We start from the raw sequence: 57,671 nt of genomic DNA, 5'->3' as shown, positions 1-57,671 counted from the left end.
CTCTGTACCTCTTCCATAGGTATAAATACTTTTTTTGCTTCCCAACCAGGTAAATAAAAATGCACTGGCAGGAAAACAACCCACCAGCAGTACCACCCAATGGTAGAAGAACGGGCCACCATGACCGGCATCTTCTGTTGTAAGTAATCTGATCTGATAGGCAATAAATTCATTTACAAACCACCATCCATGCGCCAGAATTTCGTATCCAAACCAGAGAAGGGTAGTGAAACAGGCCAGTAAGGCAATCATACCTAAATGCCCAAATCCGATTCCTGTTTTACCTTTCCTGGATATAAAGTAGACAAGAAATGCCAGTAAAGCTACCAGAATAGCTACCGGACCTTTTGTAAGTACGGCCAACCCCAGGAATATACCACTAATGGCCGCCTGACGGAGGGCAGACTTGCTATGAGGAATAGTATAGGCAAAATAAATAGCGAGGAAGATAAACAGGTTGAAAGTAGGATCAATGATGCCTGATTTAAAATAGAAATGAGGCAGCCAGGAGCCTGCATATACCAGTGCCCACCAAAGGCCAAGTCTTTCATTCACCAGTTTTTTTCCAATGGCAAAAAGAGATACCAGGGTGATTACACCAATAATTGCGTTGGGAAAACGTGCAGCAAAATCGTTAATTCCAAATAACTGCATACTCAAAACCTGCAGCCAGATAAATAAGGGCGGTTTTTCCCAGAATGGCTGGAAATCTATCTGTACCTGACTGTAATTATTAGTTACAATCATTTCACGTGCCGCTTCTGCAAAGTTGATTTCATCCCAATCGAAAAGATGAACCGCTCCCAGAAAAGGAATGAATAATAAAGCAGCAATAAGGGCAATCAACAGGTATTTCATTCAAAAAATCAATTTTCGGATTGATAAATACGGATTAAAGGATTTTGTTATCAGCAACGGATCTCATCACAAAACCCATCAATCGAAAATCCGAAAATCCCATTGTCTAAGGATTGGCCTGAGCCTGTAAAAGATGCTCTGTGCATACTTCTGTGGCTGCAGTAGTGTTTTTTAGATTAAATAAATTATATACAATTACAGTACATAGAGTGCCAATAAGACTGCCAACATACACATCTAAAAAGAAGTGCTGGGCCAAATAAATACGCGAATAGGCGGCACATAATGCCATCCCTAATAAAATAAATCCAAATCGTTTGTTAGGTAAAACCACCGCTAAAAAGCTGAAAAGCCCAAATGCTGCGGCAGAGTGACCCGAAGGAAAACTGCAGCTGCTATGCACATTTACCCAGCTAACGGTATGCACAATTGCCGCTGCTTCGTCGCCAAAGTAGCTGATTGGCCTTGGTGCATTAAAATAGTGTTTCCCTACCTGAACGATGAGTGTTACTAATAACAGAATACCCAGGCCCATAAAAAATAGTCTGAATCTCTGCATTATCAGTAATAAGAACAATACCACGCCAAACATTACGCCATCTCCCAAATAGGTGAGTCCTGTTACAATTACATCTCCCCACTCAGAATGTTCTCCATTAATCCGAAGAAACAGATCACGTTGGCTGTAGGTTGCAAGAAAATATCCTCCTAAAATTAAACATAGGAGGTATGGCAGAAAGAAATATGGATTCTTTCTGAACAGTGTAAACAGCGTTTTCACTTCTGTAGGTTTTAAGTTGTAGGTTGCTTTTTAAATCTTTGTAAGAACTTTTTTATTCTTTGAATAACGCGAAAATAATATTCTTTATTAAAAAGTTGGGAATCATTCATGGCCTTAACAATTAAGAAACCTGCAATTGGCATCAAAACAAAGTTGGAAAGCCACATACCCGACCAGGTTAGCATCACTCCACTTCTGGCCATCTTTTCCCCGATCATGAAAAATACGTTAAATATCACGAAAAAGATTACCGCAAATACCAGTGGAGTACCCAATCCGCCTTTCCGGATGATTGAACCTAACGGAGCTCCGATCAGAAACATCACGATACAGGCAGCAGCAAGGGTAAATTTACGTTGCCACTCTACTTTATGCATTAATACGTTGCCATGTTTATCTTGAAATTCCTGAACTGGTTGTTGTAAGGAACTAACCATTTCACGGGTATTCTGTTCTGCCCTTTCGTATACTGTACGTTTGTTTTTGTTGGGAACGATATCCGAAAACTCTTTTACTTTCAGCGGAGGAGCAGTTGCTAACCAGGCCGAATCTTTCCATTTAAAAAACTGATAGCGTACAGTTACGTAGGAGTTAATTGTTTTACTAAATTGATCTTCAACCTTTTGTAAGGAATCTATGGCTACATCCAATTGCCTGATATTCAACATTTGGTGGTTAGACGCAAAAAGATCCATATCCAGACGGTTGAAGGCAAATGAACTTAGGTCGAATGCCTTGCTATATTTTTTGAAGCTGAAACGTACCATATCGGAAGGTATTGAATACCCCCTGTTACCTCTTTCTTCATATCTCCATCCATTTTCCAGGATAAAGTAGAGATAACGTTTATTGGCAGAAAGCACCATCTGGCCTTTCTCTGCCAGGATAATTTTATCACCGGCCCCACTTTGTTCGTCGAAGATCATAACCTGGTGAATGGTTTGGTTATCCTTATCCTTCTGGGCTACCTTGATAGTATAGTTGGGGATATCTTTATAGAAAACACCTGCTTTAATGTTAAAAGCGGGTTTGGAGTAGGTAATATCGTATAAAAGAGATTTAGCCTGAAGATTAGCTACCGGGATCACATAGTTGGCAAATAAAAAACCACCGATACCTATCAGGGTAGCAATTACCAGGAGCGGACGAATAAATCTGAGCAGGGAAATACCTGATGATTTCAGGGCAACAAGTTCAAAGCTTTCTCCCAGGTTCCCGAAGGTCATGATAGACGACAACAATACGGCAAGGGGTAAGGCCAATGGCACCAATGTAGCTGTGGTAAAGCCAATCAGTTGTATAATAACCATTGTATCAAGCCCTTTACCTACCAGGTCATCCACATATTTCCAGAGGAACTGCATTACCAGTACGAACAAGGTAACGAAGAAAGTGGCAACAAAAGGACCCAGAAAGGTTTTTATAATTAATTTGTCGAGTTTTTTCACTGATAATGCGGTATTAGAATATTGGATTCCCGACCTTCGTAACTACAGTCCAGGTCCAACTGAACGGTAAAGTTAGTACGATTTCACAAAGGAGTAAGCAGTCGGGCCTGAAAATACCGTTAAAATTATATGGAAAATTTTGAATTAACGCCGGAAGAAGGGGAGTTAGTGGCCAGTACTCATTTTATTGAGTTGAAGAATAGTGCGATTGGGAAGGTAATTTTATTGATGGGAGAGTTGCAGCGGGCTTTAGAGGATTGGGAAAAAACAAATGAATTTCCGTTTGAAGCGCATTGGAAACATTTGGGTGGAAAGATTTCCAAGGGTGAGCAATATAAGGGGCTGCCCTGGGTAATGCTGGATTATCCGAGATATTTTAGCAAAGCAGAGATTTTTGCCTTCAGAACGATGTTCTGGTGGGGGCATTACTTTATTGCTACCCTGCATATTTCAGGCGGGGTAAAAGAGCAATTCCATACAGCATTGGAAGATGCGTACGAGGATTTAAAAGCCGGAGGATTTCAGGTATATGTGCAGGAGAATCCCTGGGAACATGACTTTGAAAATAGTAATTACTGTTACATAGACACCTTAAGTTTTAAAGACTGGAAAAAGCTGATTAGCCGGAATGATTTTATAAAACTGGCTAAACGTTTCGAGATAGGACAATGGGGAGAATTAATTTCCGGGGTAGTGAAGGCGTATGCCACGCTACTCAATACATTAAATGGTAAAACAGGCTTTTAACTGCCGATACGGTGGAAAAGGTCCTTTACCTGGTATTCCCATAACTGACTCTGGTCCTTCACTTCTTTCTTTTCCGCGAAATCTTTTACTACAAGGATAGTTTCATTCGTTACTTCAGAAATTTGTATGCGGAACTCAAAAAATTCGTCTTTGGGGGCATGCGTCCAGTGCAGCCGGATAAACTCATCTTCTTCTTGTTCCATAACTTCTGCTTCCTCTGTAGTACCGTTCCAGGAAAAAGAAAACACGTTATCCTTAAAGTCAACCTTATCTGCAAACCATTCCTGTAAACCAGCTGGTGTGGATAAGAACTCATAAAGGATACCGGGTGAGCATCTAACCGGAAATTCTAACTCATAAAGCACTTTCTTTGACATCTTCTCAAATAATTAGTAAATCAATATCATCCAGTTGCAATTATAGAAAATATTTTACTCTGTCAAAATTATTTATTCTTTTTTTTTACAGTATCTCAAAAAAGTCAGGAATGCCTATAGAATTTCACATATATTATAAATTTGATAGATACAAAAATTACATATATTAGCTACTTTCAGCTTTCGCCTTTATAGTGGCGAATTTCCTTGAGAATTGCAAGCCCTTAACGATCAATCGATTTTATTTGGAAATACTTTAAAAACAACAGAATTTTTTTGGTCGCTATCTAAAAAAAGTTATTTTTGTCAGGCATTCATCAAATCTTAACTTTTTATTAACCTGTAACTGTTCCGACTCTATGTCAATGCGCCAACTTAAAATCACAAAATCCATTACCAACAGGGAGTCACAATCCCTGGAAAAATACTTACAGGAAATTGGTAAAGTGGATTTGATCACGCCGGAAGAGGAAGTTAATCTGGCTATCCGGATCAAGCAGGGCGATCAGAGAGCGTTGGAGAAGCTTACTAAAGCTAATCTTCGCTTTGTGGTATCCGTTGCGAAACAGTATCAGAACCAAGGTCTTTCCCTGAGTGACCTGATCAACGAGGGTAACCTCGGGTTAATTAAAGCTGCTCAACGTTTTGATGAAACGCGCGGTTTTAAATTCATCTCCTACGCCGTATGGTGGATTCGCCAATCTATCCTGCAGGCGCTGGCAGAACAATCAAGAATCGTAAGACTGCCGCTAAACAAAGTAGGGTTGAGCAACAAAATCAGCAAAGCGTATTCTCAGTTGGAACAAGAGTATGAGAGAGAGCCGTCTCCCGACGAATTGGCTACCATCCTCGAAATTAATACCGACGAAGTTGAAGCTACGCTGGGGGTAGCTGCCAGACACGTTTCAATGGACGCTCCTTTCATCGATGGTGAAGATAATTCCCTCCTCGATGTACTGGAAAACCCAAATGCAGTGAGCGCCGATGAAGAATTAGATCATCACGATTCCCTGCGCCGCGAAATTGAACGTTCTCTTTCCACGTTAACCGATCGCCAAAAAGATGTAATCATGCTCTATTTCGGTATTGCTGTTGAACATCCAATGTCGCTCGAAGATATTGGCGAGAAGTTTGGCCTTACCCGCGAAAGGGTGCGTCAGATCAAAGACAAAGCTATCACAAAGCTTCGTACTACATCCCGCAGCAAATTGCTTAGAAACTATCTGGGCTAAAACGTTAAAGTAAAATAGCTATGAGGTCAACCGTCAACCGCTGACCGACTGTCGATTGTATAAACTAATTACAGCGAAGCTGATAGTGGTATATTCCACCATTAGCCTCGCTGTTTTATTTTACCCCCAACCGTCTTTTTCCTTTACAACTCTTTTTGTTACTTTTGCCATCCGTTTAAAATACCAACAATGTTTGAATCATTATCAGAGAGACTCGATTCCGCGTTTAAACAGCTTAAAGGTGAGGGTCGGATTTCGGAAATAAATATTGCAACTACCGTTAAAGAAATCCGTCGTGCATTGGTGGATGCGGATGTGAACTATAAAATTGCCAAGGAATTTACTGATAGGGTAAAGGATAAAGCACTGGGTGAAAAGGTACTTACCTCTATTTCACCCGGACAATTAATGGTAAAAATTGTAAAGGATGAATTGGTGGACCTTATGGGGGGCACCGAGGCAGAGCTGGACATTAAAACCAATCCTACCGTTATCCTGATCGCCGGTTTGCAAGGTTCGGGTAAAACCACCTTCTCCGGTAAACTGGGTAATTTCCTTAAAACCAAAAAAGGTAAGAAACCTTTACTGGTGGCCGCCGATATCTACCGCCCCGCGGCGATCGACCAATTAAAAGTATTGGGAGAACAGATCGGTGTAGAAGTATATAGCGAACCTGAAAATAAAAATGCTGTTCAAATCGCTGAAAATGCGATCAAACATGCAAAAGCCAATAACTTCAACGTCATCATCATCGATACTGCCGGTCGTCTGGCCGTTGATGAACAAATGATGACCGAGGTAGCCAATGTTAAAGCTGCCGTAAAACCTCAGGAGATCCTGTTTGTTGTAGATTCAATGACAGGTCAGGATGCTGTGAATACAGCCAAGGCCTTCAACGACCGTCTCGACTTCTCTGGGGTTGTGCTAACGAAATTGGATGGTGATACCCGCGGTGGTGCTGCTCTTACGATCAAATACACCGTAGAAAAACCTATCAAGTTCGTAAGTATGGGTGAAAAACTCGATACCCTCGACGTTTTCTACCCTGAACGTATGGCTCAGCGTATCCTAGGAATGGGTGATATCACCACCCTCGTAGAACGCGCTCAGGCTCAGTTCGATGAAGAACAAGCCAAAAAGCTCGAGAAAAAAATCCGTCAGAACCAGTTCGATTTCGACGACTTCAAGGAGCAATTACAGCAGATCAAGAAAATGGGTAACCTGAAAGACCTGATGGCTATGATTCCTGGAGTTGGTAAAGCAGTTAAAGACCTGGATATCAGCGACGACGCCTTTAAGGGAATTGAAGCAATGATCAACTCCATGACCAGTGCAGAACGGGCCGATCCGGATATGATCGATGGCAGCCGCAGAAAACGCATTGCCAAAGGTGCTGGTAAAGATATCCAGGATGTCAACCAGTTCATGAAACAGTTCGACCAGATGAGGCAGATGATGAAAATGATGAATAAGTTTGGAATGGGAGGGGGTAAAGGCCTGAAAGGGATGAAAGGAATGATGAGATAATTAAATCAATTTGATATAAATTTTTTTTGCAAATAAAAACTTACTGTTTACATTTGCATCCCTAATTAAACAATATTTCCTAACTCGCAAAAAATAATCTCGACTTATTTATGCCAGTAAAAATCAGACTGCAGAGACATGGCGCGAAAAAAAGACCTTTCTACTTCATTGTAGTAGCTGACGCTCGCGCTCCAAGGGATGGTAAATTCATCCAAAAAATCGGTACTTACAATCCATTAACAGTTCCAGCGTCGATCAATATCGACACCGAAAAAGCTTTACGCTGGTTGCAGAAAGGTGCACAACCTACTGATACTGTTAGAAGGATCTTGTCTTTCAAAGGTGTATTGTATTTAAAACACCTGTTAAGAGGTGTTTCCCTGAACCTGTTCGACGAGCCTACTGCTTACCAAAAATTTGCACAATGGCAAGCTGAACACGAACAAAAAGTTTCTGCCCGTCGCGACAGCCACAAAAAAGCTAGAATTGCAGCTCCAATTGTAAGAAAAGTTGAAGATGCTCCAGCTCCGGCAACTGAAGCTCCGGCAGAAGGAGAAGGTACAGAAGCATAAAACGGAAACGTTTTAACAATACCTGAAAAAGGAAATATTTGCCTTGCAAATATTTCCTTTTTTTTAATGCAGTACCTAATCTAAAGGATATGAGTAATTATTTCAGTATAGGAAAGCTTGCCTCAGCGCATGGTTTACAGGGAGAGTTGATATTACGCCATAGCCTGGGCAAAAGATCTGCCCTCAAAGGTGTTTCCGTCATCTTCCTCGAAGAACGAAAAAACAGCTTTATCCCTTACTTTGTACAATCTGTAAAGATTAAAGATCACGAACAGGTATTTCTGAAATTGGAAGGAATAGATACCAAGGAAGCTGCTCATAAGCTAATGCCGGCACAGGTTTTTCTTCAGGAAGAAGACTTTAAACAGCAAACAGCTTCATCCGCCCCACTGGCCCTCCTGGGGTTCGCGGTTATGGATGAGCAACATGGTGCCTTAGGTACAGTAGAAGAAGTAATTGAAATGCCTATGCAGGTGTTGGCAAAAGTTTTTATTGGCGGAAAAGAGGCTTTATTGCCAATAAATGAGCAAACCCTTGTAAAAGTGGACAAAAAGAATCAGGTAGTTCACCTGCAATTACCGGATGGGTTGATTGAATTATATACAAGCTGAAAATTATGCGTATAGATATCATTACAGTACTGCCAGAATTGTTGGAAAGCCCGCTTTCTCATTCCATAATGAAAAGGGCGCAGGCGAAAGGTTTGCTGGAAGTGCACGTTCACCCTCTTCGCCAGTATTCTAACCTGAAACACAATCAGGTAGATGATTATCAGTTTGGAGGAGGTGCCGGAATGGTAATGATGTTGGAACCTATTGTAAATGCAATAGAATCCCTACAGGCAAAAGTTAAGTATGATGAAATTATCTATCTGACACCGGATGGAGAAACTTTAAATCAGAAAATGGCGAATCAGCTCTCTCTGAAAGGGAATTTACTGATGCTATGCGGGCATTACAAAGGAATTGATCAGCGAATCAGGGATCATTTTATTACTAAGGAAATTTCTATAGGAGATTATGTACTTAGTGGTGGAGAATTAGGAGCAGCGGTACTGGTAGATGCCATCGGCCGACTGATTCCCGGGGTCCTGAATGATGAAACCAGCGCATTATCCGACTCTTTTCAGGATAATTTGCTTGCCCCGCCTGTTTATACCAGGCCGGTAGATTTCAGAGGCTGGAAAGTGCCTGATATTCTATTAAGCGGCGATCACAAGAAAATCGATGACTGGCGTCATCAGGCTTCTGTAGATCGTACAAAAGCCAGACGACCAGATTTATTAACATAACTAAATGATTATGAGGTCAATTTTGGCATGTTATCAACTTAATAACATAATTTCTTGCTTTTTAATTTGGTAAATGCTATTTCTTGACTTACTTTTGCACTCCCATAAATATTTGAAAGATGAACGCAATTTCGTTTGTTCACGAACAACTGACAGCTAAGAAACAGTACCCGAAGTTTAAAGCAGGCGACAACGTCACTGTCAATTATAAAATCGTGGAAGGTAATAAAGAAAGGATTCAGTCCTTTAAAGGTGATGTGTTGAAAATCCAGGGTACAGGATTCACGACTTCTTTCACTGTTAGAAAAATTTCTGATGGCATAGGCGTGGAAAGACTGTTTCCGCTTTACTCTCCTAATATCGACGGTATTGTGCTGAATAAAGTGGGTAAAGTTAGAAGAGCTAAGCTTTACTACCTGCGCGAACGTGCTGGTAAGAAAGCCCGTATCAAAGAAAAAAGGGTTTAGTATAAATACAGGGAAATTTGTTAAAAGCGGTGCCGTAATGGTTCCGCTTTTTTCGTTTGTCCGTGTATTTCTCGCAAAGACGCAAAGATTAATATTAAGGTGCAAAGGATTTTTTTAAGATATATAAGGGTTGAAGCAGATGTTTATGAGTGCTATTATTAATGATTTTTGATTGTTTTTTAATAATAAGAAACTGATCAACAATTAAAAATATAACCCATATTAAAATATTCGCTTCAATTCTTATATATCTTAAAAAAATCCTTTGCATCTTAATATTAATCTTTGAGCCTTTGCGAGAAACTACATTTCTTAAAATGGTATTAAAGGTTGAATAAATGGAGTGAAAAAGCGGATTTTATGCTCTATCTTTGTTTACTGAACACTATAAATATTTGAGAAGATGACTGCTGTTTTTGTTAAATCATCATTTTTAATTCTTCAGGATATCGGAATGTCCGAATTACTGTTAATTGCTGTTGTTGTATTGTTGCTGTTTGGAGGAAAGAAAATTCCAGAATTAATGCGTGGTTTGGGTAAAGGAATCCGCGAATTCAATGACGCCAAAAACAATGTGCGCCAGGAGATTGAAGAAGGAATGAAAGAAAAACCTGTACAACCGTCTGCTACTACTGATACTCACTCTACTGAGGCGTCAAAATAATTGCATACGTTACCTATTGCCAATTTTCATTGTCCTGATTATAAATAATCAACCGATTTAGCTTTGTCTGAACTTAGCAGTATAACTACTTTTCAAGAAGCATTATACGCCGGCAGAACAAGTTGTGTGGAACAGGTACGTTCGTTCCTGGACCGCATAGCTAAGCTAAAACATCTGAATGCCTTCCTGGAAGTGTATGAGGAAGAAGCCCTGGAAAAGGCACAAGAACTGGATGCTCGTCTGAAAAGGGACGAAAAGCTGGGTGCTTTAGCAGGTGTAGTGGTGGGAATTAAAGATGTTATCTGCTATAAAGGTCATAATGTAAGTGCCGCTTCCAAAATGTTGGAAGGGTTTACCTCCATATTTTCTGCTACTGCAATAGAAAGGCTGTTGGCAGAAGATGCAATAATCATCGGAAATCTCAACTGCGATGAATTCGCAATGGGATCCACGAATGAGAATTCGGCTTATGGACCCACTTTAAATGCATTAGATAATTCCAGAGTACCTGGTGGCTCTTCTGGTGGATCTGCAGTAGCAGTGCAAGCCAACCTCTGCCATGTTAGTCTGGGTAGTGATACCGGCGGCTCAGTTCGCCAACCAGCCGATTTTTGCGGGATAGTTGGACTAAAACCAACCTATGGCCGCATCTCTCGTCACGGTTTAATCGCCTACGCGTCATCTTTTGATCAGATTGGTATTTTTGGCAGGAATATTGCAGATGTGGCGGTAGTTCTACAAGTAATAGCCGGACCGGATGAGTTCGATAGTACAGCATCTCAACATCCCGTACCTGATTATACAGCCAACCTGGAAGTAGAACGCAATAAATCTTTCAAATTTGCGTATTTAAGAGATGCACAGTACCACGAGGGTCTGGACGCAGAGATGAGAGAAGGCTATATCGACTTCTTTGAAGAATTGGAATCAATTGGTCATACCGTAACCGGACAAAGTTTCGATTATCTTGATCATATTGTGCCTGCCTATTATGTGTTGACAACCGCAGAAGCGTCATCCAATTTATCTCGTTACGATGGGGTAAAATTTGGACACAGAACCAGCGAAAAAAACCTTGATTTGACAGATTTTTACAAAAAAAGTAGGTCGGAAGGGTTTGGTATCGAAGTAAAACGTCGTATATTACTGGGAACGTTTGTGCTAAGCGCGGGATATTACGACGCATATTACACTAAGGCACAACAAGTTAGGCGTCTTGTTGCAGAAAAACTGAATGAGATTTTAGAAGAGTACGACGCCATTTTAATGCCAACTGTGCCATCCACAGCTTTCAAATTAGGAGAAAAAACTGACGATCCGATAGCCATGTACCTGGCAGATATTTATACGGTACTGGCCAATTTAGTAGGGGTTCCGGCAATATCCGTTCCCCTGGCCAAGCATTCTAATGGAATGCCATACGGTGTACAGATCATCACAAAGAAGTTTAGCGAAGAAAGCTTGCTCCAGATAGCCCGCCTGTTAATGGCTAATGAGCAAGTGACTGTTGTTTAAAATAAATTGTATGAGAAAAATCTTTTTACTACTGCTGTTGCCAGCAACGAGTTTAGTGTGTGTGAGTGCAAGGGGGGGCAATAGCAATCCTAAAGAGATGGTGTATTCGATGGGAACACCCGATACTACGGTATTAAAAATGAACCACAAAGTTCATTTACCAAAAGATACTGTAGCAGCATCTCCAACATCCCTGGCAGTTAAAAAAGCTGCGCAAAGTTTGCCTAATACTATTCGTAGCCCGAAAGTATATGAGCAAATAAACAATAACCTGGTTGCCGGTTATGTGAATAACTATGCCACCAGATATAGTCAACACCTCCAAATCATGATCGATAGGGGCCAACCCTATTTTACCATGATCGAAAAGGTATTCCGCGATAACGGTATTCCAGAAGAAATGAAATACCTCGCGGTTATTGAATCGAGTTTCAATACCAATGCTCGTTCCAAAGTAGGAGCTGTAGGCGCCTGGCAATTTATGGCAGGTACCGCACGCATCTTCGGTCTGAACGTTGGTAAAAAAGTAGACGAAAGAAAAGACTTCTATAAATCTACTCTCGCTGCCGCACAATTCCTGAATCAACTTTATTCTCAGTTCGGCGATTGGTTACTCGTAGTTGCTGCATATAACTGCGGCCCTGGCGGTGTTCAGAAAGCGATTAACGCCAGCGGACGTACTGATTTCTGGGGTATGCAATATTTCTTACCTGCAGAATCTCGTAACCACGTCTACAAATTCATAGCCACCGGATATATCCTCGATAGATTCAATAACTTCTTCGGCGTAAGCGACGATGAAGATGTTAATAAAACTATCACCGTTAACATGCCGGTTGAAGAACGTATTACCAGAGCACCTCTGTCTGAAGAAGAAATCTTCAACACAGTTGAAATCAATGTAACCGGAAAATACAGACTCGAAGCTATCGCTAAGAAACTGGATATCCCTGTAGCTGAATTAGATCGTCTGAACCCAGGCTTCACAAAAGCTATGAGCAGCCCGGAAAACAGCTACGATCTGCGAGTTCCGAAAACTAAAATGAAACAATTCCTTGCCGAAAAAGAAGAAATGCTCAAGGAATCAGTTCAGTTGACGCTTGATGATAAAGCTGTAGGTGTGGATAAATCTAAATTTCCACCACCAGTAAAAATGGCTGAAAAAACTACCAATGTTGCAAAAGCTCCTGCTAAGAAAACTACTTACAAGAAGCCAGCAGCAAAAAAACATTCAACAGCTAAGAAACATACAGCTGCAAAAAAGAAAACTACGCACAAAGCGAAATAAAGAATATATAAGAAATTCTAAAAAGGGCTAACCGGTTATATTGGTTAGCCCTTTTCTTTTACTGTTGGCAGAATGCTATGTTAAGAAAGATAAATCCTGATTTTATTGTTTTTAGGTGATTGATGAATTTCTTTTATCGTAGGTAAGCCCAATGGTATTAGGTTAAGAAGAATGTTGAGTGAATATTGAATTCAATTTAAAGGATTTATTTCTGTTACCGTAGGCAGGGCGGGGGCAAGCCCCGCCCCTACATGGTTTCAGCGGATCCAAATTTTCATCTGGTAGTTTAATTTCATTTTAAATGTCAATCTACTAATTTCAATTCTGGAAAGAAACAATTCTGCAATATAGAAACTGTAATTCGCTGAAACCATGTAGGGGCGGGGCTTGCCCCCGCCCTGCCTACGGTAACAAAAATAAATCCAATAATCAGATATCTAGCATTAATAGCATCCACACAAATAACCATTTCAATCAATAAAGTATCAATCCTGAAATCAAAATAAAAAGGGATGCTAAAACAGCATCCCTTCAAAAAAATATCATCAATCTATCTATTATTAATCCTGATAGGAAATTCTACTAATAGCAGCTCGTTTCCTTTCACTATATCCAACTAAATCGAGCAATGGTCCGGTCATAAATGTTGTTGCCAAAGCCATAAGCACCATCATGGCAAAGATTTCAGGAGACAGAATACCAAGATCGAAACCGATGTTCAAAACTACCAGCTCCATTAATCCGCGGGTATTCATTAAAGCTCCAATAGATACCGCGCTATGCCAGTTCTGACCCATTAAACGGGCGGTAATGGTACTACCTCCAAATTTACCGGCAACAGCAACAAACATAATCATACCGAATACTAACCAGAGATCACCCTGATTTAACAGGCCGATATGCGTTCTTAAGCCTGTGAATACAAAGAAAATGGGCAATAGTAACATAACGCTTACATCTTCCAGTTTATCGGTTAGTATAGTTTTAATGGTATTACCTGGCATAATTACACCAGCCAGAAATGCGCCAAACAGCGCATGAATACCTATAACTTCTGCAAACCAGGCAGCCACCAACAAAATGAGGAAACTCAGTGATACAGCTCTTTTCTGCTGATCTTTTTCCAGATAGTGTGACAATGTTTTATTCAGCCACGGGCGAACAGCCATCAACATAATCAACACAAAAACCAATGCAAGGATAATAGTGATAATGGCACTTACTAAACCACCGGCATTTACAATTGCTACTACCACAGCCAGGATGCACCAGGCTGTAACATCATCAGCTGCTGCACAGGTAATAGCCATTACACCGAGTGGAGTATTCGTTAATTTTCTTTCCTGCACAATACGTGCAAGTACAGGGAAGGCTGTTATACTCATTGCGATGCCCATAAACAAGGCAAATGATAAGAAGCTTACCTGAGGGGGTGCAAAACGTGTAAAGAGAAAATAGGCCAGTGAAACGCCCAGGAAGAATGGTATAATAATACTGGCATGACTGATCATTACCGCATCATGTGCTTTCTGGCGGATTTTCTGGATATCCAGTTCCATGCCTACTATAAACATAAAAAAGGCAAGGCCTATCTGGCTGAGGAACTGAAGGTTTTTTAATGAATCTGCCGGAAAGAGGAAAGCAGAAAAGGAGGGAAGTGTCCAGCCCAACAGGGATGGGCCTAATAAAACGCCAGCTATAATTTCGCCTACAACAGCCGGTTGTTTTATTCTGTTGGCAAGCCATCCGAATAAACGAGCCACCAGCATTATCAGCATTATTTGCAGAAGCAATAAGCCGAGTGGATGCTTAAGGTTATCGAAATATTGGAGCCAGCTGGCAGAAGAAACAACTGCATGAGCTGCAGGGGTAACAGCAATGCTACCTGTATGCATCGGCAATGATTGGCCTTTCTCCAGAATAAACCAGATTAGCAGCGCAAATACACCGATGATAACAGGGTACCATAGAAAGCGTTTGTTCATTATTGTTGTATTAATTTGATGAATGCTTATAAAGCAACAAAGGATTATAATGAAGTTGCGAATTTTTTTTCAATCCAAAACAACTTCACTACAATCCTTATGTTAGTTAATAATAACTTTATAATGTGGAATGCTTAGATAGCAGCAATACCAGGTAATTCTTTTCCTTCGAAGAATTCCAGCAAAGCACCACCACCGGTAGATACGTAACTTACTTTATCCGCAATTCCGAATTGATTAACAGCAGCTACAGAGTCGCCACCGCCAACTAATGAGAAGGCACCATTTGCAGTTGCAGCAACAATAGCTTCTGCCACACCTTTGGTACCGCCCTGGAAAGGAAGCATTTCAAATACTCCCATAGGACCATTCCAGAGAATAGTTTTAGAGTTGCCAATTACTTCTCCGAAAAGGACAATGGATTTAGGACCGATATCCAGACCCATCCAGCCAGCAGGAATATTATCGTTAGAAACCACCTGAGTATTTGCATCTGCCGCAAATTTATCAGCAGCAACGGAATCAACTGGTAAAACAAGGTTTACACCTTTTTCTTTTGCTTTAGCTACGAGTTCATTTGCCAGTTCAAGTCTGTCGTTTTCGCAGAGAGAGCTACCGATTTCTTTACCCTGAGCTTTGAGGAAAGTATAAGCCATACCACCACCAATGATGATGTTATTTGCACGATCCATCAGGGTTTCGATGATAAGAATTTTATCACTCACTTTAGCACCACCAAGAATGGCTGTGAATGGGCGCTCGGCGTTATTCAATACTTTTTGGGCACTGCTAACTTCAGCATCCATCAGCAAACCGAACATACGGTTTGCAGGAGCAAAGAATTGTGCGATTACAGCGGTAGAAGCGTGTGCGCGGTGAGCGGTACCGAAAGCATCGTTTACGTATACATTACCCAGTTTAGAGAGTTCTTCAGCAAAAGATGCATCACCTTTTTCTTCAGCTTTATGGAAGCGGAGGTTTTCGAGTAGGAGAACTTCACCCATTTGCAGGTCGGCAGCTGCTTTTTCAGCAATTGGTCCAACACAGTCTTCTGCAAATTTAACAGTAGTACCACCCAGGAGGGAGATCAGGTGATAAACCAGGTGACGTAAAGAATATTTATCGGTAGGTCCATCTTTCGGACGGCCGAGGTGCGACATTAAGATCACAGCACCGCCGTCTTTCAGGATTTTTTTTATGGTAGGAACGGCGGCACGCATACGGGTGTCGTCGGTAATTTCAAATTTATCGTTCAACGGAACGTTGAAATCAACGCGCACAAGAGCTTTACGTCCATTGAAGTTATAGTCAGTGAATTTACTCATATGGTATCGAATTTAAGATAACGAGAAAAGATGGAGCATAAAAAACCGCAGTACCAGATTAAGGCAAAAGAGATCCGCTTTAAAAAAGTGGAACCGGACTAATGCTGTAATGGTGTAGTGCTGCGGATTTATTAAAAAGATACTCCCGGCTATTGGGCCGGGAGTATAAATATTATTTGCTGATCAGGCCAGCGAAGTACTTAACAGTACGAACCAGCTGTGATACGTAGCTCATTTCGTTATCGTACCAGGAAACAGTTTTAACCAGTTGGTGTTCGCCAACAGTCAGAACTTTGGTTTGAGTAGCATCGAATAATGAACCGTAGTGGATACCGATGATATCGGAGCTTACGATTTCATCTTCAGTGTAACCGAAAGATTCGTTGCTGGCAGCTTTCATTGCAGCATTGATTTCTTCAGCAGTAACTTTTGCACCAAGGATGGTAGTCAGCTCAGTTAAAGAACCTGTGATAGTAGGAACACGTTGTGCACTACCATCCAGTTTACCTTTCAGAGCAGGTAATACCAGTCCGATTGCTTTAGCAGCACCGGTGCTGTTAGGAACGATGTTAGCAGCAGCAGCACGTGCACGACGCAGGTCACCTTTCGGATGTGGAGCATCCAGGGTGTTCTGATCGTTGGTGTATGCGTGAACTGTGGTCATTAAGCCAGAGAGAATGCCATATTTGTCATTCAATACTTTAGCCATAGGAGCCAGACAGTTAGTAGTACAAGAAGCACAAGAGATAACAGTTTCGCTACCGTCGAGGATATCGTGGTTAACGTTGAAAACTACAGTTTTCAGGTCACCGGTAGCAGGAGCAGAAATAACCACTCTCTTAGCACCAGCTTTGATGTGAGCCTCAGCTTTATCCTTATCGGCGAAGAAACCAGTACATTCGATAACTACATCGATTTCGTGTTTTCCCCAAGGAATTTGAGATGGGTCTTTCTGTGCATATATAGTAATGTCTTCACCATTTACGTTAATAGCATTTTCAGAATGTTTAACCTCTGCATCAAACCTACCCTGAGCTGAATCATATTTCAGCAAATGCGCCAGCTGTGTAGGGCTGGTGAGGTCATTGATTGCAACCACATCAATACCGGGCATTTTGTAAATTTGGCGGTATACCAAACGACCAATACGGCCGAAACCATTAATACCAATTTTGAGAGTACTTCCCATTTTACATCGTGATTTGAGTATGAAAAAATCGAGAACAAATTTACAATCAATACCACTATTAATCAATACAAATTTAAGTTATCAAAATTTTTTTTGGAAATATAAAATAAGGTTATACCTTTGCAATCCCAAAACGATACGCCGCGTTGGTCAAGGGGTTAAGACGCCTCCCTTTCACGGAGGAATCACGGGTTCGATTCCCGTACGTGGTACAAGAAATTGGCATGTTAGATTTTTAACATCTCAAAACGAAAAAGCTCATCAATCCGATGAGCTTTTTCGTTTTGATAATTACATATTTTTCTTACCATTAAGTCTTCTTACTGTTTAATCAATAGTCCTATTTGTTTGGTTACAGAACTTTTTGAGGCGATCAAGGATTATTGGTGTCTGCGGAGGCATACTTCCACGTTCCACATGACTATCGATCCATTCATAGAAATATTGATTATTTAAAAGAATTGAAAATTCTGACTGCAAATACGTTTTTATCTCGTTGTCACAATTATTCAATTCTTCCCATAACCTCCCTCTATTCTCCATAATAAAAACAATATCCTCAAAATCATGACTAATCCTGCCATCTCCATTTCCTCTGCCTTTAAAAGCTTCTATTTTAGTTGCCAGAAAATATGGTGCACTCAAAATCCGAATAGTCATACTGTTCTCAAATTGATATGTTTGTGCAAGTTCATATCCTCTTGGGTACCATTTATTGTGGAATCCTATTGAAGGGTCATTTGTAGGCATAATGTCAACTATTATTCCCTTAATCTTAAATCGACAAATGACACCAGATTCTATATCATTTACAAATCCAATTTCTCTCAATCGCTCTTCCAGTTTCTGGCGTTGATTATAATTGAGTATCTCAATAATAACATCAATATCATCAGTGGGCCGAACTTCAAAAATGGGCCGGTCTGCGTATAATGAGATTGTAGCTCCTCCAACGAATACTACATGCTCGTGCAATTCCTGTAAAGCATTGTGTACAGCCTTAATGCGTACAATATTTGTATGGTCAGCCATATGCTAGTGATTTTTTAAGGTACATTTCAGCAATAGATATTTCTCTTAATCTTCCAACTCTGATCACATCAAGCAATGCCAGTAATTTATAAAGTTCTTGATCTTCCTTTATCGCCTTGATCTGGTTAGGATAAAATGGCTCAATTTCTTGACCGATAACTGACCCAGTGGAAGATGCCCATACATAAGCATAATCACTACTAATGTATTCCTTCATAAATGGATGTGAATGCGCGGTAGGCTCTCCTCGAGTTAATATACCTGCCTTTGCAGGAAAGACATATTTCATTCCGAAGAGAAGGAAATCAAGAAAATTTCCCCTATTGACATTTTTCTTATCAAAATCGATTAAGTTGGCATATAGGCTCCTCTCCAGGGATTCTGAAACCTCAGAATTACTGATATACAATGAATTGGACAGATCTTTGAGTTGCCAAGGATTTTCGCCTTTGGTAATAATCTTAAGTAGAATCACCAAATCCTGGGGTCTCATACCATTATGTTTGCGCCTCATATTTTATAAATTTACGGATATTTTGTGATTTGCAATTTGCAAATCACAAAATATCCGTAAATTTATTTCCTTTTCGATGATTACTTTAAAATCACTTACCTAATATCTCCCTCTTCATATACTTCGCACTCTTCGCCACACAACTAAGCGCATCCGGCACATAGTTATTACCCTGCTCTACAAAAATCTGCTTAAGACCCGAAAGACGTGCTTCTGGTAATATCTTCTTAAAGTCAATACTTCCGTCTCCAACCACGGTATGCAAATCCGGATTGGTTTTATCCATGTCTTTTATATGCCAGACAGCAAATCTGCCAGGTTGACTACTAAACAGTTGATGCGGGTCTTGCCCCGATCTGATGGCCCAGTAAAGATCCAGTTCCAGTTTTACCAATTTTGGATCGGTTTCGCTCAGAATGATGTCATAACCCATTTTACCATTCTCTTTTACAAATTCGAAATTGTGATTATGATACAGGAGCTGTAAACCGGCTTCATGTACCTGTTCTCCGATTTCATTTAAAGTTTGAGCCAACAGATGGAATTTTTCCATGTTGCGCAATTGCGGATCTAACCACGGCCATACAATGTATTGCTGACCTAATACTTTGGCTCCTTTGATACAATCATCAACATATCTTTTCCGCTCATCAACTGTTACTCCAGCCAGCAGGAACTTATCGATATCGTAATGCCCGCTGCTCGTGGTAAGGTTGTTTTCCTGCAGCAGTGCATGGAAAACTTCAGGTTCCATATTCCAGTAAAACTTGTTGCCTCCATGATTAAAACCATAGGTCTCCACATGCTGATAGCCATAGGAGCTGACCTTTTTGAGTGTGCCGCGTGGATCATTTTTCATCTCGGTATTTAGGCTGTAGAGTTGCAAACCAAGCTTATAATTGAATGCTGGTTTTGCACTTGCCCAGGATGGCAACATGCCTGCTGCTGCCAATGCGCCGGTAGTTCTGATAAAATTTCTTCTGTTCATAAGTGGGTATTAAAATGCCCGGTAAACTTATTCTCCAACCACCATCCATCATTGTAAAAATGCGAAGCATAAAATATTTTTTATCTTGTTATATGTTTAGATATGTTGAATACCCCGTCGGAGCATCTGTAGCCAGTTATATTAAAAAATGCTGGGTACTCGATAATTCAAATAATCCCAATCCCTTAACAGATAAGCAGGTATTACCAAATGGATGTTTCAATATTGCATTTATTTCCGGGGAAGGTATTGCAATTACCGGTGCTAAAGTGAATGCTATTCTGGGTAAAGGAGGGTATTTATGTGGGCAGCTTACTTCAAGCATTAATATTCACCTATACGGCAATACGAAAATATTTCTGGTTCAATTTTATCCCTGGAGTCCTTTATTGTTTATGAAAGATCCGTTGTATGAAACGGCTGATAGCTTTATCCCAATAGCATTAACTTCTCATTCACTGAACCTCAACTTTGATATAGCTGATGAAAAACAAATCATGAACTATTTTAATTCAGGAGCTTTTATTGGTAACGAAACAGTAATAAAACCAGCGATGAACGTATGTCAGTTGATTCGCCGGTCTAAAGGCAATATAGCCATCAGTGAACTGGCCGATCAGACAGGCTGGTCTAATCGCTATCTTGAAACTGTAATTAAATCGGCACTTGGACTTTCACCTAAAGAGTATGCAGGTATTATCAGGATCAGAAGTCTCATAGATCGATGGCAGATAGCAAGTGGTATTAGGTTCAGTAATCTTGCTTTGGAAGAAGGGTTTTATGATCAGGCACATTTTATTAAAACGTTTAAAACAATGCTAAATGTTTCCCCGGGGAAGTTTAGAAAAGAAAATTATATTTTAACAAATAGCGGAATCAGTTACTAGGAAAGAAATCTATTACCAGTTTATTAACCTCATCTTTCTTTTCAATATTGGATAAATGAACAGCAGGTAAGATTAATTGTGAGGCGTTGGAACTGGGATAATAAAAAAAGAGATTGTTAGAAAACAATCTCTTATAGTTTATATGAAAAAAATGAAAAACCTATTTTCTATCAATAGCTTCTTCCATAGGATATAGTATATTTTCCGGCTGTTGCCTTAAAGTTGAGTGTATTTTTTTCCTGTAAAACATCAATACTGTTAATCTTACCCTGAGGTCCTGTAATGGTCCAGAAACCTGGTTTAAGGCCAGTGAGTGTTACTGTTCTGTTTTCCTTTACATCAAGATTAATATCGTTTTTAATCAGATCACTACCTACGCTCATACAGACAAGTTGATCTGCAATTTCTACAAGGTAGTATTCTGGTGTTTCCTTATAAGTAACAGGTAATGGTGCGCTATTGCCTTCTGCAACCTGGAATACTGTAAGGAAGCGATCCTGGCGGTTTTCAGAAGCAGGTGAAATCATTATTCTGTTAGCAGTAGCTTCTGGTTTGTCGGACTTCACTTCAAATTTCTCATCGAAGTTGCTGTTGGCTTCAGCCCCACTGAAAATTTGCATTTTTCTGTTGGCAGGTGCTGGTATCAGCATGTTTACATATGTTTTGCCCACATGCCCGTTTAATGAATTATTTAGTACAATATTATCTCCTTGTTGTTCAGGTTTGTTGTTGGTATTGATCTGCCAGTATTTTGTAAAATTGGCTTGCCCGGTAGTCATATCGTCGGTCAGGATAATAACGGCCGGAATATCTGTTCTGCCAAGGTTTAAGAAGCAATATCCACGTGTATAGCTGGTCATTTTGCTGCTGTATGCACCTGTCAGATCTGCTTTGAAGTAATTGAATGTTGGTTTCTCTGCAGAGGGTCCGAAAGAAGCCGAAAGTACCTGTCCGTTATCGAACCATGGATCTGTTGTAGTTTCAGCAGGTGACATAGGGAAACGCTGATTGAATCTGGCTCCTCCGTCATTGTCTTTTGCTCTGAACAACCATTTTTCGTTAGGGTCTTTTGCCAGCATCATACTGTGTGCAATAGAGCGTTTGTTGAAATTGTAATCATATGGAGTGCCATAACCGATATACAAACCAATATCACCAAGTTGCATTCCATGATGGAATAATTGTAATGCTCCTGCATCCGGATGTTGGTGATTGGCAAAATGATATCCACCTCCTTTTATTTCAGCAATAACATCCTTACTGTCCGGAGTATTATCCCAACCTGTGCGGATTACCATTCCTCCTAATACCTTACCAAAGTTTTTGGTAAGTGGAAGCGAATTTAAATTTGGATTTGCTTTAAGTGATGGATCATTTACTAACAGAAATAATACCGGGTTATCTGGTAGTCCGCCCTGTCTTTCGAATTCACCTTTCAGTATTGGATCATTGGCATAGGCAGAAGTAAGCAACATAGTTTGCGGTTGTTTCCAATAAGGGCGCTTGCCATTTACATTCTTAACATTGAACATATCGCCATCCCTCAGCATATATCCATCCGGTAAGCGCATGTATAACCAGAAGTAGGGGAGTTGTTTTATGTTATCATCAAATACGGGGTAACCTGTCATTCTGTAATACAGCCAAACTGCGTGCATTTCCCAACCGAGTCGGTATGCTCCGTAATCCACACCCTGGTTGTGACGTGGCGATTCGTATTCGAATTTGCGCATAGGAACCAGTTGTTCCAATACGGTATAGGAAGTGTATTTGTAAAGCGTTGGATTTTCGTCATACAGTGCAATGCTCATGGCAAGCAGGTCGCGGCTTACCTGGGCTTCATTGCCATGTCCGTTTACAATGCTATCCATAAATGGAGGCCAGCCGATTTCCATTTCTCTGGCTAGTTTCAGCATATGTGTATAAAGTTGCTGCTTATCGTCTTTGTTTAAAAGATCGAAGCACCAATCATAAACCAGAGAACCGGTGTAGATGGCCCTGCCAATTTCGCGGGTGATATCACCATAAGTAACATTCCCGAATTCGAGGACAGAAAGGTAATCCACCATTAGCTTTACGGCTTCTTTACCAACTTTTTGATCGTTGGTCATCAGGTAATAGAAAGCTTTTGCTTCGGCTGCTTTTTCTACATCTTCGCGGTAATAAATCTCTTTTTGTATATCGAAATCGAAGTGGAAAGGTGTTTTAGCGGCTGCGGTAACTTTTTCCCAGGCAGGCTGGTTTTCAGCTGCAGTGAGCCTTGATTTAATCAGCGGCAAGGATTGCTGATTTACCCAGATTCTGGGGTGACCGGCCGGAGGAACAATTTTAGGTACGTAGTTCTGAGCGGCGGTTGGAACAACCGGATCATTATAGTTTTTCCACTCAAGAAATCCGAGTTGTACACCTTTTGGAAGCCATACTTTTACTAGCTGTTCTTTACCAGTTAATTCAAATTTACCAGTTACCTGTTTCCCTCCTTTATAGGTATCATAAAGGATTCTACGGGTCGGACGTTCATTGTCTATTTGTAATTTGACATAAGCAGTGATTGGGTTGCCTTTATCATCTTTCAGGATGTCCTTACCCGTTGGGGTAAGCGTAGCAATCGTGGAAAGTTCGTAGGTGCCGGCTTCCGGAGCTTTAATTTTAAAGATGAGGTCTGGTACCGCATTACTGCTATCTACTCTTGAAGTTGCATTGGGCTTAAGTGTAACCCATTTCTCCTTAGCTTCAGAAAATACTTCGGCAGTAGGCTTGCTTACCTGCGCTTTTGATGCTGGCTGTTTGTTGACATACTTATCGCCGACCACATTAGGATAGGCTTGAGAGAATGCTGTTAGTGAACCAATGTTCAATAACGCAAAGAGTAGTAAACCTTTTTTCACTTGTTGTCAATTTTTCAAATAACGGGGAACTAACAATAATGTAGGCATTCTAAAAAGTAAGTATACTATTTAAAATTGGCTGATGTAATGACTTTCAGGCATTTGTTTACGCCTGGTAATAAATTATGTAAACAAATATAAGTGTTTTATGTAAGCAATTTTCTTAAATAGAAATAAACTTGCTGAAAAGTTTAAAATAGTTTGCCAGCGCTAACGGGGATTGATGAACGGTGAATTAAACATAAATAAGAATGGGATTAAGGGTCGTTTTAACCCCTAATCCCATCTTTATAAACATCTATCCAAAAAGATATTAGAAACTAAAATTTAAGCGTGCAAAAAGGAATCTTCCATTAAATCCGAATTGCTGGGCAGATCTTGAATATATAAAACGTCCTGAACTTTGATTAGCAACTGATAATTCGTCGGGATATACATCCAGTAAATTATTTGCACCTAAAGTAACTCTCAGAGCCGGTATAAATGCATAGCTAACACTAAGATCAGTGATCACCTTTCCATTATAGATATCCTGACTGGTTACTACGTTTGTTGCTTCCTTCACTTTTCCAAAGTAAACGTTTCGAAGGAAGATGCCCCATTTGCCTAATGAATAGTTTAGCGTCAGGTTTACTTTCGTACGTGGTACGGCTTCTTCCAGGTATATACGGCTAGCATCATCCAGGTAGGTGCTTTCTTTTCCTGCCAGTAATTTAGAAGCATGTACCGGTCCGACTAATGAAGTTTTAGAAAACGTACCTGAAAGATCGGCTCTGAAGTTTCCTTTACCTGCACGGGTATTGTAAGTAATTACCGCATCTATACCTCTGGTTTCGGTATTGATTGCATTGGCGAAGAAACGCGCTGTCTGGGCATTTGCACTGCGTAATATGTTGTAAATCTCCTGTTCCTGTGCCGTTCCGGTTTTATTACCTGAAAACTGACCGGTGTAAATTACCCTGTCATTAATCCGGATAAAGTATCCATCTACCGTCACTTTGATATGACCAAGATTGCTGGTAATACCTGCGCTGTAGCTATAGGAAGTTTCCTGTTTAAGCTTTGGAATTCCCAGCAATGAGGCTACCCGGCTATCGTTGGTAAAGGTTCCTGATTCCACAAATATTCCATCAGTGAAGATGCTGGAAGTAGCACTGAAGTAACGCTGATGTAATGATGGGGCTCTGAAACCTGTGCTGGCAGCGGCACGTAACAGGAATTTAGGACTAAACTGATATCGGCCGGCCAACTTCCAATTGAGTGTAGAACCAAAATCGGAATAATTTTCAAATCGTAAAGCTCCGTCCACCAATAGTTTGGAGGTGAAATTTGCTTCAACATCTCCATAAACGGCAATGGATGTACGATATGCATTGGTAGCGTTTAATGGACTGAAACCTGTAAAGCTTTGTGCTCCTCCGGCAAATGCATTGCCATTCGGTGCAAAGCGGGTAGAAATATTCCCGCTGGGATCAGCCACTAAAATAGGCTTTCCGTCTACTCCGGTACCTATATTCCTTGCATTTCCATAGTTCGTGTAAGATGCTTCGCTACCTGGAAGTATCTGGTATTTTTCGAAGCGGTGTTCCGCTCCGTATGCCACGTTCAATCCACTTAGTATATCCCCGAAGAATCTGCTGAAATCCAGGTTGGTAGTGTTTTGCAGGAATCTGTACCCGCCAGCCTTAAAAGAAGTAGGGGAGGCCTTCAGCATAGAGGCATTAAGTGTATTGGCCACTGTAAAATCAACCCCATTTTCACCATATGTATTGCTGAAATCAACTTTCCATTCTCCCAGTTTGCCTCTGATTCCGGCGGCCAGTGAACGATCTTTATTATCGGTAACGATCAATGGTAAGAATCCGTTGGCGTAAATGGTATCATTGTTTTGGGTAAGCTGTGCGGGCATTCTGTAAAATGCTGCTGCTTCTCCATGCCGGTAATTCAACCCGCCAAATGCATATATTTCTGCATTCTCGCTAACAGGAAGAGATGCATTAAAAAAAAGGGCGCCACCTCGATTGGCAGATTGTCCGATGCGGGTGCTGAAATCTTTTCTGCTTAGTCCTCTTTTCGCAAGTTCTTTATCAGTTATGTCTTTGCCGGTAGGGGTACCAGGAACATCGGCGAGAGCAGGATCATTATAGTCGGAGAAAATTACACCGTTAAACACTCCTCCTCTGTTGGCAGCATTGCGATAGTCGTAGGAAGCTGCCAGGTTGATATGTCCGCCTTTCTCGCCAAGTGGTAAACCATAATTCAGGTTGGCCTGAACGGTTTGACCATCCAGCCCGTTTTCTGCGTGTTTGCCTATTAATCCACCTGTTGTTACTCCAACATTTACTTTATTTACTTCATCATTCAGTACAATGTTGATTACGCCGGCAATTGCATCGGAGCCATATTGAGCGGCAGCTCCATCTCTTAGTATTTCAATACGTTTTATTGCGGCAGTAGGTATAGCATTCAAATCTGTTCCTACAGCACCTTTTCCGAAACTACCATTGATATTTACCAATGAGGTAGTATGTCTTCTTTTTCCATTTATCAGTACCAATACCTGATCTGGACCTAAACCTCTGAGGGAAGCTGGATCTATATGATCGGTTCCATCGGAAAGTGTTTGGGTATTCGAGGTAAATGAGGGGGCTACATAATTAAGGATTTGATTAATGCTCACCTGCGGGGCGGCCTGGGCTACTTGTTTGATGTCTACCACATCTACGGGTACGGCGGTAGATAACTGGCTTCTGGGTGCGCTTCTCGAGCCCAATACTACCACTTCATTTAATTCATCGTTGGTGATAAGCTGGAAGTCGACAGTTTGTGATTGTCCGGCTGCTACTGTGATTTCCTGTATAACCGGGCGATAGCCTACATAGCTTGCAGTTAGTTTATGTTTTCCGGGCTTTAGATTAAGTGTGTATTTTCCTGCAAGATTAGTAATGGTTCCGATACTGGTACCTGCTACTGAAATGGTAGCTCCAACCAGTGGTTGGTTCTTGTCGGATACTGTTCCTTCAATAGTCTGACCATATACTGAATAGGTCAATAGTAACAGCATCGCGAAGGCATAGATTTTGAATTTCATACAATATTGTTTTAAACTGAAAGTGGGATTGGTTTTGGTTGAATTGGCAACAGGGAAACAAAGCAAATTTCATTTTGGTGGTTAAATGGTAGATAGTTTCCGGGTTTCCGATAATTGATCTTTTATCAATTGTCTGCCACTAAAGTATATCATAACGCTGACTTAAACAATAGTCTACATATTTTGTAGGATAATAATTTTTTATCTTGATGTGAATACCGCAAAAAAAGAGGTTTATCTTTAAGTACTATGAAAAAGAAAGCTGCTGTCAAATTGCTGGTCAATATGCATCCGGTAGAGAGAGTATCAGTAAGTTTAGGATTGGCTCTGCTAGTATTCGCCTTATTTTATTTCTGTAAAATACCGATTAATCCGTTGGTGTTTTCTGTATTACTATGGGATGTATTTGCCATATCGTATATAACGATGGGATGGATTGTTTTTTTTAGCAGAAATGTAGATGAAATCAGAACATGGGGCAGAGTAGATGATGGAAACAGGGTGTTTGTAATGGCTGTGGTAATTATTGCTGCCGTTGCCAGCCTGGTGATTGTTTTGTTGATGTTGTTATCAAATGATTTAGGTCCTTCAAAAGGAACTTACTTACCAATTGCAATCTGTGGCATGCTGGCATCCTGGACCATGGTACATACTACTTTTGCATTTCACTATGCAGATATCTATTATGACGACGATACTACAGATAAAACCAAGCATGCTGGTGGGTTAATATTTCCCGGAGAAAAGAATCCTGATTATATCGACTTCGCTTATTTTTCTTTTGTAATTGGCATGACCTTTCAGGTATCGGATGTGCAGATTAGCGGGAAGTTGTTGAGAAGGGTAGTACTGTTTCATGGCTTAATGTCTTTTATTTTAAATACCTTTGTTCTGGCTCTTACTATTAATCTGATTGCAGGGTTGAGATAACAATTTTACTTTTTTTGAAAAAAAATTTGGCGTTGTTATTCTTTTTTCTATCTTTGCAATCCCAAACGAAAACGCCGCGTTGGTCAAGGGGTTAAGACGCCTCCCTTTCACGGAGGAATCACGGGTTCGATTCCCGTACGTGGTACAAGAAAAAAAGACTTTTCAAAACTGAAAAGTCTTTTTTCTTTTTAAGAAGATTTATAACCCAATTATTGAATCTATCTTATATTCCTGCTCCACTTTTGCTACATGCAGCTTAATGGTAATTTTCTTTTTATCATAAGGGTCCAAATAACTTACTTCATAAGTATCGCTGCTTTGTGGAACTTTTGTAAAAGTCATTGTCTGCAACCATTCACGACTTACGTCCTGCGCATTTAACAACGGATCATAATCTAATTCCTCCGTTTTCATTTTATGTTTAATCTTCTTCAATAACTGCTTTGTACAATACTTAGTCTTTAGTGAATCGCTCTTAGATTCATCCTCAACTCCATCTGCCGTCAGATAACCTGTATAAAATTGTTTAAGCGTCTGCTGGGCCGGATCATTCTCTTCATTTTGTTTAGGCGTTGTGGAATGCTGACAACTATATACAATAAATGAAAAAATGATAAGTAAAGTGTTTTTTGCTCTCATAGTTGATTGATGTATTTGCAATGCTTATATAACAGTATTTTTTACTGTTAGTTGCTTGTTAGCTGCGGTCAAATGAAATGATTTTTAAATTAAATTTCTAATATGTTGATAATTAAATATTTATTTAAAATACTAAAATGCTACAAAGAATCAACTTTGCAAGAGCATAACATTTAGTACATTTAGTGGCGCGCCACTTTTACGCTATTGCAATGCTATTTTCGTCTTTCCAGATAATGAGATATAGCCAACATATCAGAACCAAAATCCTGCTGGTAGTCATGGTATTAATTACCTGTACTGCTCATGCTCAGCTGGCAGGTGATTTGGATTATAACTTCTCACATATCGATTTAAATAAAGGTCTTGCCAGCAACCACGTATCCGCTATTCTTCAGGATAAAAAAGGATTTGTATGGGTGGCAACAACGGCACTACAGCGGTATGATGGATCAAACTTCGTTACCGTTGCAAGCTTCGACCGAATCCCGGGTTCTATCTACTACGATGATATATGTCTTTGCGAAGATCGTAAAGGCCGCATCTGGATGGGTACTCCTGATAATATCCGCGTGTATGATCCTGTTACCAACCAGGTGAAAGCACTAATTGTCGCCAACCGGGCTTTCAGACCGGAAGGATTACAATGCACGCAGATAGTAGAAGACCATAATGGCATAATCTGGGCTACCTCACACGATGGACTCCTCAAACTAAATGAACGTGCCGGAATATTTGAAAAAGCCGATATAATACCCGAATCCGCCCGTAGCGTTATGCTCGATGCTATTATGGAAGACGATAACGGCGATTTATGGCTTAGTGGGAAAGATGGATTGTTTATACTCGATAGAGACAGAAAACATCTGTATAGTCGACAAAATAACCCTAAAAATAACCCTGTTTTCAACATCATCAATACCAACTTCAAAAAAATATATAAAGACCCCTACAACCGAATATGGCTGGCTGCCAGAGATGGGAATTTATATGCTTTTGATGCTGCTCAGAATAAAATGAGCAGTTACCAGTTCAGAGTGCCTGAAGAGAAAAGAGGGGATGCCGTATTTGATATTATTGCAGATAATAGTAAAGATATCTGGATAGCTACTGAAAGAGGAGGCATTTATCGATACAACAGACCTTCCGATAAATTTGACCTTAATATCGCAAACAGTAATGAACCTCAGGGATTACATTACTCCTACGAAGTGAATTGTTTTATGTGCGACAGGGAAGGACATCTCTGGGTAGGCACAGACAAAGGCATTAATATTCTAAGCCTGCACAATAAGAACTTTAAATTTTTAGATCATAAAAGCGTTTTTTCAAACAATAAGGAAAAACTCCCGTCCGGCGAAGTTACCGGCATTTATCAGGCCTCTAATGGCGAAGTATATATTGGTTATTGGGGCCAGGGATTAAGCAGACTTTCCAATAATCTCGAATTACTAAACACCTACAACCATCTGGCTGCTAATCCTGATATCAGTATCCCCGAAGAACGTTCCCTCGTTTGGAGCTTTGGTGAATTGAAAGACGGAACCATCTTAATTGGACAGGAAAATGGAAATCTGTCACTGCTAAATCCGCAAACCGGTAAGTTCATTAAACATCTGTCGGCTCCTGAATTGTATCAGCAAACATTGCTACATATACAGCCCTATAACGATACTGTTGTATACATTGGATTATACAAACGGGGATTATCTAGCTGGAATCCTAAAACAGAAACATTCAGACATTATCCTGAAATCACGGATTCGCTGAAACGACCTGTTTCTATCATGGATATAGTGCCTGAAAAAGATACTGTGCTTTGGCTGGGAACCAGTTCGGCCGGCCTATTGAAATTCAATACACATCTTCGTAAAATCACCGACAGAATATGTTTCCAGTGGAATGGAAATATATACAACAATATTACTTCTCTGCTCAGATATAACGATAGTTTGCTAATTGCCGGAACAGATCATGGATTGTGGATTTATAATTTACTTTCCAATATCAGCAAACCATTATTGATCAACAATCAATTATTTGATCAATGGGTCCTCAGCATCGCATCAGGAAATGAAGACCTTTTAGGAACCGTTTGGATGACTACCCAATACGGTTTTTATCGCTATGATATCGACAGCAATCGCCTGGAAACATTTGTGCAGAACGACGATATAATTGACAATAACCGCAAGGTTAGAAGAAATATTATTCATCTGCAAAATGGTAATATCCTTGTTGGGGCCGCCGATCACGTTGTCGCTTTTAATCCGGCTACCCTCCGGGTATCACCTCCTCCTCCGGATGTTACTATCATCAATCTCAAAGCCCTGGATAGCGCAATCCTGTTCCAGTCATCTCTTAAAGGTAATGCATCGGTTGTACTGAGCTATAAACAGAATTTTATTACTATTGAATTTAAGAGCTTACAATACCACCAGGAGAAACTAAGATATTATTATCAGCTGGAAGGTGTGGATGATAATTGGGTAATGGCCGAAAACCTGCTGATTGCAAAGTATACCAACCTTCCTCCGGGCAGATACACCTTTAAAGTAAAGGCTGTTAATACTGCTGGTACTTTCTCTAATAATATCAGTACTCTCAGCCTGTTTATACAACCTGCTTTCTGGCAAACCAACTGGTTTAGAATAGGGTGCCTGTTAATTGCCCTGGCGTTGTTTTATCTGTACTATAAACTAAGGGTATATTCTATCAGAAAAGAAGCTAAACAGAGGGAAGCAATTCAGCAACAAATAGCACAGCTCGAAATGAAAGCATTAAGGGCTCAGATGAATCCACATTTTATCTTTAATGCCCTCAACTCTATACAGATTTTTGTGATGAAGCATGATTCTGAACAGGCTTTGTCTTATATGAGCAGGTTTGCAAAATTGATTAGAAATATTTTAGATCACTCCCAGCTAAATAATATCACCATTCATGAAGAAGCCAATATGCTGGAGAATTATATGGAACTCGAAAAGCTACGTTTCTCAGATGGATTCGATTATGAAATAATAATAGACCCTGAGTTAAATGCTAATGTAGAAGTACCTACAATGATTATTCAACCGTTTGTGGAAAACGCTATCTGGCATGGGTTGCTTCACGATAAAAAGAGAGGTAAGCTCATTATTAGCTTTACTAAAGTTGAGGATAGAATTCTTTGCGTGATTGAAGATAATGGGGTAGGAAGGGAAAAAGCAATTGCAATGAAACAGGGAAAATCAAGACATCAGTCGAGAGGGCTGCAAATTACGAGAGATAGATTATCACTTTATAACAGCAGATTTAAAGTTGATGCGAGTTTTGATATTGAAGATCTGACAGATGAGGAAGGAAAGGCAAGCGGCACAAGGGTAAATATCTGGTTTCCGTTAGTGGAATTATAAAATAAAAAGAGGCTGCATCAACAGCCTCTTTTGTTATTTTGTTAGCTTAATCCAATTTCAAAATGGCGCTCAGGAATTTCAATATCTAAAAATCCTTTTTTGAATAACCATTTCTTAAATATTTTCTGCACCTCATATTCTCCATGTACCAGGAATAATTTTTTGACTTCTTTAGGGTCCTGGCAGGAAAGCCACTGACTCAGATCTTCATAATCGCCATGGGCACTCATTGATCTGATTACTCCCACTTCTGCATTTACTTTGTACCGGGTTCCGTAAATAGATACTTCCTGCGCACCTCGCATAAGTCGTCCTCCCAGTGATTCTGGTTCGCAATATCCTACAATCAGGATAGTGTTCCTGTCATCGTCGATATTGTTGGCAATATGGTGCTTTACGCGCCCTGCTTCCGCCATTCCGGAGGCTGAGATAATTACGCAAGGCTCTTTCCGGAAGTTGAGCAATTTAGATTGATCAACAGTTTTGACATACTGTAATCCCGGAAAATCGAATGGGTCTTTATCTTTCTTCAGAAGTGCAGATACTTCCTTGTTGAAAACTTCAGGATGTGCTTTTGTAACAGCTGTAGCTTCTGTAGAAAGCGGACTATCAACGAAGATATCTACCGGTGGTAGGGTACCATTGAGTTGTGCTTTATTCAGTGCATATAATAATTCCTGAGTTCTGCCCACACTAAAAGCAGGGATAATCAATTTTCCTCTCTTTTTCAGACAGGTCTCAGCGATGTATCTGAGTAGTTCATTATCTGCAGGAGCTGCATCAGCATGTAAGGTACTGCCGTAGGTAGACTCCATCAGAATATAATCGGCCTGTGGAAAAGTGGCTGGAGATTTAAGAATATCGTCATTATATCTGCCAACATCACCACTGAATGTAATCTGTTCTGTTTTACCATTTTCAGTGATTCGAAGATGTACACAGGCTGCTCCTACTATATGGCCGGCATCAGTGAAAAGAAGTTGAATATCCGGATCAATTTGTATCCAGTTATTGAAGTTTACTGGTTTTAATGATCTGATAGCAATTTTGGCATCTTCTATTGTATACAGCGGTGAAACATAAGGAAGGCCTTCTTTTGCCTTTTTCTTATTGGTAAACTTTACATCATCTTCCTGTATTTCGGCAGAATCAAGTAAAAGAATTTCAGTCATATCACGTGTTGCTGCTGTACAATAGATATCTCCTGAGTATCCCATTTTTACTAATCTTGGAATTAATCCGCTATGGTCGATATGTGCATGAGAGAGTATCATGTAGGTGATCGATTGAGGATCAAATCCGAAATCCCTGTTCAGTGTATCTGTGTCATGGCCCATTCCCTGAAACATTCCACAGTCTAATAATATCTTCTTTCCATTCTTTAGTGTGATCACATGCTTTGATCCCGTTACGGTACGTGCCGCTCCATGAAATGCGATTTTCATATTTGTTATGCTGATTTGCTTTTAAACGACCAGGTGATCGCAAAAGAGGCAATTAATGTGCCGTCTTTGTCTCTGCCTTCGGTATGTAGAACTATAGTTTCAGGAGTATTATTATTCAATACACGTTCAAGAGCTGCTTGTAATAGAGGCAGTTCCGTGCAGGTAAATAATGTAAGACCTGTTGCTTTTTTGTAGTAACTGGCTTCCATGTTGGTAACGAGCATGGATACACGTTTTTTGGTGCTGCTAACAAACATGATTGCCGGAAGCCCTGTGCTCAATTCTCCGGCCATTGCCAGACAGGCGAAATAGGTAGAATTGAATGGGTTCTGAGATAACCAGCGATAAGGTACTGATGTAACACATTCTTCCGTACTTAATGATCGCAATCTAACCCCTGCAAGCCATGCCGATGGAAGTTTCCAAAGCAGATAGGCAGAAAATTTTAACTTATGTTGTGCAAACCTGATGAAAGATTGCAACGATGCCTGATCAAAGATTAGCGAACCATTATTCATAACCAGATTATTCATTAATGTAATGAGCCGGATTTAATGCATCTGGCGACCACTGTTTCAGAAAATCAGCAACTTTCTTTTTATCATAAGTGTCGGCAGATTCCAACAACCCGGAATTTTGTGTATGCAAGCGATTGCCTTTTGCATCTAATATCACCATTACCGGAAATCCGAAGCGTTGTGGATAACCCAGCGATTGTAGGATGGGCAGATTCTTGTTCTCCTTACTGTAGTTGAGATGATAAACTACATAATTCTTATTAAGCAATTCTTTTAATTCAGGATCATCTTCCACGAATTTGTAAAATCTCTTGCACCATATGCACCAGTTGCCACCAATTTGCAGTAATACATGCTTCTTCTCTTTAACCGCCTGTTGCTCTGCTGCTTCAATATCTGCTTTTGCGTTGGCAGAAGGATTGTAAATATTGTTAAGGTCGTGTGTTTGGGCCTTTGCTCCTGTAATAATTCCAACACTCAATAATAGTGTCCAAACGTAAAGTTTCATAAATAATAATTAATCGTTATAATCTAATTTACATTATATTTTTCACATAGGTTTGTATGCTTTCCTGGGGGTGTTGACGATCGTTCAATTGTATAGCCAGTATATCTTTCAGCTGCTGCCGCAATGCTGCATCATAAATAGGGCTACAGACTTCTATTCTTCTGTGGAGATTGCGGTTCATCCAGTCTGAAGACCCCATATATACTTCTTCCTCCCCATTATTATGGAAAACAAATACCCTGGCATGTTCAAGGTATCGGCCTACTATCTGGATAATTTGAATGTTCTGGCTTTCCTGAATCCCGGGTTTCAGGCAATTGATACTTCGTACAATCAGATCTATTTTTACTCCAGCCATACTGGCTTCATATAATTTGCTGATCATACCAACTTCCTGCAGGTTGTTTATTTTAATAATGCAATGCGCTGGTAACCCTGCTTTTGCATTTCTGATTTCTCTGTCGATCAGGGCTGTAAATGCTTCTGTCATATTGAACTGCGCCACCAGCAGATGCCGGAAGTTCAGAAAATTGTAAGAATTTGGCTGCTGGCGGCTTTGCAAATAAAGGAACAGCAATTCCATCTCCCTGGTAATACCAATATGAGAAGTAAACAACACGTGATCTGCATAAAACCTGGCAGTACTTTCATTGAAATTGCCGGTTGCTATCAGCCCGCAGTACTCCCAGCTATAACCTTTCTTCCGCTTAACCAGAGCTGTTTTTGCATGCACTTTCATACCAGGAATACTATAAACCAGCCTAACTCCGGCTGCCTTCATTTTCTTGGCCCATCTCACATTATTGGCTTCATCAAATCTTGCTTTCAACTCTACAAATACAGTAACCTTTTTACCGTTTTTAGCCGCACTGATAAGTGCTTGTGCAATCTGTGAACCGGAAGCTATGCGATATAATGTTACATAAATCTCTTCTACATCAGGATCTGCGGCTGCTTCATTAAAGAATCGCAGAATGTAGTCATATTGCTGGTAAGGAAGATGAACAAGTATGTCTTTCTCTAAAACCTTATTCAACAAATGGTAGGTATCTCCCCGTTTGTTAAGAGCCGGAATTATTTTCGGATACTCAACATACATTAATGAAGCTGGTTTAGGAAAAGAAACTAAATCTTTAAGATTATGATATCGTCCGCCTGGTACCAGTTCTTCCGGTCTGACATCAAACTGCTGGGCTAAAAACTCAACCAATGGCGGGGAAATAGCTGCATCATACAACAGGCGTGTGGGAACCCCTAATTCACGTTTACGTATAAAGATTTCAACTTCTTCCAAAATATCTCCCTTTACCTCTTCCATATCCACTTCCGCATTCCTGGTTAGTTTGATGCTATGGCAATCAATTACTATATATTCAGGAAATAAATAAGCAATATGAGTTCGAATAACATCATCTATAAACGCTATATAGTGCAAGCCATCTACAACTGGTAACTGAATGAAACGCGGTAGCTCTGAAGGAATATTTACAATTACATATTCCTGTGTACGACTGTCTTCGACTGCTGTTAAGGTTACAACCAGATATAAAGCATTATTTTCCGGAAATAACTTTTTCTTATTATTCTTTAGCCATACAGGTTGCAGATAAGCAAGAATGGTAGAATGGAAATAGCTTTTAGTAAAAGTTAAATGATCCTGATGAAAAGATTGATTGTAGTATAGTACAACTCCCTGGGCCAGGAGATCTGGTATTACCTTACCCCCGAAAATCTGTCCGTACATCTCCTGCTGCCGGTTGATCTCACTCAGTACTTCCTGAAGGGTTTCAGTACTTACTGTAGTGGTTTCATCTACCTCTGGTTCGTTCTCCAAAACCTTATTGATTGCAAGAATAGCAGGCATCCTTACTCTAAAAAATTCATCCAGATTGGAGGAAAAGATCGAAAGAAATTTTATCCTTTCATATAATGGTACCTCGGAATTATCGGCCATCATTAGTACCCGATAATTAAAAGACAACCAACTAAGATCTCTGTTCTGCAATGGAACACCCATGACTCAATTGTTAAACTTTTACCGGAAAGAAAATAGCTGCAATAAGAAAAGCAAGTACAGAAGCTATAAGTCCAAACATGAAGATATTATACGAAATACGTAAAAGTTTATATTTCTTGCCCAGTACAACTCCTAAATGATAAACGTCTTTGGTTAAACTGCTATACAGAAAATCTGCATCATTCATCATTTGCTTCATTCCCCATTCATATTCTTCCAGGTGCATTTTATAAAAATTTCCAAAGAATAAAAGGTTGGTATCTTTCTTTTCTATATCAGCTTTTGTAAATATGCCACCTGTCACATTCGGCCGGGTTGCCAAAACTGAAAAGATAACTGTTAACACAGCAGTGGTTAAAAATATAATAGAAGGAATTACCAGATTAGGGTAATCCTCCAGCCTCCCAACCAGCACACTGAGTATAACCGAAATGATAATAGAATTAACAGAAATCATGATATGTGCTTTAGTATCGGCCATCGAACTTAAGCGGATATGATTTGTAGAGGTAATTCTGAACATAGTTTCAATACCCCTGTCTGGCTTACTAACTTTCTCTTTTTTATGTTTGGCATGAGGAGCCACTTCTGGTCGTTCAGCAGCCGTTGTATTGGCGGCAGCCATAGAGGCCACTTCCTCCGAAGTTTTCTTTTCCAGTTTTTTGGCCAGTTTTTCTAAATTTTCCTCTTTTTGCTGTTTAAAAAGCGTTTGGGCATAATCTGTCCAATAGTGATGTGCTGCGAGGAAGGCGATATTATTGCCTATCCATTTGGTAGCCGGAATCTCCATTTGCCGGGTTAATTCTACTTCCTGACGTAACAATTTATTCCTGTCGGGAAAGTTTTTAGAACCAAGATGAGATAAGTCGGCATCGCAAACAATTTGTTCTACCAGGTTTTTGGGAGATTGGGGCATTTTGGTTGCCAAAATCGCTCCTTGAGTCAATGTTTGAACATTTTCCGATACCTGGTGTTGCTTAAGAAACTCAATGGCTTGTTGTGCACCCGCTTCTTCGTGATGAGCAGAGTCGGTCGATAAATAACCAATATCATGAAACCAGGAAGCTACATATACTGCCAGAAGTTCTTCATCCTGCAAGCGGTAATGAGCAGCTATTTGAGCTGCTGCCTGAACAACTTGTTGCGTATGGGTCAGATTGTGATAAACCAGCTGAGGTTTTGGGTGTTGTGAATACTGGTCTGTGATATAATCCCTGGCTGCATCAATAATAGCGCTGTATTGCATATTCATGGTTATTAAATCAAAATAGCTGATTATGAAAGGGCATCTGGCTATAATTCATAATTCTCCCCGGAAGTTACTGCATTTTTAAGTTAAATTTATGCTATAAAGTTACACTATGAATCTCCGGGCTGGATTGATACTATTCGTCTTCTTCCTGCTATCATGTAATGCTTTTAGCGACAGAGAGCAGAAAGTTTATGCTTCACCAAAAGGATATGACCTTACACAACCCACAAGATACCGGGTTCGGGAATCAATGCAGGAAATTTCCGGTATTGTTGTCGACTCCAATGAACATAATATCTTAGCTATTAATGATGAAGATGGGCGGGTTTTTGTGATTGACGTTACCACTACTTCTCCCTATCCCAGTTATAAATTTGCTAAAAACGGGGATTATGAAGATATATGCCGTACCGACAGCGGAATTTTTGTATTAAAAAGTAATGGCGGCCTGTTTCATGTTCATGGCTTATATACGGATAGTGCATACTCAGATCATTATAAGTTCCCTAAAGCCGGCAAGCGGGAGTTCGAAACAACCTATTACGATAGTGCCAGGAACAGTATTGTTATGATCTGTAAAAACTGCGCTGATGATAAGAAACTAGGGATTACCAGTGCATATAGCTTTGATCTGGCTACCAAAACCTTTGATACTACCGCTATATACCATTTCGATAACCGGGAAATAGCTAAACTTGCAGGCTCCGATCTGCGTTATTTCAAACCTTCGGGGGCTGCAATACATCCTATAGAAAAAAGATTATATATCGTTGCTTCAGTAAACGGATTGTTAGTGATCAGCGACCTCCAAGGTCATATTCAGGAAGCTTATAACTTAAAACATCGATTGTTCTTACAACCAGAAGGAATTTCTTTTGCCCCAAATGGCGACCTGTATATCTCCAATGAAGGTGGATATGATGGAACTGCCAGTATTCTTAAATTTACTTATAACGCACGATGACACGATCTGTTCTAGCGCTTATCGCATCGATATTGATATCAGGTTACCAGCAGGTGATGGCCCAATCACCTACCGTCCTTAAACGAATTATCCTCGTTGGGGATGCTGGTGAACTACATGAAAATGGCCACAACCCGGTTGTGGATGCTGTAAGACAAACCTTCGACCTGCAAGACAATAGAAACGTTGTAATTTTCCTCGGTGATAACGTCTATCCCCGTGGTTTACCAGATTCTTTAAGCGATAAATTCCCCGTCGCTAAAGAAATACTCGATTACCAGATAAACCTGGTGAAAGGAACAAACGCCACCGGATTCATTATTCCCGGAAATCACGATTGGGATAAAAGTAAACCCGATGGACTGACAATTATCCGTAACCAACAACAATACGTCGATTCCCTCCACCTGGATAATTTTCACTTTCTTCCCAAAGATGGTTGCCCCGGTCCTATAGAAGTAAATATTTCTGATGATATCACCCTCATCATTATGGATAGTGAGTGGTGGCTATTTCCCTACAAAAAACCTGGACTCGAATCGTCCTGCGATTGTAAGGATACCGATGAAATCCTAACCCGAATAGGTGATATCGCCGCTAATAACAGAAATAAGTTCATCATTTTTGCTACCCATCACCCCTTCAGAAGTTATGGTATTCATGGTGGCTATTACACCATTAAACAACATATTTTTCCATTAACAGACCTTCGCCCTAATCTATATATTCCATTACCGGTCATTGGGTCGATTTACCCAATCGCCCGGGGAGTATTTGGAACAGCTGAAGATATTCCACATCCTAAATATCAGGCAATGATTAAAGGGGTAGAAGATGCTTTAAAACCTCATGGTCCTGTTGTTTTTGTTTCGGGTCATGATCATACCCTACAGCTGATCAAAGACAAAGGGAATGATTACATCGTAAGTGGAAGTGGCGCGAAAAATAACAGAGTTTATAAAGGCCCAAAATCCCTGTTCGCAACAACAGAAAACGGATTTAGCGCTATAGAATTATTATCAGACAGTACGCTTCGTGTTAATTACTATGTTGCGGAAAAAGGCAAAGAACCTGTATTTTCTAACGATCTGCATAAAATAGAAGAGAAACAACTGAAAGCAATCCCATTTGTATTACCTTCTCAATTACCTCCATATGTCACAACAGTAGCCGATTCCCAATATGTTAGGGTAGGAAGGTTTCATAGATGGTTACTGGGTAATAACTATAGAAAAGTGTGGGCCACACCGCTGAATTTCCCGGTAATGGACCTTCGTAAATCAAAGGGCGGATTAAAAATACTTCAGCGTGGTGGCGGAAAGCAAACCCGGTCGCTTCGCCTGGAAGATAGCACAGGAACTGAGTATGTATTAAGATCACTCAAGAAATATCCCCTGGCAGCTATTCCTGAAAGGCTTAGAGAAACCGTGGCAAAAGATATCGTACAGGACCAGATTTCCGCTTCAAATCCTTATGCTCCATTAGCCGTTACTGTTTTGGCAGAAGCAGCAGGAGTGCCTCATACACACCCTACTTTTGTTTATCTGCCCCGCGATACCGCCCTGGGTGTATTGGCAAATGATTTTGGTAATGATGTTTATCTTTTTGAAGAAAGAGAACCGGTGACAGGTAGTAACGAGAAAACATATAACACTCCAAAGGTAGTTAGCAAAATTACCGGCGATAACGACGAAAGAGTAGATCAGAAAGATGTACTCCGCGCCAGAATCCTGGATATGTATATCATGGACTTCGACCGGCACGATGATCAGTGGAGGTGGTACCGCGAGAAACATAAAGGTGTACATTACTATTCCCCAATTCCAAGAGACAGAGATCAGGCATTCTTCATTAATCAGGGCGTATTACCCCGACTAGCTTCCCGACGCTGGATCTTACCGGGTATACAGGGCTTCCGTGATAAAATACCTGATATCAAAGGTTTCAACTTCAGCGCAAGGTATTTCGACAGATCATTCCTGAACGAATTAGACGAGAAAGACTGGAAAAAACAAACCGATAGGTTCCTTAGTAAAATGACAGACAGCGTTATTCAGGCCGCTGTTAACTCTTTCCCGGATTCTGTTAAATCGGAAGTAGGGCCTATGATGCTGCACAACTTATCGGCCCGCCGGAATATCCTGGAAGAAAATGTAATGAAATATTACAGGTTTATTTCCAAAGGAGTAGATGTGCCTGCAACAGAAAAAACTGAATTGATTACTGTAGATAAGCTCGCTGGTGGACGAGTAGCGCTAAACATTAATAAAATCAGTAAAAAAGGAGAAGTTCAACAAAATATTTATTCAAGAACTTTTGACCCGAGAATCACTAAAGAAGTAAATGTTTATGGTTTGGGTGGGAGCGATAGATTTATTATCAGAGGCAATCATGCTTCTCCTATAAGAGTAAGATTAATTGGAGGGGCAGAACCTGATACATATATAGATAGTACCAATGGAAGAGCTGGTAAGCGCATTCGTATATACGATATGAAATCAGGCAAGGATACTTTTGCCTTAACCAGAAATGAGCAACTTAAGCTATCCTCCGATCCGGCTAATATTCGATACAATAGAAATGCTTATCAATACGAGAAGCTCTTTCCTATGATTGCTGCCGGATATAACAGAGATGACGGTTTATTGCTTGGGCTGGGTGTTTCAGATACCCGACATGCCTGGAGAAGAGAACCATTCTCTACCCGCCACGTGTTTACTGCAACTCATGCTTTGGCAACCCGTGCATGGAATTTCAGATATCAGGGCGAATATACCGATGTGATAGGAAAAACAGATTTAGTGGTGCTTGCAAGAGCGAAAGCTCCTAATAATACTATCAACTTCTTCGGTTTAGGAAATGAAACAGTATTCGATAAATCAAATGGTAAAACAATTAAATACTATAGGGCCAGGTTTAATTTGTATACAGCAGAAGGTTTACTGAGAACGAAGTTTGGAGATCATTTCACTATCTCTTACGGACCAACGTTCAACTATTATGCGTTGGATAAAGATGAGAATGAAAATAAATTTATCACCAACTTTGCGCAGAATGGACTTGATTCTGCTAATATCTTCAAAGACAAATTCTATGCTGGTGGAAAGGTGGCCGCTACTATAGATACAAGAAATAGTATACTAATACCAACCAGAGGGGTGTTGTGGACTACTATTTATGCCGCCAACCTCGGACTTGAGAAAGATGCTTCCAATACACATCAGTTAACTTCTGATCTTAGTCTTTACATGAGCTTTACCGATCCTGCAAATGTTGTGTTGGTAACAAGATTTGGAGGGGGGAAAATTTGGGGTAATTATGAATATTGGCAAGCATTGAATGTGGGCGGTGTAATTAATCTGCGTGGGTTTAGAAACTATCGTTTTGCCGGTAATGCAAATGCTTATAACAATACAGAGATCAGAGTCAAACTATTTGATCTGAAAACATATTTATTCCCTGCAAGTGTTGGTGTACTGGCATTTAATGATGTAGGAAGGGTGTGGTTGGAAGGAGAAACATCGCATGTTTGGCATGATGGCTTTGGAGGTGGTTTATACGTAGCGCCAATCAATTCCTTAATAGCTACTCTAACGTTAGGACATTCTAAGGAAGAGAATATTGTATACTTTACTTTAGGATTCAGATTCTAATATTCTCCGGCAAAGAAGCACCTTGCTTCTTTGCCGGAAAACAAATTTATTGTTGATCCATATTTACTTTTACTCTCAGGGCTTTTAATCCACTTACTCCCTGTAATTCTTCAAGTTCCAATTCTTCTATCTCCGGTCCTAATATATTTTTACTTTGAAGGAAGGTGATGTATTTTTTTAACTCTTCCATTTCACGTACATAGGAATATACCATAGCTATAGTTCCTGGCTGGGTAAGTCTTTCGCCGGTATCTTTAATATGTACTTTATCTATTCTCTTCTTTATAATTTCATATCGGATATTATATGCACCCTCCACATCAAATCTTCTTTCATCGCTTCGGAAGCTGATAGTAATAGGAGTGCTGTGCATTAAAATCATCTGGGTAGTTTCTAACGGAATTTTAAGCTTAGGACCTATCTTCTGTGTAAGCCTTGCAATATGGGCCATAGACGATAATTGCCAGAGTCTTAAATTTCGCAGATATAAGTTGTCGAATTTCTTTTCATGAGCAATAGATTGACCTATGTAAATAGTATACTCAACACCATCAGTTCTGTATTTTTCAAAATAGCAGGGAAAGCTTTGTTGAATATAGCCTCTTTCTTTCTCTAAATACTGGCTGATGGCAGAATTGATGGCAGACAGGCTTTCTTCATATTCTCTTCTGTGCTTGAATACATGACCTTCTGTTTTATCAATTTTAGCGAAATAGTTTTCCAACAAAGGTTTTAATTCATCATTGCCATCACATAAATGCTCCAGCACCGGCTGAATTTCCTGTTTCATAAACTCATTTACTTTCATATCTTCTCCGGCTACCAGACTATTATCTAAGCCATTTAGAAAATCATTGGTCTTAAATAATAACTCCTCCAGTAAGGGCAAATGAATGGTTTGGCCAATGGCCACTAAAGTATCTCGAATTAGTTCCAGCTGTTCCTGCAAATCTTCCCTGATGGCGTTGCCTTGTTGCACAGATGAATTACGAATGTCTATAGCCCCATATAATGGATATACTTCATCAAAAGAGATGCTCTCAATATCTTTTCGTTCGTCTTCCGGTGTTAGCAGATAGTTCCAGGCAGCATCCACGAACTTCCATTCCACAGCCGGCTGTAAGGCAGTAAACTGATCTTTAATCACTTCATTTAATCTGCTCTCTAAAATGCCCATACTTCTGTTTAGCATGAGTACCAGCAATGGATAGGTATTCTGTAACCTCCATAATGGATCTGCAGATAACGCATTTGGTGTACTGCAAGCCAGTTCCAGCATTCCAAGTACTTCCTTTTTATGAGTAATTGGGCATAACAGGAAGCTCTTAATGTTTTTGATCGGCAGATATTTCAGGAATGGATGTGCTGCAATAGCTGCTTCATCCACATCTGGTATAACAAGTGGGTTAGGGTTCTTCTTTAATTGTTCAAGAACCAGCTGAAAGAAATGTTGCTGTTGCTTTTTATTGCCAATTCCTAAAATCGGATCTGTAGTAGCAAACTGCTCTTCCAGTACATTTTTACCATTCACAACAGGGAATGGAACCAGATGTGCCGTAATTTCAGGAATGCCCAGTATTGTAGGAATAAGTCTTTCTACCGTATGATAGCTTTCTACCTCATTACTGGATTTCATATTCATGACCAGTGATTTGATGGTATTCAGACTTTCAGATTGAGTTACATCTTTGACGGTCCAGATAACAAAACCTTCCAATTCAAACATAGAAGGGGGGAGGAGATTCATCATCGATTCCGGTGTCACCTGTTTGGAGCAAAAAAGCTTGTAATCCAATGGTGGGAGATCTCCTTTTACTTTAACATCTACAAACCGGGGATCGATATTTACTTTTACAAAACGTTTGCTTCCATCTGGTGCAGTAAGTGTATGAATTATATCATTCTTATAGTTCATTGGGAAATGATATAACTTCTCCAGAATCAGTTTGTAAAGCCAGGTAATTTTGTCTTTCTTAACCTGTTGAACTGAAATACCTTCCGGAACTGCTACCAGATCTTTTCCATCATCTGAAAAAAGTTTCTTAAACAGATCAGAATAATAGAAAATAGCAAATCGATATGGTACACCAATTCCATAAATATCTGTTTCCGTATTGGTAGTTACCGGAAATATAGCTGCTGTTACCAGATCGAGATACTCTTTATATTTAGATAAATCTGTAGAATCAGAAATTGGCTTTAAGGTATCCGGGTTACTCTCAAATTTATCTATGATTATTTTATAGAAAGAAGAACGTGGGTCTGCAACTTCTTCTGAAACTTTTTCTCTAAGGAAGTTCAAAAAAGGTACAAACGATATATTTGACTCAATTACATTATCGTCGTTAAATAAACCGGGGTGTGCTGTTAAAACTTTCATGCTCGTATAATTATATCCAAAGGCTATCTTTTATAATGCCAGATAATCTCTTATTAAATAAAATTGACTACTATAACAGTTATACAGTGCAGGAAAAACAGAAGGAGGGTTAAGATTGTTGACGTAAAGGTAGGAACGATATTTTATATAATTGCGTTAATATTTTTCTGGTTTAAGACCTCAATCCTAAACCAGAAAAATAAATAACTTATAATTTATTGTATTTCAATTTGATTCTTCAGCAAATCTTCTAATGTATCTCTTTTACGGATCAGGAATGGTTTTCCGTCTTTAATCATTACCTCTGCTGGTTTTAATCGGGAATTGAAATTGGATGACATTTCAAATCCATAAGCTCCTGCATTGTAGAAAACAAGATAGTCTCCTTCTCTTACTTCATTAATCTTTCTATCCCAACCAAAAGTATCTGTTTCGCAAATATTACCTACTACAGTGTAAATGCGCTCAGTACCTTTAGGGTTAGAAATATTACGAATAAGATGGAAAGCTTCGTAGAACATAGGGCGGATCAGGTGATTAAATCCTGAATTTACACCTACAAATACATTAGCTGTAGTTTGTTTAATTACGTTAGCCTTTACTACAAAGTAACCCGCCTGGCTTACCAGGAACTTTCCTGGTTCAAACCAAAGCTCTAATGGGCGAACATACGACTTAGCGAAGTTATTAAAGGTTTCGCTGAGTTTTTTGCCCAACAAATCAATATCAGTTTCAGGATCGCCCTGTTGGTAAGCTACTTTAAAACCACTTCCCAGATCAATTGATTCCAGGTCAGGGAAATGCTGTACCATTTCGAACATCACTTCCACTCCACGGAGGAATACATCAACATCCTTGATTTCCGAACCTGTATGCATATGCAGGCCGGTAACTTTCAGTTTTGTTGAATTGATGATTCGTTCGATATGGCGCATCTGGTGTATAGAAATCCCAAACTTGCTGTCGATATGGCCTGTAGAAATCTTGAAATTTCCACCTGCCATGATATGAGGGTTCAGACGAATACAGATAGGATAACTTCCTCCGAACTTATTACCAAATTGCTCAAGAATAGACAGATTATCAATATTGATAATAACTCCCAGTTCCTTTGCTGCAATAATTTCCTGTAAGTCTACGCAGTTAGGGGTAAAAATGATATTCTTTGGATCAAATCCGGCTTTAAGCCCCAATTGTACTTCCTGTATAGATACAGTGTCCAGTCCACATCCTATAGAATTGATATACTTAAGGATATTGATATTGGTCAATGCCTTACAGGCGTAAAAAAAGCGGGTGTTAGTCTTCTGAAAAGCCTTTTGCAGCTTTTCGTATTGATTTTTAATCTTTTCGGCATGATATACATATACCGGGGTACCAAATTCTTCTGCTACTTTCACTAGGAAATCTGCAGAGAGTACGTCGCTTTGTTTAGGCATTGATAATCCTTATTTTAAGAATGAGCTGGCAAAATTACTACGCAAAAGTGAAAAATTGTAGAAAATCAGAGAAACCCTGATTAGTCTTCATTTTCGTCTCCACCTTCCATAAACCCTTCGATATTACGACGGTCTTTCTTGGTGGGCCTTCCTATTTTACTTTGGCGCTTTCCTGTCTGGAAGGCAGAAGGAATAAAGGCAACATCCAGCTTGCCTTCATCTGGGGTTGTATCTATATAATATTTAATGGCTTCGCTATATGCTACTCTGTTGGAGATAATACCGGCAACCTCAATAACCCATTTACGGTTTTCTCCTCTGATTTCAAATTTATCTCCTATGGATACAGCTTTTGCGGCCTTTACGGCTGTTCCGTTCATCTTCACTTTACCTGTATCACAGGCATTGGATGCCTGGTTCCTGGTTTTAAATACGCGTATAGACCAGAGATATTTATCTACACGTACTTTTTCTGTTGTTGTATTACTCATAATCTTTTCTACTAGTCATTTTCCGAAAAAACAAAGGATCGGAGAAGACATTAAAAATACAAAGTTTATCCCTGTATTTTTAAAATCCGCTCCAATCCTTATATTGATAAGAGTTTCCTCTGATCTTATTTACTCATTTCAGCAAAAAACTGATGGAAGTAAGGGATGGTTTCAATTCCCTTATAGTAGTTAGCTAACCCGTATTTCTCATTAGGAGAGTGCAGGTTATCGCTATCCAAACCGAAGCCCATCAGGATGGTTTTCAGGCCTAATTCCTTTTCAAATAAAGCAACGATAGGAATACTTCCTCCACCACGAACCGGGATCGGGTCTTTGCCAAATGTGCTGTGGATTGCTTTTTGAGCGGCTTTAAAGGCTACAGCATCAGTTGGGGTAACATAAGGGCTACCTCCATGATGTTTCGTCACCTTTACTTTTACGCTTTTGGGAGCAATAGCTTCAAAATGTTTGGCAAACAGGTCTGAGATTTCGTGCCAGTCCTGGTCTGGTACCAGACGCATAGAGATTTTGGCAAATGCTTTTGATGGCAATACGGTTTTAGAACCTTCACCGGTATAACCTCCCCAGATACCGTTTACCTCCAATGTTGGACGGATACCGGTTCTTTCTATAGTGCTATAGCCTTTTTCGCCCCACAGTTCATCTACGCCAAGATCTTTCTTATATTCTGCTTCATCAAATGGTGCAGCATTAAGAGCAGCTCTGTCGGCATCGCTCAGATTATGTACTTTATCGTAGAAACCTGGAATGGTAATGTGGTTATTTTCATCGTGCAATGAAGCGATCATCTTAGCAAGGATGGTAGCCGGATTGGCAACAGCACCGCCATAAACGCCGCTATGCAGGTCGCGGTTCGGGCCGGTAACTTCTACTTCCATATATGCCAGACCACGTAGGCCAGTATCAATAGATGGATTTTCGAGGCTGATCATAGAAGTATCGGAAATCAATACTACATCGGCTTTTAATCTTTCTTTATTGTCTTTTATGAAGATGCCCAGATTTGCAGAACCAACTTCTTCCTCTCCTTCAATCATAAATTTGATATTACATGGGAGGGTATTGGTTTTGTTCATAGTTTCAAAGGCTTTTACATGCATGTAAAACTGTCCTTTGTCATCCGCACTACCACGGGCATATATATTACCGTCTTTAATAACTGGCTCGAATGGGCCGCTATGCCATAATTCCAGTGGGTCTGCTGGTTGTACGTCATAGTGTCCGTATACTAATACGGTAGGTAGAGAAGGGTCTATGATTTTTTCTCCGTATACAATCGGATGCCCTGCTGTCGGGCATACTTCCACTTTATCGGCACCAGCTTCCTGCAGGCGTTGTTTCACAGCTTCTGCACATTGGCGGGTATCTTCATTGTACCGGGAATCTGCACTCACAGAAGGAATGCGTAATAACGCCAGTAATTCATCCAGAAAACGATCTTTATTTTCTGCCTGGTAGTCTTTCCAAACTTGCATGATTCAGGAAATTAAGTTCACAATGTGGTGCAAGTTAACGGAAAAACAACATTTGGAAATTTTTTCCAACTGGGTAAATTTCGGGGGATGTAATTGTTTTGATGCGATAAAATTGCAGGAACTTAAGAAATAAGCTTTTGCCTAACAAGAAATTCCAGCTTTTGATTTACATCTAGCAATTTGGCGGTTAATTCCCGATTTTCTTTTCTAAGGGCATATACCTCATAGGCTTTGTCGATGTTATGCTTTAACTCATCCTCATTCCAGGGCTTGGAAAAGTATTTATATACCTGTCCTTTGTTAATAGCATCCACCACTGCATTAATGTCGGCATATCCTGTAAGTAACATTCTGATTGGTTCCGGATATCTATCTAAAATAGATTCAAAAAACTCAATCCCTGTCATTTTAGGCATACGCTGATCGGAAATAATAATTTGAAACTCCTTTTCCGACAGTAGCTTCTCTGCCTCTTCAGCCGAAGATGCAGTAACAACGCTGTACATTCTCCTAAAAGATGCTTTAAAGGCATTTAGGTTATGTATTTCATCGTCTATATAGAGTATATGAATGTGTTGTGCACTCATTTAGCAGACTTAACCAATTATTGATAATAAATGAGTTAGAAACAATGAAACCTTCGATTACGATTTTGCGTCCTATTCTGTCCCATTCACCCTAAAAACAATGGTTAAACGTTAAACAGTTTAACCATCACAAAGGTACATATAAACATACTGTTTTATAGTGAATATTTCAAGGATGAATGAACTTTTTTAAAAAATTGCCGTTTCCTTATCCATTGGGCGGTTTAGTGGCTTAGTTTCCCTATTTTCGTATAGTTATAAAATTTAGGCGTTCACCGCTTTTTTTATAGCACTCACCGGAGAATTTAACTACTTCCGCCGATAGCGGGCAAAACCGGAATGTGTTTTGCATAATCGTCGGCACCTAAACTTAAATTTTAATTCAGATGAAAACAGGTATCATTGTCATCGTTATTGCTGCAATTCTAGTGTTGTTTGGTTGTGGAAAATACAATAGCCTCGTAACAAAAGATGAAGGCGTGAAAGAAAAATGGGGCATCGTGCAAAGTAGTTATCAACGGCGTGCAGACCTTATTCCTAACCTCGTAGCTACCGTAAAAGGGGCTGCTAACTTCGAAACCGAAACACTGGAAAAAGTTATTCAGGCCCGCGCAAGTGCTACTCAGATTAAAGTTGATGCTGCCGATCTGACTCCTGAAAAACTACAACAATACCAACAGGCACAAGGTCAACTGGGTGCCGCTCTGGGCCGTTTACTGGCAGTTTCCGAAAATTATCCGGAATTAAAAGCCAACGCCAACTTCCAGAACCTCCAGGCTCAGCTGGAAGGCACTGAAAATCGTATCAACGTAGCACGTAATGACTTTAATGGTGCTGTTAAAGAATACAACAGCGCCATCAGAACATTCCCTAATAACATCATTGCCGGAATAGCTGGCTTTAAACAGAAGCCTTATTTCGAAGCAAATGCCGGATCTGAAAATGCTCCTCAGGTAAAGTTCTAATCTAAAACATACCAGGGCCAGGAGAATATCCTGGCCCTTAAATCTTATCTATAGCATGCGCATTCCCTTTATTAAACAAAAAGAGATTTTCTCTGAAGCAGAAAAAAATCGATTGGTGCACGCTATCCGGGTGGCAGAACGCCTAACCTCCGGAGAAATTCGACTATTTGTTGAAAATCGTTGTAAGTATGTTAATCCCCTCCAACGGGCAAAAGAAGTTTTCGACTCGTTAGATATGGGGAAAACCAGGTTACACAATGGAGTTTTAGTGTATGTTGCTATCAAGGATCACCAGTTTGCCATTCTGGGTGATCAGGGAATTCATGATAAAGTGGGAAATGATTTCTGGACAAAAGAAGCAGATCTGCTAATTGGTCACTTCCAACGCAACCGAATCGTTGAAGGAATCGAAGCTTGTATAGAAGAAATAGGAGCCTCTCTACGCACCCACTTTCCCCATGAAGCCGGAGATGATATTAATGAACTCCCCGATGATATCGTGTTCGGGAGATAAAACAACTCTTTCTTAACGAATTAGTTTTCATAAAATGAGGATACTACGCTGGTTATTACCGGGAATACTTTTATTAACAGGTCTGTTCGCCAATGCACAGAATATCCCTCCAAGACCTAATCCTCCAACCTTAGTAACCGACTTCGCCAAAATATTGCTCGCCAGTGAAGATGAGGCTTTGGAACGAAGATTGGTGGCATATAACGACAGCACTTCTACTCAAATAGCTATCGTTACCATCAAATCCGTTGGAGATTATGATATAAGTGAGGTAGCCCTGAAAATATTAAGAGATTGGGGAATAGGCTCAAAAGACAAGAACAATGGCTTGCTTATTCTTGTTTCAGTTGATGATAGAAAGGTCAGAATCGAAACCGGATACGGAATGGAAGGTGTGGTGCCGGATGCTATAGCAAACGACATCATTAACAATTATATCAAACCCGCTTTCCGTGAAGGTAACTACTATAAAGGATTAGATGATGCTGTAACAGCCATCGAAAAAGCAGCTGCAGGAGAATACCACGCAAGCCCAAAGAAAAGCAGTGATGTAAGCCCCGGTGGCGTATTCCTCCTTATCATGCTGATAGTTATTGTAATCGCTATCGTTAGCCGCGGTGGCGGCGGTGGCAGAGGCGGAAGTGGCACTACTTACAACAGAAGAGGTGGATGGATCTGGCCTGTAATCGGAAGCGGTGGCTTCGGTGGTGGTAGTAGCGGTGGTGGCTGGTCCGGTGGCGGTGGCGGCTTCGGTGGATTTGGTGGTGGCTCTGGTGGCGGTGGAGGCGCCAGCGGAAGTTGGTAATAGCATAGAAAATTATTTTATGAGATACCTACATGTGTTAAATGGAGATTCAGCCCTTACCTTGTTTCGGCAAAGTGAGGTTTCCGGAGAAATAATCATTTGCCGGGAAATGATGTGTGAAGGCAAGGTAAAATATACCAACAACCTCTCAGCATTTTTCGAAAGCCGAGCAAAACACCTGCAGTATCATTATGGTATAGATAGAAAAACTTATTATAGTCATGTTGTCCGTGAGCTGGAGAAGATGGTTTTCTTCGCCAGCTCTACAGACGAAATAGTTCTCTGGTTCGAATATGACCTCTTCTCACAGGTTAACCTCCTCTTTATTCTCCATTTCATCGCCAATAGTCTGTTCGATAAACAACTCCCCATATCTATAGTAGATTTACCTCATCACCCTACCGCTGAAGATCTGCCCAAAGCCCTCAATAAAAGAATATTATTACAATCCGACGACCTGGCTTTAGCCGCCGATATCTGGGATGCCTGGTGCATGGATACCCCAATGCTGTTGGAAACAATCAGCAAAATGAGTACTGGTAACCTGAAATATATCCCGGCTGCTATTACTGCCCACCTCAAAAGATTCCCTGATGCGGTAACCGGACTAAGCATAATAGAAAGCTATTTCCTCCTCCAGTTAGCTCTAGGGAGCTACCGCTGGTACGAACTCTATATGCTCTTCTGGCGCGACCTGGAAATTTATGGCTTTAGCAACTTCCAACTGGATGTACTCGTACATAGAATGGTTGACGCAGGCGTAATCGATGAAAGAGAACAACTTCTTATTATTACCAGCCTCGGACAGGAAGTGTTGGATGAACAGGAAAACTACCTGGATTATGTGTCGTTGGAACATCGCTGGCTGGGGGGAGTTAGATTATCTACTACTCCATGGCGCTGGGATCAATCAAGAAATACTTTAGTGGAAGTTGAAAAATAAAAAAGCGGAGCTTTTGCCCCGCTTTTTCTATTGTATTGCATTTTTAATTTCTTCCGACGCTTTCTTTAAATAATCGGCTTGCTTTTGTAGTGCCGCCCTGTTATCCCCACTCACTGCTGTAGATTCCTGAGATTTCTTTCGGCTGATTTCCTGCATCCAGTTACTGATATAGGTATTAACCTGCGAATTTTTGAACTGTTCTGTCATTGCTTTCACCTGGTCAACTCCTTTTATTACTGCATCTGTATTGTTGATCTTGGAAAGAAAACCTAAGTAATCAAAAGCCGCATTCAGCTTATCTTGTCCACTGGTTGCATCAAACTTCTTGGCTACGAAATCAACATCTTCAGGATTCGCTTTTTTTGCATATACTCCGGTAATGGCATTAATCAGTTTGCCTTTGGAATCATTCGACAATTGTTTGGCGATCGTATAAGCCTTGTTGATGTCTAGTGCTGCCAAACCTTCAAGCCCTGCTGCTTCTACACTGTAGGATGAGTCTTTTATAGCTGCCTCAAATAAAGGAGTATACTTCGGATCTTTTAATTCGCCCAGTTTATCCAACGCCGCTGCGCGAACTAACGAACTGGGATCTTGCTTGGCCAGTTCCACTAATATTGGAAGGGTTGCTGTCTTCACATTCTCATTGTCAAAACTCAATCTCGAAATAGTATAGCTGCGAAGCCCGTGATATTTGTCTTTTAATGCAGCCTGTAATAATTTCACAGCATCAGGGTTACTTGCTTGTGCATCTGAGGCTTCATCAATGGCAATTCTGCGATCCAGGTAATTTGGAGCATGGTTATATTGATAAACATATGTAGCAAACGCACGATGATCATCAGTTTTAGATAATACTACCTTCTCTGCATCAACGTTTACAAGATCCGGACGGGTATTATAGGCGAATGTAAATGAATCCACTCGATTGGATACAGTTACATTATGTCTGGTTGCTTTACCACCTTCATATATATCTATAGCCAATGGTATTTGCCATACTTTATCTTCCCGCTGAATTTGTTGAATAATAACCGTTACTTTTTTAGCCGCATCATTATAGTTGTAGCTAATATCGAATTGTGGAAAACCTTTACCGAAATACCATTGATTGAAGAACCAATTCATATCTCTGCCGGTTACCTCTTCAAAAGCTAACCTGAGTTGATGTGCTTCGGTAGATTTAAACGCGTTGGTACGCAGATAAAGATTCAATGATTTAAAGAAAGCGCTGTCACCTACTGCATTTCTCAGCATATGCAAAATACGTCCACCTTTCTGATAGGTGATCTGATCAAACATATCTTCTCTATCGCGATAATGGAATCTAACCAGGTCTTTATCTCCGCTGTACTGAACCATCGACATATAAGACTGACCGGCATCAAATGAGTGCTCATCTGCCGCATCTTTTCCATATTTATATTCCAGCCATAAATATTCACTATAATCAGCAAATGATTCATTAACTGTTAAATTGCTCCAGGATTCAGCAGTAACAAGATCTCCAAACCAGTGGTGGAACAGTTCATGAGCAATTACACTCTCGTTGTAATTATTATTATCTAATAATTCACGCGGAGTTTTTTGCATAAACTCACCATGTAATGTAGCTGTAGTATTTTCCATTGCTCCGGATACATAGTCTCTACCTGTAATTTGTGAATACTTCACCCATGGATAATCATATCCGAGAATTTTAGAATAGAAGGTCAACATCTCAGGTGTGTTACCAAAGATGTTCTTAGCATACTTCTCATAAGGTTTTTCTACATAGTAGCTAACTTCCTTACCTCTCCAGGTATCCTTTACAATAGCATAGTCGCCTACTGCCATCATAAATAAATATGGGGAATGTGGAAGATCCATTTTCCAGGTATCGGTTCTTGTACCGTCTGGATTATTTTTCTGACTAACCAGCTTACCGTTGGAGAGCGTAACGTATTTTTTATCTACCGTCATGCTTATTTCCTCAGTAGTTTTCTGGTTAGTTTTATCTATAGTTGGGAACCATACAGACGAGCTTTCAGTTTCGCCCTGTGTCCAGATCTGAATTGGTTTGTTAGGGTCTTTACCATCAGGATTGATGAAGTATAAGCCTTTGGCATCTGAAATAGCAGCACTGCCTTTTACTTTAAGCTCATCAGGTTTGGCGGTATAACTGATGTAAATAGTGTAAGATTCAGTAGGCTGATAGGTTTTGTCTAGCTGAATTCGCAGCTGCATCCCGTGATAGGTGTACTTCAAAGGGCTGTTGGTAGTTCCTTTTACCAGGGCTACCTCTTTAATATCCATCCCTTTGGCATCGAGGGTTAAGCTATCGGTGGAATAGAAGTGAGGTTTAAGGGTCACCCATTCTTTACCGTACAGATATCTTTTGGCATAATCGAACCGTACATCTAGTTTCGTATGTACCAGATCGTTAATTTTTGTGGCAGCAGCCCTGTAAATTTTTAATTCGGGGTCAGTTTGGGTTGCTTTCTCGGATTGGGCAAACGCGGTTGAATTATACCCGGTTATGGCCATTCCTCCAATCAGCATTCCCAATAAGGATTGCTTTAAATGTTGATTCATGTAAAGTTTATTTTAAACAAAAGTATCGGCTTACGATTTTTTACTGGTCCAAATTTAAACAAATGGGGCAAAAATGAGCTAAGTGGTTAAAAATGCTATTTTTGTTGTTCCGCAGCGTCTAAAAATAGATATAATGATTAAAGCGACAGTAAATGGCAAATCTGGATTTGCCATCAACCTTGATAAAAAACTGACATGTGACAATCAGGATGTAGATTATTCTGCTGTAAAACTGCCTTCAGGCGATTACAGTGTAATCATGAACGGTTATAGCTATCAGGCCCAGATCCTGAAAGTGGATAAAGAGAGCAAAACACTTGTTATACAAATCAATCAACAGCAATTTGAAGTAGCAATAGAAGAACCAATCGACCAGCTATTGGCTTCTATGGGAATCAAAGATGCTATGGCCAGAAAAGTAAATGATATTAAGGCTCCAATGCCTGGATTGGTATTGAAAGTCCTGGTAAGCCCTGGTCAGGCCATCAAAAAAGGAGATCCTGTCTTGATCCTCGAAGCCATGAAAATGGAGAATATCTTCAAAGCTACTTCTGATGCAGTAGTAAAAGCGATTAAAGTATCGGAGCGCACAGCTGTCGAGAAGAACGAAGTACTAATTGTGCTGGAATAATATTTGCAAAGGATTATTTTCAATTCATCATATGCGTTTTAAAACATTACTATTCCTTTGTATATGCCTGATGGTAGGGGGAACTTTAAAAGCCCAACGCCAGCAGCATTATTATATATATATCCAAAGTGAAAAGGGGCAGCCATTTTATGTAAAGCAGAATGGCAAAGTGTTGAGCTCTACTGAAAGAGGCTATATCATTCTACCTCAGTTAGAAAGTGGAACGGCTAATATTACTGTTGGTTTCCCTAAAGAGGAATCGCATGAAGCCCAGTTTAATCTGAAAATAGTGAAAACCGACCAGGGGTATCTGTTAAAACGCTCCGGCAGTTCGAATTACGCGTTATATAATTTACAAACGTTTAAGGAAGTAAAGCCAGCCGGTGCTGCTTTAGCAGCCGCTGATGCTGTTGAATCTACTACGGATACGCAACCAGGGGTTGCTGAAGTAAAAACAGAAAAGGTTACTGCAGATAAAGATGAAATGATGAGTAACCTGCAGAAAGACCTGGAAACTACTTTCGGTGATAAAGCTACAGTAACCGGTCCGGCTAAGAAACCTGCTGCCACTAAGCCCGGTAACTCATTTGCTTCTGCCTTGGATAAAGTAGTGGTTACTTCCGACGACCGCGATACCGGGGAGGAAGAGATCAATGTTCCTGTTGCCAAAACAAAAGATAACAGCGCTACCAGGGCTCCTAAAGGAAAGAAAGAACGCGATCCGCTGACAGACGACGAAAAGGAGTTATTAAGATCTGTAATGGCTGAAGAAAGCAAGATAGCAGCGGTTAGTGCAGCTGAAGATGCTGTAAAACCTGCTAACTCAGACCCGGAAGAAGAACCAAAGAAAAGTAAGAAACATAAATCCAGAGCTGCAGATCCCGACTTTATCGAGTTCCAGAACGATAAACAGGAAGATAAGACAGTAGTATCTACCGTTGATGCTGCCCCTATGCCAGAGGCTATCGACGAAAGCGCAAGCACTAAAAGCAAAAAGAAGAAACGTAAAGTATTCGATGATACCGAACATCCGGCTAATGTAATCACAGACCCTAGTGGTTATGGCGTATTAGCAGAGAGTGATGATAAATCTTCTGCAAAAAAGAAAAAGAAGAAGTCAGATGAAATAGAGCAAACAGAGGATGCTTCTTCCAATACATCTGAGAAAAAAGCAGCAAGATTGGTTAATTCAGATTGCGTGAACATTATGGACGATGCTACTTTCCATAAGTTATTACGCAAATTCGTAGCGGCTAGTTCTGATAATAGTATGATCGAAGTGTTCCGAAAACAATCCCGTAATTACTGTTTGGAGTCTGCTCAGATTAAAACTTTAGGCCAGTTACTAACTTCCGATGAAACACGTTATCGCTTGCTGGAAGCAGGCTATTCAAAGGTCTACGATTCTGAAAAATATGGCGCTTTAGAGAGCTTGCTGATCGATGAGTATTTTAAGAAGCGCTTTAAATCGATGATCCGCAGGTAGATGCCGGCAAGATTCTTTATTTTTGCCGCCTATGAATAGGTATTTTATCGAAGTGGCATACAAAGGTGCCAGGTTCAGTGGGTTTCAGGTGCAGGAAAATGCACATACGGTGCAGGCAGAGGTAGACAGGGCCTTGAGTACTTTGCTTAGGGATACAATTGTTAGTACTGGCTCCAGTCGTACCGATGCAGGGGTAAATGCCTATCAGAATTTTTTACATTTCGATACCGACCTTCCTTTACATCCTCAATTTATATATAAGATAAACGCCATTTTGCCCGACGATGTCGTGCTAAATGGCGTTTATGCTGTTCCGCCTGATGCTAATTCAAGATTTGCAGCAGTAAGCAGATCTTACGAGTATACCTTATATACAAGGAAAGATCCTTTTATGCTGGATCGCGGATACTTCTTTCCTTATAAAATAGATATAGACGCACTGCAGGAAGCTGCTCGAATTATAACTACCTATAGCGATTTCACTACCTTCTCTAAAAGGAATACACAGGTGAAAACCTTTTTGTGCAATATAATGGAGTCATATTGGACAGTAGAAGGGCAGCATATAACTTATAATGTGCGGGCCAACCGCTTTCTAAGAGGTATGGTACGTGGATTGGTGGGCACTATGCTGAGAGTGGGCAGAGGAAAACTCACTTTAGATGAATTCAGGGCCGTGATAGAAAGTAAGGATTGTACCAGAGCCGATTTTGCTGTTCCTCCTCAGGGCCTGTTTTTAATGCAGGTACATTATCCCGAAGGATTGCTCAGTCCTATTCATTTTAGCCGTTAGTTTAGGTAGATGTTTTTTTCGATTATGCTTTGATGTTAGGTAGGTTGATGATAGAAGCGAATAATTTTTTTATCTTGAAAACCTTTATGGTAAAGTGTTTCAGCTGGTTGGTCTATTTTTTTTGAAATAAAAAGTTGGAAGTGTTGAAAAACCGCCTACCTTTGCGCTCCGCTTTTGAAAGAAAGGCACACCACAAAAGTTCTTCATTTCATTATTTTTTCACTTCTTTTTCGGATAAGAAAAATAGTCTCTATCGTTTGATGGCAGTGTATTTGATTATCTTTAAAACTTTGAATAAAAATTTTAAAAAAAGATTTGGTGGAATTGAAAAGTTGATTACCTTTGCAACCCCAACGATAACGACGGGGATTAGTTCTTAAGATGCAGGCCAGACGGGCCACAGAGATCGGATCTCACACATCAACAACATGATCAGTAATGATCAAAGTTCTTTGAAAGATTGGAAACAACAGCACGAATCAAATTAGTGATAGTTTGATTCAAAACACAGGTAATGTTTAAGCTAAACATAATTAAAAAATATCCGATTGATTTCGAGAGAAATTAGTCAGGTATCAAC

Annotated in this window: 46 protein-coding genes and 2 tRNA genes (1 of these 48 running past the window's edge); 24 read left to right on the top strand and 24 right to left on the bottom strand. The window is 40.1% G+C overall.

Annotation, left to right across the window (positions count from 1 at the left end; translation table 11 throughout):
• From DVR12_RS25580 to DVR12_RS25570, 3 genes are all read right to left on the bottom strand, one after another.
• On the bottom strand, positions 1-858 hold the 5' portion of the coding sequence (locus DVR12_RS25580; protein ID WP_116978655.1) for an ArnT family glycosyltransferase. It extends 762 nt beyond the left edge of the window; only the first 858 of its 1,620 coding nucleotides appear in the window; it begins with the start codon at positions 856-858; its stop codon lies off the left edge, out of view.
• 106 nt (positions 859-964) lie between these two features.
• Positions 965-1,639 (bottom strand): phosphatase PAP2 family protein, encoded by a 675-nt coding sequence (locus DVR12_RS25575; protein ID WP_116978654.1) that lies wholly within the window; start codon positions 1,637-1,639, stop codon positions 965-967.
• An 11-nt stretch (positions 1,640-1,650) separates the two neighbouring features.
• Positions 1,651-3,087 (bottom strand): LptF/LptG family permease, encoded by a 1,437-nt coding sequence (locus DVR12_RS25570; protein ID WP_116978653.1) that lies wholly within the window; start codon positions 3,085-3,087, stop codon positions 1,651-1,653.
• 129 nt (positions 3,088-3,216) lie between these two features.
• Here DVR12_RS25570 and DVR12_RS25565 point away from each other — a divergent pair, with 129 nt between their 5' ends.
• On the top strand, positions 3,217-3,834 hold the full coding sequence (locus DVR12_RS25565) for a hypothetical protein (protein WP_116978652.1): 618 nt from the start codon (positions 3,217-3,219) through the stop codon (positions 3,832-3,834).
• On the opposite strand, the gene DVR12_RS25560 is transcribed toward DVR12_RS25565, so the two are convergent.
• The gene (locus DVR12_RS25560; RefSeq protein WP_116978651.1) at positions 3,831-4,211 is read right to left on the bottom strand and encodes an START-like domain-containing protein; all 381 of its coding nucleotides are present in this window, start codon (positions 4,209-4,211) and stop codon (positions 3,831-3,833) included. The two genes, DVR12_RS25565 and DVR12_RS25560, sit on opposite strands and share 4 nt — an antisense overlap.
• 365 nt (positions 4,212-4,576) lie before the next feature.
• On the opposite strand from DVR12_RS25560, the gene DVR12_RS25555 reads away from it, so the two are divergent.
• The 9 genes from DVR12_RS25555 to DVR12_RS25515 all read left to right on the top strand — a co-directional run bounded on the left by DVR12_RS25555 (position 4,577) and on the right by DVR12_RS25515 (position 12,767).
• Entirely contained in the window at positions 4,577-5,443 is an 867-nt protein-coding gene (locus DVR12_RS25555; RefSeq protein WP_089758842.1) for a sigma-70 family RNA polymerase sigma factor, read from the top strand.
• Between the two features lie 189 nt (positions 5,444-5,632).
• Positions 5,633-6,970 carry a signal recognition particle protein gene (ffh, locus tag DVR12_RS25550; RefSeq protein WP_116978650.1) on the top strand — a complete coding sequence of 446 codons (1,338 nt, stop codon included), beginning with the start codon at positions 5,633-5,635 and terminating at the stop codon, positions 6,968-6,970.
• 110 nt (positions 6,971-7,080) lie between these two features.
• Positions 7,081-7,542 carry a 30S ribosomal protein S16 gene (gene rpsP / locus DVR12_RS28190; RefSeq protein WP_116978649.1) on the top strand — a complete coding sequence of 154 codons (462 nt, stop codon included), beginning with the start codon at positions 7,081-7,083 and terminating at the stop codon, positions 7,540-7,542.
• 89 nt (positions 7,543-7,631) lie between these two features.
• The gene (gene rimM, locus DVR12_RS25540; RefSeq protein WP_116978648.1) at positions 7,632-8,153 is read left to right on the top strand and encodes a ribosome maturation factor RimM; all 522 of its coding nucleotides are present in this window, start codon (positions 7,632-7,634) and stop codon (positions 8,151-8,153) included.
• 5 nt (positions 8,154-8,158) lie between these two features.
• Entirely contained in the window at positions 8,159-8,833 is a 675-nt protein-coding gene (gene trmD / locus DVR12_RS25535; protein ID WP_116978647.1) for a tRNA (guanosine(37)-N1)-methyltransferase TrmD, read from the top strand.
• A gap of 119 nt (positions 8,834-8,952) precedes the next feature.
• Positions 8,953-9,300, top strand: coding sequence for a 50S ribosomal protein L19 (gene rplS, locus DVR12_RS25530; RefSeq protein WP_089758850.1), 348 nt, complete (start codon positions 8,953-8,955; stop codon positions 9,298-9,300).
• Between the two features lie 403 nt (positions 9,301-9,703).
• Positions 9,704-9,964, top strand: a complete 261-nt coding sequence (locus DVR12_RS25525) for a Sec-independent protein translocase subunit TatA/TatB (RefSeq protein ID WP_116978646.1) — start codon at positions 9,704-9,706, stop codon at positions 9,962-9,964.
• A gap of 63 nt (positions 9,965-10,027) precedes the next feature.
• Positions 10,028-11,479, top strand: a complete 1,452-nt coding sequence (gatA, locus tag DVR12_RS25520) for an Asp-tRNA(Asn)/Glu-tRNA(Gln) amidotransferase subunit GatA (RefSeq protein ID WP_116978645.1) — start codon at positions 10,028-10,030, stop codon at positions 11,477-11,479.
• Positions 11,480-11,489: 10 nt separating this feature from the next.
• Positions 11,490-12,767 (top strand): lytic transglycosylase domain-containing protein, encoded by a 1,278-nt coding sequence (locus DVR12_RS25515; RefSeq protein WP_116978644.1) that lies wholly within the window; start codon positions 11,490-11,492, stop codon positions 12,765-12,767.
• A gap of 560 nt (positions 12,768-13,327) precedes the next feature.
• Here DVR12_RS25515 and DVR12_RS25505 read toward each other — a convergent pair.
• The 3 genes from DVR12_RS25505 to gap form a co-directional block, all read right to left on the bottom strand.
• Positions 13,328-14,752, bottom strand: coding sequence for a cation:proton antiporter (locus DVR12_RS25505; protein ID WP_116978642.1), 1,425 nt, complete (start codon positions 14,750-14,752; stop codon positions 13,328-13,330).
• Between the two features lie 134 nt (positions 14,753-14,886).
• Positions 14,887-16,077, bottom strand: coding sequence for a phosphoglycerate kinase (locus tag DVR12_RS25500; RefSeq protein WP_116978641.1), 1,191 nt, complete (start codon positions 16,075-16,077; stop codon positions 14,887-14,889).
• Between the two features lie 172 nt (positions 16,078-16,249).
• The gene (gap, locus tag DVR12_RS25495) at positions 16,250-17,266 is read right to left on the bottom strand and encodes a type I glyceraldehyde-3-phosphate dehydrogenase (RefSeq protein ID WP_116978640.1); all 1,017 of its coding nucleotides are present in this window, start codon (positions 17,264-17,266) and stop codon (positions 16,250-16,252) included.
• 140 nt (positions 17,267-17,406) lie between these two features.
• Here gap and DVR12_RS25490 point away from each other — a divergent pair.
• Positions 17,407-17,478: transfer RNA gene (locus tag DVR12_RS25490), tRNA-Glu, on the top strand.
• Positions 17,479-17,593: 115 nt separating this feature from the next.
• Here DVR12_RS25490 and DVR12_RS25485 read toward each other — a convergent pair.
• From DVR12_RS25485 to DVR12_RS25475, 3 genes are all read right to left on the bottom strand, one after another.
• A complete protein-coding gene (locus DVR12_RS25485; RefSeq protein ID WP_116978639.1) occupies positions 17,594-18,298 on the bottom strand; it encodes a nucleotidyl transferase AbiEii/AbiGii toxin family protein in 705 nt (234 codons plus the stop codon).
• Positions 18,291-18,791, bottom strand: a complete 501-nt coding sequence (locus tag DVR12_RS25480; RefSeq protein ID WP_116978729.1) for a hypothetical protein — start codon at positions 18,789-18,791, stop codon at positions 18,291-18,293. The genes DVR12_RS25485 and DVR12_RS25480 overlap by 8 nt, the downstream gene beginning before the upstream one ends.
• A 112-nt stretch (positions 18,792-18,903) precedes the next feature.
• Positions 18,904-19,800, bottom strand: coding sequence for a TIM barrel protein (locus DVR12_RS25475; RefSeq protein WP_116978728.1), 897 nt, complete (start codon positions 19,798-19,800; stop codon positions 18,904-18,906).
• Positions 19,801-19,892: 92 nt separating this feature from the next.
• Here DVR12_RS25475 and DVR12_RS25470 point away from each other — a divergent pair, with 92 nt between their 5' ends.
• Complete coding sequence (locus DVR12_RS25470) at positions 19,893-20,687, top strand: helix-turn-helix domain-containing protein (protein ID WP_158563373.1); 795 nt, start codon at positions 19,893-19,895, stop codon at positions 20,685-20,687.
• Positions 20,688-20,857: 170 nt separating this feature from the next.
• Here the strand turns inward: DVR12_RS25470 and DVR12_RS25465 are convergent, their stop codons facing one another.
• Both DVR12_RS25465 and DVR12_RS25460 read right to left on the bottom strand, forming a co-directional pair.
• Positions 20,858-23,575, bottom strand: coding sequence for a hypothetical protein (locus DVR12_RS25465; protein WP_116978637.1), 2,718 nt, complete (start codon positions 23,573-23,575; stop codon positions 20,858-20,860).
• 313 nt (positions 23,576-23,888) lie between these two features.
• On the bottom strand, positions 23,889-26,666 hold the full coding sequence (locus DVR12_RS25460) for a TonB-dependent receptor (protein ID WP_116978636.1): 2,778 nt from the start codon (positions 26,664-26,666) through the stop codon (positions 23,889-23,891).
• Positions 26,667-26,915: 249 nt separating this feature from the next.
• On the opposite strand from DVR12_RS25460, the gene DVR12_RS25455 reads away from it, so the two are divergent.
• Both DVR12_RS25455 and DVR12_RS25450 read left to right on the top strand, forming a co-directional pair.
• Complete coding sequence (locus DVR12_RS25455; protein WP_233522462.1) at positions 26,916-27,596, top strand: DUF1345 domain-containing protein; 681 nt, start codon at positions 26,916-26,918, stop codon at positions 27,594-27,596.
• 73 nt (positions 27,597-27,669) lie between these two features.
• Positions 27,670-27,741: transfer RNA gene (locus DVR12_RS25450), tRNA-Glu, on the top strand.
• Positions 27,742-27,794: 53 nt separating this feature from the next.
• Here the strand turns inward: DVR12_RS25450 and DVR12_RS25445 are convergent.
• Positions 27,795-28,235 carry a DUF3828 domain-containing protein gene (locus DVR12_RS25445; protein ID WP_116978635.1) on the bottom strand — a complete coding sequence of 147 codons (441 nt, stop codon included), beginning with the start codon at positions 28,233-28,235 and terminating at the stop codon, positions 27,795-27,797.
• Positions 28,236-28,447: 212 nt separating this feature from the next.
• Here DVR12_RS25445 and DVR12_RS25440 point away from each other — a divergent pair, with 212 nt between their 5' ends.
• Complete coding sequence (locus DVR12_RS25440) at positions 28,448-31,630, top strand: sensor histidine kinase (protein ID WP_116978634.1); 3,183 nt, start codon at positions 28,448-28,450, stop codon at positions 31,628-31,630.
• Between the two features lie 41 nt (positions 31,631-31,671).
• On the opposite strand, the gene DVR12_RS25435 is transcribed toward DVR12_RS25440, so the two are convergent.
• From DVR12_RS25435 to DVR12_RS25415, 5 genes are read right to left on the bottom strand one after another with little or no spacing between them, the layout of a single operon-like run.
• Positions 31,672-33,075 carry an MBL fold metallo-hydrolase RNA specificity domain-containing protein gene (locus tag DVR12_RS25435; protein WP_116978633.1) on the bottom strand — a complete coding sequence of 468 codons (1,404 nt, stop codon included), beginning with the start codon at positions 33,073-33,075 and terminating at the stop codon, positions 31,672-31,674.
• Positions 33,076-33,080: 5 nt separating this feature from the next.
• Complete coding sequence (locus DVR12_RS25430; protein ID WP_158563372.1) at positions 33,081-33,593, bottom strand: DUF4442 domain-containing protein; 513 nt, start codon at positions 33,591-33,593, stop codon at positions 33,081-33,083.
• Positions 33,594-33,600: 7 nt separating this feature from the next.
• Positions 33,601-34,101 (bottom strand): thioredoxin family protein, encoded by a 501-nt coding sequence (locus DVR12_RS25425; RefSeq protein ID WP_116978631.1) that lies wholly within the window; start codon positions 34,099-34,101, stop codon positions 33,601-33,603.
• Between the two features lie 28 nt (positions 34,102-34,129).
• Positions 34,130-36,118: a polyphosphate kinase 1 gene (gene ppk1, locus DVR12_RS25420; protein ID WP_116978630.1), complete on the bottom strand. Its 1,989-nt coding sequence runs from the start codon at positions 36,116-36,118 to the stop codon at positions 34,130-34,132.
• A gap of 10 nt (positions 36,119-36,128) precedes the next feature.
• Positions 36,129-37,364: a Pycsar system effector family protein gene (locus DVR12_RS25415; protein WP_116978629.1), complete on the bottom strand. Its 1,236-nt coding sequence runs from the start codon at positions 37,362-37,364 to the stop codon at positions 36,129-36,131.
• A 115-nt stretch (positions 37,365-37,479) separates the two neighbouring features.
• Here DVR12_RS25415 and DVR12_RS25410 point away from each other — a divergent pair, with 115 nt between their 5' ends.
• Positions 37,480-38,334: a hypothetical protein gene (locus DVR12_RS25410; protein ID WP_116978628.1), complete on the top strand. Its 855-nt coding sequence runs from the start codon at positions 37,480-37,482 to the stop codon at positions 38,332-38,334.
• On the top strand, positions 38,331-41,987 hold the full coding sequence (locus DVR12_RS25405) for a BamA/TamA family outer membrane protein (protein WP_116978627.1): 3,657 nt from the start codon (positions 38,331-38,333) through the stop codon (positions 41,985-41,987). The genes DVR12_RS25410 and DVR12_RS25405 overlap by 4 nt, the downstream gene beginning before the upstream one ends.
• 46 nt (positions 41,988-42,033) lie before the next feature.
• Here the strand turns inward: DVR12_RS25405 and DVR12_RS25400 are convergent, their stop codons facing one another.
• From DVR12_RS25400 to DVR12_RS25380, 5 genes are all read right to left on the bottom strand, one after another.
• Positions 42,034-44,367, bottom strand: a complete 2,334-nt coding sequence (locus DVR12_RS25400; protein ID WP_116978626.1) for a GAF domain-containing protein — start codon at positions 44,365-44,367, stop codon at positions 42,034-42,036.
• A gap of 215 nt (positions 44,368-44,582) precedes the next feature.
• A complete protein-coding gene (gene lysA, locus DVR12_RS25395) occupies positions 44,583-45,806 on the bottom strand; it encodes a diaminopimelate decarboxylase (protein ID WP_116978625.1) in 1,224 nt (407 codons plus the stop codon).
• An 80-nt stretch (positions 45,807-45,886) separates the two neighbouring features.
• Positions 45,887-46,297: an RNA-binding S4 domain-containing protein gene (locus DVR12_RS25390; RefSeq protein ID WP_116978624.1), complete on the bottom strand. Its 411-nt coding sequence runs from the start codon at positions 46,295-46,297 to the stop codon at positions 45,887-45,889.
• 125 nt (positions 46,298-46,422) lie between these two features.
• Positions 46,423-47,793, bottom strand: a complete 1,371-nt coding sequence (locus DVR12_RS25385) for a dipeptidase (RefSeq protein WP_116978623.1) — start codon at positions 47,791-47,793, stop codon at positions 46,423-46,425.
• Positions 47,794-47,915: 122 nt separating this feature from the next.
• A complete protein-coding gene (locus DVR12_RS25380; RefSeq protein WP_116978622.1) occupies positions 47,916-48,380 on the bottom strand; it encodes a response regulator in 465 nt (154 codons plus the stop codon).
• Between the two features lie 386 nt (positions 48,381-48,766).
• On the opposite strand from DVR12_RS25380, the gene DVR12_RS25375 reads away from it, so the two are divergent.
• The 4 genes from DVR12_RS25375 to DVR12_RS25360 are packed head-to-tail and all read left to right on the top strand — an operon-like array spanning position 48,767 to position 51,607.
• Positions 48,767-49,345, top strand: a complete 579-nt coding sequence (locus tag DVR12_RS25375) for a LemA family protein (protein WP_116978621.1) — start codon at positions 48,767-48,769, stop codon at positions 49,343-49,345.
• Between the two features lie 55 nt (positions 49,346-49,400).
• Positions 49,401-49,859, top strand: a complete 459-nt coding sequence (locus DVR12_RS25370) for a TPM domain-containing protein (protein ID WP_116978620.1) — start codon at positions 49,401-49,403, stop codon at positions 49,857-49,859.
• Between the two features lie 34 nt (positions 49,860-49,893).
• Positions 49,894-50,664: a TPM domain-containing protein gene (locus DVR12_RS28050; RefSeq protein WP_116978619.1), complete on the top strand. Its 771-nt coding sequence runs from the start codon at positions 49,894-49,896 to the stop codon at positions 50,662-50,664.
• Complete coding sequence (locus DVR12_RS25360) at positions 50,555-51,607, top strand: hypothetical protein (protein ID WP_158563371.1); 1,053 nt, start codon at positions 50,555-50,557, stop codon at positions 51,605-51,607. Before DVR12_RS28050 ends, DVR12_RS25360 begins: the two co-directional genes overlap by 110 nt.
• A 27-nt stretch (positions 51,608-51,634) precedes the next feature.
• Here the strand turns inward: DVR12_RS25360 and DVR12_RS25355 are convergent, their stop codons facing one another.
• Positions 51,635-54,181, bottom strand: a complete 2,547-nt coding sequence (locus DVR12_RS25355; protein ID WP_116978617.1) for a M1 family aminopeptidase — start codon at positions 54,179-54,181, stop codon at positions 51,635-51,637.
• A gap of 133 nt (positions 54,182-54,314) precedes the next feature.
• Between DVR12_RS25355 and DVR12_RS28080 the strand changes: the two genes are divergently transcribed.
• From DVR12_RS28080 to truA, 3 genes are read left to right on the top strand one after another with little or no spacing between them, the layout of a single operon-like run.
• Positions 54,315-54,812, top strand: a complete 498-nt coding sequence (locus DVR12_RS28080; protein WP_147323542.1) for a biotin/lipoyl-containing protein — start codon at positions 54,315-54,317, stop codon at positions 54,810-54,812.
• Positions 54,813-54,843: 31 nt separating this feature from the next.
• Complete coding sequence (locus DVR12_RS25345; RefSeq protein ID WP_116978615.1) at positions 54,844-56,298, top strand: DUF4476 domain-containing protein; 1,455 nt, start codon at positions 54,844-54,846, stop codon at positions 56,296-56,298.
• Between the two features lie 31 nt (positions 56,299-56,329).
• A complete protein-coding gene (truA, locus tag DVR12_RS25340) occupies positions 56,330-57,091 on the top strand; it encodes a tRNA pseudouridine(38-40) synthase TruA (protein ID WP_116978614.1) in 762 nt (253 codons plus the stop codon).
• The last annotated feature ends 580 nt before the right edge of the window (positions 57,092-57,671 follow it).

This window comes from Chitinophaga silvatica, from assembly GCF_003419895.1.
Lineage (GTDB): Bacteria > Bacteroidota > Bacteroidia > Chitinophagales > Chitinophagaceae > Chitinophaga > Chitinophaga silvatica.
The sequence above is the reverse complement of the archived record's forward strand: the minus strand, read 5'-3'. Positions and strand labels throughout refer to the sequence as shown.

Excerpts from the sequence above, each read along its gene's own strand:
- DVR12_RS25470 (WP_158563373.1), top strand. The coding sequence starts at position 19,893 with ATGTTTAGATATGTTGAATACCCCGTCGGAGCATCTGTAGCCAGTTAT.
- DVR12_RS25400 (WP_116978626.1), bottom strand. The coding sequence starts at position 44,367 with ATGAAAGTTTTAACAGCACACCCCGGTTTATTTAACGACGATAATGTA.
- DVR12_RS25565 (WP_116978652.1), top strand. The coding sequence starts at position 3,217 with ATGGAAAATTTTGAATTAACGCCGGAAGAAGGGGAGTTAGTGGCCAGT.
- ffh (WP_116978650.1), top strand. The coding sequence starts at position 5,633 with ATGTTTGAATCATTATCAGAGAGACTCGATTCCGCGTTTAAACAGCTT.
- DVR12_RS25505 (WP_116978642.1), bottom strand. The coding sequence starts at position 14,752 with ATGAACAAACGCTTTCTATGGTACCCTGTTATCATCGGTGTATTTGCG.
- DVR12_RS25390 (WP_116978624.1), bottom strand. The coding sequence starts at position 46,297 with ATGAGTAATACAACAACAGAAAAAGTACGTGTAGATAAATATCTCTGG.
- DVR12_RS25415 (WP_116978629.1), bottom strand. The coding sequence starts at position 37,364 with ATGCAATACAGCGCTATTATTGATGCAGCCAGGGATTATATCACAGAC.
- DVR12_RS25430 (WP_158563372.1), bottom strand. The coding sequence starts at position 33,593 with ATGAATAATGGTTCGCTAATCTTTGATCAGGCATCGTTGCAATCTTTC.
- ppk1 (WP_116978630.1), bottom strand. The coding sequence starts at position 36,118 with ATGGGTGTTCCATTGCAGAACAGAGATCTTAGTTGGTTGTCTTTTAAT.
- DVR12_RS25370 (WP_116978620.1), top strand. The coding sequence starts at position 49,401 with ATGCGCATTCCCTTTATTAAACAAAAAGAGATTTTCTCTGAAGCAGAA.
- DVR12_RS25375 (WP_116978621.1), top strand. The coding sequence starts at position 48,767 with ATGAAAACAGGTATCATTGTCATCGTTATTGCTGCAATTCTAGTGTTG.
- DVR12_RS28080 (WP_147323542.1), top strand. The coding sequence starts at position 54,315 with ATGATTAAAGCGACAGTAAATGGCAAATCTGGATTTGCCATCAACCTT.
- DVR12_RS25525 (WP_116978646.1), top strand. The coding sequence starts at position 9,704 with ATGACTGCTGTTTTTGTTAAATCATCATTTTTAATTCTTCAGGATATC.
- DVR12_RS25445 (WP_116978635.1), bottom strand. The coding sequence starts at position 28,235 with ATGAGAGCAAAAAACACTTTACTTATCATTTTTTCATTTATTGTATAT.
- trmD (WP_116978647.1), top strand. The coding sequence starts at position 8,159 with ATGCGTATAGATATCATTACAGTACTGCCAGAATTGTTGGAAAGCCCG.
- DVR12_RS25455 (WP_233522462.1), top strand. The coding sequence starts at position 26,916 with ATGAAAAAGAAAGCTGCTGTCAAATTGCTGGTCAATATGCATCCGGTA.
- DVR12_RS25380 (WP_116978622.1), bottom strand. The coding sequence starts at position 48,380 with ATGAGTGCACAACACATTCATATACTCTATATAGACGATGAAATACAT.
- DVR12_RS25460 (WP_116978636.1), bottom strand. The coding sequence starts at position 26,666 with ATGAAATTCAAAATCTATGCCTTCGCGATGCTGTTACTATTGACCTAT.
- DVR12_RS25355 (WP_116978617.1), bottom strand. The coding sequence starts at position 54,181 with ATGAATCAACATTTAAAGCAATCCTTATTGGGAATGCTGATTGGAGGA.
- rimM (WP_116978648.1), top strand. The coding sequence starts at position 7,632 with ATGAGTAATTATTTCAGTATAGGAAAGCTTGCCTCAGCGCATGGTTTA.
- DVR12_RS25500 (WP_116978641.1), bottom strand. The coding sequence starts at position 16,077 with ATGAGTAAATTCACTGACTATAACTTCAATGGACGTAAAGCTCTTGTG.
- DVR12_RS25440 (WP_116978634.1), top strand. The coding sequence starts at position 28,448 with ATGCTATTTTCGTCTTTCCAGATAATGAGATATAGCCAACATATCAGA.
- DVR12_RS25485 (WP_116978639.1), bottom strand. The coding sequence starts at position 18,298 with ATGGCTGACCATACAAATATTGTACGCATTAAGGCTGTACACAATGCT.
- gap (WP_116978640.1), bottom strand. The coding sequence starts at position 17,266 with ATGGGAAGTACTCTCAAAATTGGTATTAATGGTTTCGGCCGTATTGGT.
- DVR12_RS25425 (WP_116978631.1), bottom strand. The coding sequence starts at position 34,101 with ATGAAACTTTACGTTTGGACACTATTATTGAGTGTTGGAATTATTACA.
- DVR12_RS25555 (WP_089758842.1), top strand. The coding sequence starts at position 4,577 with ATGCGCCAACTTAAAATCACAAAATCCATTACCAACAGGGAGTCACAA.
- DVR12_RS25410 (WP_116978628.1), top strand. The coding sequence starts at position 37,480 with ATGAATCTCCGGGCTGGATTGATACTATTCGTCTTCTTCCTGCTATCA.
- DVR12_RS25405 (WP_116978627.1), top strand. The coding sequence starts at position 38,331 with ATGACACGATCTGTTCTAGCGCTTATCGCATCGATATTGATATCAGGT.
- lysA (WP_116978625.1), bottom strand. The coding sequence starts at position 45,806 with ATGCCTAAACAAAGCGACGTACTCTCTGCAGATTTCCTAGTGAAAGTA.
- truA (WP_116978614.1), top strand. The coding sequence starts at position 56,330 with ATGAATAGGTATTTTATCGAAGTGGCATACAAAGGTGCCAGGTTCAGT.
- rpsP (WP_116978649.1), top strand. The coding sequence starts at position 7,081 with ATGCCAGTAAAAATCAGACTGCAGAGACATGGCGCGAAAAAAAGACCT.
- DVR12_RS25515 (WP_116978644.1), top strand. The coding sequence starts at position 11,490 with ATGAGAAAAATCTTTTTACTACTGCTGTTGCCAGCAACGAGTTTAGTG.
- DVR12_RS25345 (WP_116978615.1), top strand. The coding sequence starts at position 54,844 with ATGCGTTTTAAAACATTACTATTCCTTTGTATATGCCTGATGGTAGGG.
- DVR12_RS25385 (WP_116978623.1), bottom strand. The coding sequence starts at position 47,793 with ATGCAAGTTTGGAAAGACTACCAGGCAGAAAATAAAGATCGTTTTCTG.
- rplS (WP_089758850.1), top strand. The coding sequence starts at position 8,953 with ATGAACGCAATTTCGTTTGTTCACGAACAACTGACAGCTAAGAAACAG.
- DVR12_RS25475 (WP_116978728.1), bottom strand. The coding sequence starts at position 19,800 with ATGAACAGAAGAAATTTTATCAGAACTACCGGCGCATTGGCAGCAGCA.
- DVR12_RS25560 (WP_116978651.1), bottom strand. The coding sequence starts at position 4,211 with ATGTCAAAGAAAGTGCTTTATGAGTTAGAATTTCCGGTTAGATGCTCA.
- DVR12_RS25435 (WP_116978633.1), bottom strand. The coding sequence starts at position 33,075 with ATGAAAATCGCATTTCATGGAGCGGCACGTACCGTAACGGGATCAAAG.
- DVR12_RS25480 (WP_116978729.1), bottom strand. The coding sequence starts at position 18,791 with ATGAGACCCCAGGATTTGGTGATTCTACTTAAGATTATTACCAAAGGC.
- DVR12_RS28050 (WP_116978619.1), top strand. The coding sequence starts at position 49,894 with ATGAGGATACTACGCTGGTTATTACCGGGAATACTTTTATTAACAGGT.